The sequence below is a fragment of the Myxococcus faecalis genome, assembly GCF_050039385.1.
GTDB classification, from domain to species: Bacteria; Myxococcota; Myxococcia; order Myxococcales; family Myxococcaceae; genus Myxococcus; species Myxococcus fulvus.
Map to the genome: position 1 here is coordinate 4,677,501 of NZ_CP144336.1, position 57,671 is coordinate 4,735,171.

The following is a 57,671-nucleotide window of genomic DNA, read 5'->3' on the forward strand; positions in this document are numbered from 1 at the left end:
ATAGAACGTCGCTTCCTGCTGCGTCCTCTCCAGCACCAGCGACCACCCGTCTCCCGAGGTCGCCAGCGGCGTCGTACAGGTCGCATCCGCGAAGAGGGACACCCCCGCCGCCGCCGGTCCCGTCCCTTCCAGCGTCAGCGAGGGGGCCGCCAGTGCGGACAGGTTGCCTCGACTGTCCTGGCTCTGCACCACCAGCCCCTCCGAGCATCGGCCCACCGCGGTCTCTCGCGCCGGGCTCATGAAGAAGAGCTGGGAAGCCGCGCCCGCCACCACGTCCACATCGAAGGTGGCCCCAGGCTGCGTGCCTCGGTCATACCCGGGCCCGCTCACCTTGTTCTGGCTGATGGCGTTGGCGCCCCCCAGGTCGGAGATGCCCGCCTGGTACGGATAGCCGTTCGTCACCGGCCCGCGGTGGGTCACGGTGTTTCGCGACACCTGGAGCCGGGTCGATACCGCCAGTGGCCCTCCGCCCGCCTCTCCCTGAGACAGATTGATGCCGACGTCGTTGTCCTCCACCGTGTTCTCGAAGAGGACGATGTCTTCGCACAGCGCGAACCCGTAGTACGCCCCGCCCGCGACCAGGATGCCCGAGGCCACCGCGGAGTCTCCCGTGTAGGCGTGCCCCGTCACGCGGTTGCCCGTCGCCCGCCCCGTGGCCCCGTCGCTGAACTGGATGCCGTTCCTCGCGATGAAGGGCACGGGCCCACCGCCCTCGACACGGTTGTCCTCCAGGTTCAGCTCCACCTTGCCCGTGCCGACGATGCCCGCCTTCTGGTAGCCCACCACGTGGTTGCGCAGCACCTCCACGTGCGTCACCGACTCGGCGTCGCGCGCGTTGCGCACCTCGATGGCCACACCCTCCTGACAGCCCCCCTCCCCTTCCTTCTGGTTCACGTCCCGGACCACGCTGTCGAGGATGGAGCCGCTCGCGCCGTCGAACAGGATGCCGCGCAGCCGGGCCGAGCCCGCGTCACACGTCAGCTCCGACAACCCTCGCGCCGCCACCGTCACGTCCCTCACATGCGCCGTCGTCCCCAGGCTGCTCAACACCGCCCCTCGGAAGCGGCCGTCGCGAGGGTCCACCGCCGTGAGCACGTGACCGCCACCGTCGAGCGTGTACCCGTCCGGAATCCACACCGTCTGCGCCGTGGTGCAGTCCGCCGTCAACGTCACCGTCGAGGCTCCCAACACCGCCGGACACGGCGCATGCTCGTCACACCACAGGTCTTCCCACTCCACCACCAGGACTCGCGTCACACTCAACCCGGAGGCATTCGTGACGGTCAGCGTGATGGTGGGCGTCACATCCCTCGGGGCGCAGGACAGCATCACCCAGTCCGCCGAGCCCGTTCCGGCCCCTCGCACCATGTTCCCCAGGAGCCCCGTGTTCGCCGTCCACGCGAAGGTCAGCGGCTCCCCCTGCGGGTCCGTCGCGGACGCGGACAGCCGCACCAGCTGCCCCGCGAAGGCGTCCTCGGAGGACTGCGTCACCTCCGTGAGCGTCGGCGGCTGGGGGTTCGTCACGCACAGATTCAACGAGCGCACCTGCGAGGCCCTCGTCGCGTTGTCGGAAATCCTCACGCTCAACTGGCAATTGTCACACGCGACCTGGGGCGCCTCCATCGGCGTGAAGCGCGTCGTCGGTGAGGTCGCGTCCTCGAACTCGCCCTCGCAGGTGGACGTCCACGCGTAGGAGAGCAGATCCCCATCGTCATCCACCGCCGTCACCTCCAGCTCCACCGGCGTGCCCACTCGCACCTGGGAGCCCGGCCGGACGCCCAGCTCCGTCACCACCGGGTCGCGCTCCAGCGAGGCCTCGTGCGCAGCTCCCCACCCACCCCCGAGCGCCACGTCCACGGAGAACCGCAGCGTGGACACCGCCCCCTGCGCCCCCATGACCTTCAAGGTCAACGCATCCGGCCCGCGGCGCAGCGGCGCCGTCCACTCCGCATCCGAGACACCCTTGTCGGCGAACTGTCCCTCCACCGCCTCCCACGCATACGTCAGCGTCTCCGAGGGCTCCGCGCCCCGCGCCACCACCCGGAACCGGATGGACTCTCCCGGAGACACCGCGGCGCGTGAGCCCACCACCGCATCGATGATGGGCGCCGTGCTCCCCAACGAGGGATTCACCCGATGGGGAACCAGCACGAGCAGCGCGGGACGGTGCTTCTCCAGCTCCACGTCCGCCACGCTCACCTCTCCCACCACCCCGTCCGCGGCGTCCAGCACCCGCGCCCTCACCGTACCCACGCGGCCCGGGGGCAGGCTCCTCATCAGTCCGCCCCAGGAGTCACCCGCGCCCTCGAGGACCGTCGAGACCGGCTCGCCCTGCGTCGGCGTCACCGTCACCTCCACCTTCGCCACCTGGTCCAATGGCAGCGAGCGCGGCAACACCGTCACCACGCGCAGCGAGCCCGTGGCCTCCGGGCTCACCCCCAAGGGCTCCTCGAGATGGCACCCCACGGACAGCACCAGCGCGCCAGCGAGCAGGGCCAGGCGCATCGAGTTCGCTCGGTTCATGGTGACGTCCTCTCAGCGATGTCGGGTGCCACACGATATCGACAAGCACGCGGCCTCCCAAGCAACCGGCCACGCTCCCCGCCAGGACCGCCTGCCCGGCTCCTGCCCCACACCTCCCCACGAGGCAGGTCCTCGTCAGGCCGATGACACACATCCCATGGAGAGCGTCCTCCCAGCGTCCATCCATGGGTGCTGGGAGGAAGGTGCGACAGGTGATGCGCCGGGCGCGGGCCCTCGCGCCTCAGACCTTGCCGCCGATGAAGCCACCGCCGAACGGAGACGGGCCCCGCTGACGCAAGGCCTCGCGCTCGGCCTTCAGCGCGGCGAGCGCCTCGTCTCGCGTCAGGTAGTGGTTCACCGCCGCGCCGTTGATGGCGCCGCTGGTGAGCACGAACATGCGCGTCATCTCGTCACCACCGAAGCGGTACGAGCGGTGTGTGTAGCGCTCGAGCACCTCGCGGCGCTCCTTGCCGAAGACCCGGCCCGCGGTGAACTTCACCACCAACCCATCCAGGTTGATGAGCAGGTCCACCTTGCCCGAGCCCGCGTAGCGCGCGAGGTGCACCTCCACCTCACGCCGCCATCGCAGGACATCCTCCTCATTCACCAGGACGCAGTCCGTGAAGTTCGCCGTCACGACATCGTTCGGCGCGTCGTAGTCGAAGGACATGCTCCAGGCCATCGTGATGCCTCCCTCGAAGCCGGAATCAGGCGGGCGCGGAGCCGGCCAGGAAGGCGGACAACACCGCCGCGGTCTCCTGGGGGTGCTCCACGTGCGGATAGTGACCCGGGCCCGGAATGTGGGCCATGCGCGCGCGCCGGATGGGCGCCACCACGGCCTCCCTCAAGAAGGCCGGCGGCAGGAAGGCGTCATCCGTGGACACCACCAACGTCGGCGCCGCGATGCGCGCCAGCCGCTCCTGGATGCCACCCTTCGTCCACGCATCGAAGGCGCCCTCAATCGACGCCGCGCTCACCGCGCCCGCGTCCTTCAACAAGACCTCCAACTGCTCCGGCAGCAGCTTCTTGCACGCGAGCCCCAGGATGGTCTTCTGCTTCTCGCGGTCTCCCGCCGACGTGCGGAACAGCCCCGCCGCGTCCGGAGGCAGCGGCAACCCCGACGCCGGCACCGTGTTGAGCAGCAGCAGCGCGTCCACCCGCGCGGGGACCTCCGACGCGACCCACTGCGCCAGCTGCCCACCCATGCTGTGCCCCACCACCGTGAAGCGCTCCGCACCGACCGCGTCCACCACCGTGAGCACGTCCCTCGCCAGGCCCTCCAGCGTGTAGCCGCTGGCCGCCTTGCCCGACTGCCCCGTGCCTCGCGCGTCCGGAATCACCAGCCGCAACCCCGTCAGGTCCAGCCGCTCCACCAGCCCGTCCCACACCGCACCCGACACCATCCACCCGTGCACCAACACCACCGTGCGCGGCCCGTCACCGATGACTCGGTAGTGAAGTGAAGTCCCGTCAGTTGAGGAAATCGTGGGCATGTCGTCTCTCCGGACGAAAAGGATAAAGCGGCATTGAATTAATGTACGGGAGCGAAAGCAAGTCAGGACACCCGGGAGCGGCTCAAGATTCCCATGTAGGCATTCGCCGCCGGTACGTGTGAGGTTGGCTCGTGGAGTGATAACGAGAGGGGATGCTCCACACCACGGCCGGGCGAACGGTGCACTGCGAGGACGCGCTCACGTGGCTCGCGGCGCAACCCATCCTGACGGGCTGCTCGGCGGTGGCCTCGCTACCGGATGCGTCCGAGTTCCCCACGCTGTCCCTCACCGAGTGGAAGGCGTGGTTCATCCGCGCGGCCGCGCTCGTCATGTCGCGCGTGCCCGATGACGGCGTGGCCATCTTCTACCAGACCGATGTGAAGGACGAGGGGCTCTGGGTCGACAAGGGTTACCTCGTCTCGCGCGCCGCCGAGGAGTCGGGACTGGGGCTGCTCTGGCACAAGGTCGTCTGCCGCCGCGCCCCCGGCACCGTGACCTTCGGTCGGCCCGCGTACTCCCACATGCTGTGCTTCTCTCGCGGCATCCGCGTCGACCTGGGGAAGTCCACCGCCGATGTGCTCCCCGACGCGGGCGAGGTCACGTGGACCCGCGGCATGGGCGTGGAGGCGTGTCAGCTCGCGTGCCGCTTCATCCTCGAGCACACCCCCACGCGCACCGTCGTGGACCCCTTCTGTGGCCATGGCACCGCGCTCGCCGTGGCCAACGCGATGGGCCTCGAGGCCATCGGCGTGGAGCTCAGTCGCAAGCGCGCGCGCAAGGCTCGGAACCTGCGCGCGCGGTGGCACGAGCAGAAGCTCGTGCTCACCCAGGACGACGCGGCGGCTCAGGCCTCGGATTCGGAGTAGGTCCGAGGTGCGCCAGTGGCGCTCAGGGCCACGGGCAGGGCGGACAGCTCGCTCGCCACCACGGACTCCAGTTCCTCGATGAAGGCCCCGAACAACCGCTCCTCCAGCGCCAGCGCGTCGTCCAGTGACGCGCCCACCGCGGAGAGCTTGGCCACGCACGCGTCCTCGATGGTGCGCCGGTGGCCCTGCTCCTCCGTGACGACGCGCCCCAGCTCCTCCTTCACGCTCGGGCTGCGCGTGGCCGCCTTGTAGAGCGGATAGAGCACCATCGCGCGACGCTCGATGGCCGTCGTCGTGAGCAGGTAGTGCAGGTACACGTCCGGCGCGCCCGTGTACGACGTGGCCCACTTCGCCAGCTCGTGGTCCAGCGCCTGGAAATAGCGGCCCGCGCCCTCAGGGCACAGGAACGTGGTGATTTCGGTCCCCGCCAGCTCGACGGACAGGCGCTTGAACGCGAAGGCGTGGCGCGTCTCGTCCGCCAGGTGCTCGAGCACGCTCAACGACGGATGCCGGTCCGCCACCGTGCGCGAAATCTTCCTCGCGCCGATGAACTCCATCAGGGACAGGGTGTGCAGCCAGCGAGCCTCGAGCTCGGACGACTGGGCCAACTGGCGAAGCACCGCCTGGATTCGGTCACGCATGCCGCGCCCTCTAGCGCGTGCACGCTCCGCGCGCGAGCACCAACACACTCGCCCCTCCGCTTCGACTCAGGCCACGGGCGCTTGCGTGCCCCAGAGCTCCTCCGCCACCGTGCGCACCTGGGCATGGTTCACCGGAGAGGCGCCCTCGATGAAACGGAAGAGCTCCATCGCCACCGTGTGCGGCGCGTCCCACATCACGAAGTGCCCCGCGTCCGGCACCTGCATCCACCGCGCACCCGGGATGTCCCAGACCAGGCGCTCGCCGTACTTCGCGGGCAGCAATCCATCCTCCGCGCCCCACATCACCAGCGTCGGCACCGCGAGCTGGCCCAGCTTCGGCGCCAGCTCCTGGGTCTGGTTCGTGTTCAGCGCCACCGCGTTGCGCGACAGCGAGACCCAGCCGACCTCCGTCGTGTAGGGCGCGAGCAGTCCCTCCAGCAGCTCCGCTGACTGCGCCTTCACGAAGCCCTTCTTCTTCAGCCCCAATCGCAGCAGCTTCGTCATCCGCTCGGGTGACAGCTTCCTCGCCATCCCCGGCGTGCCGAGCTGCGACATCAGGGCGAGCGGCCACGCGTCGTAACAGACGCTGTCCATCAAACACAGCCGACTCACGCGCCGCGGGTAGCGCACCGCGAGCTGCTGCGCCACGCCGCCTCCCACGTCGTGCCCCACCACCGCCGCGTCCACCACGCCCAGGCGCTCCATCCAGGCCTCCAGCACCTCCGCCTGTCGCGTCACCGAGCGGTCGAACCTGTCTCTCCGGTCGGAGAAGCCGTACCCCAACAGGTCCGGAACCAGCACCCGGTGCGACGCGGCCAGCGCTCGCGCCAGCCCGCTCCACAGATAGCTCCACGTCGGGATGCCGTGCAGCAACACCACCGGCGGCCCCTTGCCCCAGTCCACGTAGCTCACGAAGTGGCCACCCGACTCCATCACCTCTTGCCGCCCCTGCCACTCGCGCCAGTTCATCGCTGCTCCTCCGTCGCCATCGGCTCCGTCATGCACCTCGTCGCGGCTTGCGCCATCCAGAGGCACGACCATCCCTTCCTCGCACCACGACAGCCCATCGCGGTGCTTCCGCCACCACCGGGTCCGTCACTCGCCGCGTCACCAGGCGGCGCGGCCAGTGCCCATGCCATCACCGCGTCTCCTGAAGGCAGGGGTGGACCCTCGCCGCGGCACCGTGCGTGTCAGCAAGAGACGCCACCTCCGCCGCGCATCGCGCAGGTTCATCGCAGCTCCTCCGCCGCGACCCAGTCCGGCACCAGCCTCGCGGCGCCCGGCATCGGCTGGCGCAGCATGTCCGGCACGTCCTGCACCAGCTGCGAGAGGTTCAGCAGCAACACCGTGCCTCGTCGCTCCAGCGCCTCCGTCACCTTCAGCACCGCGTCCGCGTCCTCGCCCAGCGCCGTCACCCGCTGGCGGCTCAGCGTCACCACGTACGGCAGCTCTCGCGCTCGCCGCCTCGCGGACTCACGCAGCACCTCCGCCGCCTGCTGGTACGACGCGTCCCCGATTCGAGGCTTCAGCCGACGCCACGCCGCTTCCAGGTATCCCGGCCAGCACGCCAGCGCCCGGTACTCCCCCGGCACCCCCGGTGGGCCCACCGTCTTCACGATGTCCGCGAACACCGCCTTCACTCCCGGCTCCGTCGGCTTCTCCGCCACCCACTCCATCGCCGCCATCCGCGAGGGCGCGCCCCGCTCCAGCCGCTCACCGACTCCCGGCGACTCCCCGCGCCCCACCCGCTGCCCCTCCAACGCGAGCCGCACCGCCGCCACCATCAACGTCACCCTCGGCAGCATCGTCTCGTAGAGTTCCAGCACGCCGCGCACGTGGAAGCGCTGGCTCGGCCCCAGCTTCGCCGCCTCCCACGCCCCCAGCTCGTCCCACGCCACCGTCGTGTCGAGCGTCTGCTGCCACAGCTCCAACGCCGACTCCTCGAAGGCCCGCGTCTCCACGTTCGGCCCCATCGCCTCCCACATCGCCACGAAGAAGCGCGGCCAGGCCGCCCACGTCCGCAACGACACGTCCACCCCCGTCACCCGCATCGTCCTGCGCAGCTCGTGGTAGACGCGCTCGACGTCGCCCCGCGCCACCTGCTCGCTCACCTGCTTCACCCTGGCCATGACGACACCCCCGCCGGCAACGGTGCGGATGGCTCGACGCCCAGCACACCTCCACCCCACGCCCGGCCGCCCGGATGTCCCCGCTCCCCAGGCCCACCCACCCGTCCTCCCCTCGTCACACCGCCGCCCCTCGGGGTGGGGCCCTCGCGGACTACAGAACACTCCCGACGGGCCTCGTTTGACCCCTCGGCGACGGCTCGCTTTGCTGCCTGTCGCGCGACGCCGGATGGCCGCGCGCCTGACTGGTTCGCGGGGGGCAACCAGCATGAGGTCTCGACAGCCGTCGACGCGCACCACCGGAGACCCGTGCGTCTCCATGCCTTCGCGCGACCTCATCGAAACAGCCCCCACGTGCGCCTCCGCCCCGCTTCCCGCGGCGACGGATGCGAGGCCCCGTGCTCCTTCGCGTGCACCGGGCCCAGGCGGACGCCCCACCCGCGGCGCCTTCCGCCCCAGTCCCACCATCGCAGCGAGGACGCCACCACGCGCCCGGGGGAGAGCGACATGCAGGCAGACCACGACACCTGGGCACCACGGCGCGTCGACGTGCCGCTCGCCAGCGCGGTGAACGACTACCTGCTGCGCATCCAACAGCTCGGCGCCGTGGAAGGACCCGGCGGCGCGGTGGGGCTCAACCCCGCGCTCGAGCCCGTCCTCGAGGCGCTGCATCACCTGCTCGCCGGCGGCGAGGTGGAGGTGCGCGTCACGCGCCGCGGACACGCCTCGCTCGTCCACGAGCTGCGCCAGCGCGTCGAGGACGCCACGCGCGAGGTCAACCTGCTCCAGCAAGTGGCGGGCTCGTCCCTGACCACCACCGTATGAGCCCTCGCCCCACCGGTGGCGCCGTCACGGCCGCCTTCCGCCGCTGGACGCTCGCCCAGGACCCTCGCGAGGTGCTGGCCGCCGCCGGCGTGGGCCCCTGGTGGGTGCTCACCACCGTGGTGCTCGCCGTGCTCGCCGTCGTCGCGTGGGCCCCCGGCGCCCAGCGCACCTTCGGCATCCCCTTCGCGCAGGGCCTCCTGTGCGCCGCCCCCATGCTCGTCAGCGGCCTGCTCTTCTCCGCCGTCCACCGCCGACGCAGCCACCTCGAGACGTGGGGTTGGGTGTGGCTGGTGCTCGGCGTGACGAGCCTGCACTTCTTCCTCGCCGCGCTGATGGCCATGTCGGAGCTGCAGGGCGCCACCGTCATCGCCTCGCTCTTCCTCTTCACCACCGCGTTCCACGGCCGGCTCCACCGCGTGACGCCCCGACAGCCCTTCCTCGCGCTGGGCACCACCGTGGCCCTGCTCGCGGCCCTGCCCCTGCGCGACAGCGACGAGCACCTGGGCCTGTTCGGCGTCATCGGCCCCGCCGCCCTCACCGCGGAGCTGTACCTGGGCACCTTCGCCGTGCAGCACGACCGCGCCCGCGCGGAGGCCGAGCGTCTGCGCGCCGCCGTGCAGGCCCAGCTCCTGGAGCAACAGGAGCAGGACGTGGGCCGGCTGTCGCGCGCGCTGGGGGAAATCCTCGGTCACCACCACGAGCTCGACAGCGCCCTCATGTCCGCGGCCACCGCGGCGGACATGCTGTCGTTCATGGGCACCCAGCGCGGCGGCCACGGCCGCGCCGACCATGAGGACCTGCTCAGGACCCTCAACGAGAGCCTCCGCCAGATTCGGGAGATGGTCGCCGAGATTCGCGCCAAGGGCCGGCGCTACGTCGGCTCGGAGCCGGAGCCGGTGGAGCTGCCTGCGCTGCTCGAGGGCGTGCGCGCCAGCGTGGGGCTGCGCTTCCCCGACGTGGACATCCAGCTGTCGGTGGAGCCCGGCCAGCCCCTGCGCGCGATGATGCGCGGCGGCGCCACGACGCTCCGCCGCGTGGTGGAGAACCTGGTGCTCAACGCGTGTGAAGGCGACGGCAAGCGCGGCGCCAGCCGGGTGAGCATCCAGGCCCGCGTGGAGCCGCTCAGCGGACGGCTGGAGGTCGTCATCGCCGACGACGGGCCGGGCTTCCCCAGCGCGCTGCTCGATGTGCCCGCCGAGCAGCTCTACACGTCCAAGCCCGAGGGCACCGGCCTGGGCCTGTACACCAGCGAGTGCCTGCTGCGCGCCAGCGGCGGGCAGCTGCACCGACGCAATGCCCCCGACGGCGGAGCCCTGCTGCGCCTGTTCCTACCCAGGGAGTACCGATGAGCGGAGGAGCCCTGTACCAGGAGGCCCTGCGGGTGCTTCGGCGGCTGGAGCTGCCCGACGCGTCGGAGCGCGATGTGCTCGCCGCGCTCGAGGCCGCGCAGCCCGGTCCCCTCCCCCTGTTCTACGAGGCCGGCGCCGAGGCGGGCCTGGAGCGCTCCATGCTCACCGCGCGCGGCGTGGGCCTGTTCCTCAGCTTCTGCGCGGGCAACCTCGCCGATGACCTCATCGACGGCGACTGCACCTACTACGACGAGCCGCTGCGCGTGGGCCCCTGCGCGCAGTTCCTCCTGCAGAACCTGGCGTGGGCCACGCTCGCCGAGCCCCATGCCGGCGTGCCCGTGAATGCACTGGAGGAGGGCGCGCGGATGCTGGCCCTCGCCGCGGGACCGCAGGCGCTCGAGGTGCGCGCGCGGGAGTGGACGGCGCCGCTGTTCCGCCGCGTGGCGGAGGGCATCGCGGGAAGGCAGTGGGCCGCGTACCTGCGCGTGCTGTGGGCGGGCACTCGCCTGGAGGGGCGCGCGGTGCAGGTGGGGCTCGCGCTGGGCGTGGCGGCGCATGTCGCCGAGGACATCCGCTCCAAGGACACGCGCTTCACCTCCATGCCCGTGGAGGACCGGCTCACGGTGGTGACGTGGGCACGACAGGCCGCCGAGTCGCTGCGCGCCCAGGACCTGCGCTGCCTGGACGCGGCGCTGCGACGCATCGAACCCATTCTTCCGGAGGTGGAGCCATGAGGGTCGAACCCCCACGGTCCGAAGCCCGCCACGACGCCGTGGCCGCCTACTACGAAGAGAAGACCGAGCGAATCCTCCGCCGCTATGGCCCCGGTCCGCGCGTGCACTTCCACGTGGGCCTGGTGGATGACGTGCCCCCACCCGGCGAGCCCGAGCCGCTGGTGCGCGAGCGCGTGCATGCGTCCCAGGAGGCGCTGCTCGCGGAGCTGGCGCGCGCGGTGGGGCGCTTCCCCGACGGCGGCGACGTGCTGGACGTGGGCTGCGGCCTGGGCGGCGGCGCGCTGTACTGGGCCTCCGCGCATCGGGCGTGGGTGACGGCGGTGACGAACGTGCCCTCGCACGTGGAGCTGGTGCGCACGTTCGCCGAAATCGAGGGCGTGGGCGCGCGGGTGAAGCCGATGCACTGTGACGCGCTGGCGGTGCCGGGGCGCGCGTGTTTCGACGCGGTGGTGGCGGTGGAGAGCAGCAGCTACCTGCCTCGCGCGGAGTGGTTCCGCCGGGTGCGCGCGCTCTTGCGTCCCGGCGGCGTGCTGGCCATCGCGGACTGCTTCCTGGGGCGACCGGAGCTGGCCGCGCCGTTCGACCGGTACTGGCGCACGCGCATCGGAGCCGTGGATGAGTACCTGTCCGCCGCGCACGCGGCCGGGCTGGAGCTGGAGGTGCGCGACGACGTGTCCGGGCGCGCGGTGGGGTTCTGGTCGCTCACGCTGGAGCTGCTCGCGCATGAGCGCTACTCGACACCGGGACAGCCGCCCTCGCGCGTGCTCGCCCGGAGCGAGTCGCGCCGCGAGCACCTGCGGCTCCAGCAGGCGTTGATGGATGGCGGACTCGAGTACGGCCTGCTCGTGCTGCGTCGCGAGGACTGAGCAACGGTTCTCGCGACGTGGAGACACCCCAGGCGGCCTCCGGGTCCGGGGCGGTCGTGGGGCCGAGCGTCCGCGTCCATCGTGCGCCCCGCCAGGTGCGCCCCCAGCCTTGGGCGAGCCTGAAAGGAGGCACGAAATGAAGACCTTCACGCGATGGATGACGGTGGTGGCGGTGGCGGCGACGCTGATGGCGACCGGCTGCCGGGAGCGCAGCCGTGAGGACAACTCGGGGGCCATGGGCGGCTCGGGTCGCAACCGGGATGCCCTGCAGCACCAGGAGGGCACCGGCGGCAGCGGCAACTACGGCAACGGCCAGCAGATGCAGGGCACCGACGCGGGCAGCGGCCAGATGCGGTAGCGCCTTCCGCGCGAGGTGGGCTCCGGCTGCTATCCTGACGCCGCGACGTCGGTCAGCCGGAGTCTTCATGCGCGGGTGGATTGTGGGGGCATGCATCGCGGTCTTGTTGGTGCTCCTCGCCTGGGGCCGGTGGCGCGCCGAGGAGTCCTCTCCCACGCGTGAGCGCGCCTCCGCGTCGCGCACCCGCTCCGAGCGCGCCAGGCGGGTTCGGACGTCCGCGCCCCTGCCGCCCTCGAGCGCGGGCCTGTCCATCCGCGGCACCGTGGTGGACCGGCTCGGTCGTCCCGTGTCGGGCGCTCGCGTCTCCGCGTCGTGGCCCGAGGACGGGCAGACGCTGTCCACGCTGCCGTGCCCCTGGGAGGGTGGCGCCCACCCGGAGCTCCTCGTGGAGACCACGCGCCAGGACAACGTCACGGACTGTCTGCCGAGGACCCGGGACACCGTCCTCTCGCTGCTCCTGGCGCGAGAGGGCGAGTCCCCCGTCCATGCGGAGACCGTCTCCGCCGAGGACGGCACCTTCGTGTTGGAGGGACTGCCCGCGGGACCGCAGACGCTGCTCGCGCTCTCCGAGCAGGGCGCGGCCTCGCGACCCGGCGTGCCCGCAGGGAGCGAGGACGTGGAGCTGTTGGTCGAGCATCGCCCGCGGGTGTCAGGGCAGGTGGTGGACGAGGACGGCGCGCCCCTGGCCGAGGTCTCCATCCTGGTGGTGAGCCACCAGCACACGCGCTTCTTCGATACGAGCACCGATGCGCAGGGACGCTTCGAGGTGGGACCGCTCCCCGCGGACAGCCACGTCGTGCTCGCGACGAAGGAGGGCTGGCCTCCCGTGCTCGCCGACCAGCTCTATCTGGACAAGCACCTGGAGATTCGGATGTCGCGGCCACGCGCGCTCACCGGTCGGGTGCTGTCCTCGGGCGCCCCCGCGAAGGACGTGGAGGTGGTCGCGACCCGTGAGGAGGGGGAGCTTCCGCTGAAGCTGCGCACGGACCCGGAGGGGCGCTTCGCGTTCGAGCTGGACCCGGGCGTGTATGTGCTCACCGCGGAGCGGGAAGGGCGCCATGCGCTCGCGCGCGTGACGGTGGAGAAGACGCCTCCTGCCGAGGTGGTGATGAACCTGGGAGAGGCCTTCCATGTCGAGGGCTCGGTCTTCGGCGCGACTCAACGCGAACCGGTGGCAGGGGCTGTCGTGACAGCGACCTCCCAGCTGCTTCCCCATCGCGAGCTGAAGGGCACCACGGGCACCGATGGACGCTATCGACTGGGCCCCGTGGAGCCGGGCCCGTGGGACTTTCTCGTCGAGGCTCGCGGGTACATCGACCTGCCCCATGGACAGGAGCTCAAGCTGACTCCGGGTTCGAGCCGTCATGACTTCACGCTGGAGCGCGCCGCCTCCATCTCCGGACGCGTGGTGGACGAAGCGGGCCATCCCATCGCGGGCATCCACTTGAACCTGGAGCAGGCCGGGCTCGAGGACCCGGTGGACTACGTGACGCAGGAGACCGCGCTCACCGACCCAGACGGTGCGTTCGTGTTGGATGCATCGGCCCCCGGTGAGTACGAGCTCATCCCGCAGACCTATCGCTTCGTCACCCAGCGATTGAAGATGACGGCTCCCGCTCGGGATGTGCTCGTCACGTTGCGCGCCGGTGGCGAAGTGGAGGGGACGCTGTCCGATGCCCGGGGCCTGCCGCTCTCCGGGTTCACCGTGTACGTCGCTCCGCTGGAGACCGAAGAGCCGGGTGAGATACTGACCGCGCGGGGCCTGACGTCCGAGGGACGCTTCTCGCGCAAGGGCGTTCCTCCGGGGCGCTATCGCATCGTGGCCCAGCAGGTGACGGACGGCGTGAACCAGGAGGTCTCCACCGAGGTGGAGGTCCGTCAGGGCGAGGTGACGAAGGTGGACCTGCGGCTCGCCGAGCAGCGCAACCTGGAGGGCATCGTCGTCGATGGCTCGGGGGCCCCCATCCGCAGGGCCTTCGTCCGGGCCCACTCGCTCGCGCCGAACCCCCAGGGCGGCCTGGTGCTCATCCATTCGCGCCATCGCCATGGGCCACCGAACGGGGTCGAGACCGACGCGGACGGACGCTTCCTGATTCGAGGGATGGGGCGGGAGAAGCACTCGCTCACCGCCCTGCACCTGGCCTACGCGCTGAGCCCGGAGCAATCCACGGGGGTGCTCCTCGAGGACGGCCTGGTCGTCGCCCCTGCCGACGTGAAGCAGGTGCGGCTGGTGATGAAGCGGTATGCCCACGTGCGGGGACGCGTCGTCGGACCGGAGGGCGCACCCGTCACCGAGTTCAACGTCGATTCCATTCGGGTGACGTCCGAGGATGGCACCTTCTCGGTGCCCAATCGTGAGGGTCCCGGTATCACCACCTTCGCCTTCGAGGCGGAGGGCTTGCTCTCGGTGCTGCGCGACGTGAAGGGCGGCTTGGACGGGCCAGATGTCGACCTGGGGGAGATTCGGCTGGGGGCGGGACGGCGGGTGCGTGGCGTGGTGGTCGATGCACGCACGGGAGCGCCCCTGCCTCGCGCCAACGTGCAGGTGCACGTCAACGAGCGGACCGCCATCCACAGCCTGACGGACGAAGCGGGGCGCTTCGCGCTGGGGCCCGTCACCACGGGGACGCTCACGCTCCTCGTGAGCCAGCGCGGAAACTACCGCGAGGAGCGCGTGACGGTGGAGGCCTCGCAGCAGGAGGTGACGGTGCGGCTGCAGCCCGGCGCGCGCCTGCTCACGAAGGCGGTGGACCTCCGAGGTGCGCCGCTCGACGGAACCGTCACCGTCCAGGGGCCCGAGGGATTTTCGGACTGGGCGACCCTGGACAAGGGCCGCATGGAGATGGGAGGGCTCACGCCGGGTCGCTACCTGCTGAAGGCGGAAGGGGCGCGCAAGAAGGACAGCGCCCTCAACTACCTGCCGCAAGCCGTGGAGGTCCCCGACAGTGGGGAGGTGTCCGTGCTCCTCCAACCCGTGACCGGGGGCTCCACGCTGACGGTCCGTGCCCCCTTCCACGAGAACACGTACCTGCGATTGGTCCACGGCACCCCGCCGCTGCCCGAGCGTTCCGAGGACCTCCAGCGGTGGATGAGCCTGGGACAGGAAGGGCAGCTTGGAGGGGACGACACGGAGCACGTCTTCACCTTCACCCATGTGCCCACGGGGAAGACGACCCTCTTCTTCATGGGGCCCGAGGACGACCGGTACCACGCGGAGGTGCTGGACGTTCCCGCGAGCGGCACGATGTCTCACTCGGTGCGGCCCGTCTGGCGGACGTTCGGGGTCGCCGCGAGCCAGCCGTGAGGAAGTCATGAAGGAGTCGTGAGGAAGTCGCGGGGGCACCGGTCGTAATCCTGACGCCTCGACGTCGGACCACCGGAGCCCGTCATGCGTGGATGGATTGTGGGAGGCATCACCGCCGGGGTGCTCGTGCTCCTCTGCTGGGTGCTGTGGGGGGATGACGCGCCGTCGGAGACTCGGCGGGAAGCGGACGTTGCCCAACGCGTGTCCGCACCGGAGTCAGGTGCCCTTGCACGCAGGTCTCCTCCCTTGCCCCGCCCGCGCACCGGGCTTTCCATCCGGGGCATCGTCGTGGACATTTCGGGCAGGCCCATCGCGGGGGCGCGCGTGTCTGCGTCGTGGCCCGAGGAGGGAGAGACGCTCTCGGCGTTCTCCTGCTCGGCGGAGTCCCTGTCACGCAAGAGGGCCTTGTCGCGCGAGCCCTCGCACGGACAGGGCTTCCTGGGCTGCAGTTCCGCCTCCGACGACGACCTCCTCGACATGCTCCTCGCGCGGCAAGGCGAGTCACCCGTCCACGCAGAGACGTTGTCGGCCGAGGATGGCACCTTCGTCCTGGAGGGATTGCCCTCGGGCCCCCAAGCGGTGCTCGCGATCTCGGAGCAAGGGGCCGCTCTGCGTACGGGCGTGCCCGCGGGCAGTCAAGGCGTGGAACTGGCCCTCGAGTCCCGGGAGAAGCTCTCAGGACAGGTCGTGGGTGATGACGACCAGCCCCTGGAAGGAGTCTCCGTGCTGATGGTGAGCGCACAGACCACCCGATTCTTCGACGCGCGCACCGATACGCGGGGACGATTCGAGATGGGTCCCCTGCCAGACGGCAAGTACCACTTGCTCGCCACGAAAGAGGGCTGGCGCCCCAGGTTCATCTCGGAGTTCTTTCCCTCCCCGGGCCTCGAGCTCCGGATGTACCCACCGCGCACGCTCACGGGCCGCGTGGTGTTGCAGGGCGTGCCCGTGGAGGGTGTGGAGGTCATCGCGAGCCCGAAGGACTGGAGACGGGACGGGGGCCGCTCGGAGGCGCGAACGGATGCGGAGGGGCGCTTCGCGTTCGAGCTGAGCGCGGACACGTATGTGCTCACCGCGGAGCAGGCGGGACTCGCCGCGCTCGCTCGGGTGAGCCTGGACGCGGAGTCGCCGCCCGAGGTTGTCCTGAACCTGGGCGACGCCCTGTACGTGGAGGGAACCATCGTCGGCGAGGCTCGGGGAGAGCCCGTGGTGGGCGCACGCGTGAAGGCGACACCTGAACAGAGCCCTCAACAGACGTTGGAGATCACCACCGGCGCGGATGGACGCTACCGCCTGGGCCCCGTGGAGCCGGGCCGCTGGCGCTTCGCCATCGATGCCCCCGGATACATCGACTCGTACAACAGCGACCCGAGCGTCGAGCTGGCGCACGGCATGGGCCCCATGAACTTCGCGCTAATGGACGCCATCTCCATCGCGGGACGCGTGGTGGACAAGGAAGGACGTCCCCTGGCGGGAGCCTATCTCTCCCTGGAGGACTCACCGGACTACCTGTTACACATGGATTGGAGCACGTACACGGACTCCGAGGGCGCTTTCGTCCTGGATGTGGCCGCGCCCCATGACTTCGTGCTGACCGCACGCAGCGACCACTTCGTCACGCAGCATCTGAAGACGAGAGCGCCCGCGAAGGACCTGCTCGTGACGATGAGCACGGGGGGCTCGGTGCAAGGAACCCTGACCGATGCGCGTGGGCTCCCGCTCGCCCAGTACACCGTCTACCTGGTCCCCCTCGAATTCAGCGACCCCGATCAACCTCTGGCGAATGAAGACACGGACCCGCTCGGCCGCTTCTCACATGAGGCGGTCGCACCTGGACGCTACCAGTTGCGGGCAGAGGCGCTGACACCGAGCGCGGACCTGGCGACCTGGACCGAAGTGGAGGTGCGAGAGGGCGAGGTGACGAAGGTGGAGCTACGACTCCCTGAGCCTCGCACCCTGGAAGGAGTCGTCGTCGATTCCAGCGGGACTCCGTTGCGCGGCGTCTTCGTGCGCGCCGAGGCACCCGCCGGGCGAGGCCTCAACAAGATGAATCTCAAGTGGGGTTGCGGCGTGAGCATCCCGGAGGGAGTCGCCTCCGATGCAGATGGACGCTTCATCCTCCGAGGACTGGGCCTCGAGACCTACTCTCTCAGCGCAACCCTCGCGGGCCATGAACTGCGCGCTGAGCGTTCGACAGGGGTCACCGCGAAAGACAACGAGGCCCATGTCGGAGCAGACGCGACGCAGGTGCGGCTGGTGATGAAGCGGCGCACCCATGTCCGAGGCCGGCTCGTCGGTCCCGAGGGTGCGCCGATTCGTGAGTTCGAGGTCAATCGCATGCCCGTGACTTCACCCGATGGAACCTTCTCCCTGGAGAATCATGAGCACGTGAAGGTCGCGCCCTTCATCTTCAGCGTGAAGGGCCTGCCCTCCGTGGAGCGCGGTGTGCTGGGTGGCTGGGACGGGCCGGACGTCGACCTCGGGGAGATACGGCTGGAGACCGGCCGAGCGCTTCGGGGCGTGGTGCTCGACGCGGAGACAGGAGCGCCCGTCAAGGGCGTTGAGGTCATGCTCTTGAGTGAATGGCTCGAGGGCGATGAATACTCTCGCCATTCCAGGATGCTCGCCCACTCCAGGTCGGACAAGGACGGACGCTTCAATCTGGACCATGTCCCCGCCGGGCCGCTGACGCTCCGATTGAGCGTTCACGACAAGGTCCTCACGCAGGCCGTGCAGGTGGATGCCTCGCAGCATGAAGTGACGGTCCGCATCTCCCCCGGCGGGTGACGGCCACGCGCGACTTGCCCAGAGGTCCGTGGGGCTCCGGCTGCTATCCTGATGCTTCGACGTCAGCAGCCGGAGCTCGTACATGCGCAGGTGGTTCTTGGGGGGCAGCATCCTCGTCATCGGAGTCCTCGTGCTCCTCGTGTCGCGGCCGTGGAGCGGTGAGCCCTCGGCTCCTCCTCGCGCGCCCACGGGACAGGCTCGCGCCGCGCACGACGCGCTGCCTCGCACGTCCGCTCCCCTGCCCCCTTCCAGTGCCGGGCTCACCCTCCGCGGCACCGTCGTGGACACATCGGGCAAGCCCGTCGCCGGTGCGCGCGTCTCCGCGTCCTGGCCCGAGGATGGTGAGACACTGTCCGCGACACTCTGCCCCAAGGAGCTGCTCTCCCGTCACGACGCGCTGAGCCCGGAGCCCTGGGCGACCCGGATGCTGGTCGACTGCATGCCCGCCTCCGAGAGCATCCTCGTCTCCCTGCTGCTCGCTCGTCAGGGCGAGGCCCCCGTGCACGCGGAGACACTGTCCTCCGAGGACGGCTCCTTCGTCCTCGAAGGCCTGCCCGAAGGCCCCCAGACACTGCTCGCGCTCTCCTCCCAGGGCGCGGGGACTCGCATGGGTGTGCCCGCCGGGAGCAGCGGCGTCCCACTGATGCTCGACGACCCGCTGTTCATGTCCGGTCGCGTCCTCGATGAGGACAGCGCCCCCGTGCCCGGCGTCGCCATCACGCTCGCCAGCTGGCGCAACACGCGCTTCTTCGACACGACCACCGATGCCCGGGGCCACTTCAAGCTCGGCCCCCTTCCCTTCGACTCCTACGTCGTCCTCGCCGCGAAGCAGGACTGGAGTCCGACACTCGATTGGCTCCAGCTCCGCGAGGAGCCTCACGAAATCCGCCTGAGCCGTCGACATACGCTCACCGGGCGAGTCCTCTCGAATGGCGCTCCCGTGAAGGACGTGGAGGTGCTCGCCTCCCGCGAGAAGGTCATGGAGGACAGGCCGCCGCTGCGCGCGAAGACGGACGCGCAAGGCCGCTTCACCTTCGAGCCCGGCAGCGGTCACTACCGGCTCACCGCCGAACACGAAGGCCAGTACGCACGCGCCCTGGTGGAGCTGGGCAAGACGCCTTCGTCCCCCGTGACACTGAACCTCGGTGAGGCGCTCGGTGTCGAGGGACGCGTCACTGACGACCAGGGCGCCCCCGTGGCCAAGGCCCGCGTGAAGCTCCGCTCCACGGACCGCTCACGCGTCGAGGAGATGGAGACGCTCACCGGCCCGGACGGCCGCTACCGCGCGGGGCCCGTCGCCCCCGGAGGCTGGGACTTCACCATCGAGGCCGACGGCTACGTGGACATGTTCCGTGGCGAAGAGCGCGTCATGACCTCCAACATGCGCTCCCAGGACTTCACCCTCACGCGCGCCACGTCCGTCACCGGCCGCGTCGTCGACGGCGCGGGACGTCCGCTCGCGGGCATCAAGCTCGACCTGCACCGCATCGTCGAGCACGCCGGGGACTTCGAGCCCCAGGAGAGCACCTTCTCGGCCGAGGACGGCTCCTTCGTGCTCGATGCCACCGAGCCCGGTGACTACAAGGTGCTCACCTTCAGCGAGCGCTTCGTCCCATTCAACCTGTCGACGCCCGCCCCCGCCAAGGACGTGCTCCTGACGCTGAGCGCCGGTGGCACCGTCGAAGGCACCGTGACGGACTCACGAGGGCAACCCATGCCGCGCTTCCATGTGGTCCTGGGGCGGGTGGACGCGGGCGATGAGGCCCAAGAACCGCTGGAGACGATGGGCACGGATGACCAGGGCGTCTTCCGTCGCCAGGGCATCGCCCCCGGGCGCTACCGCATCTTCGCGAGGCGGTCGTCCCCCAGCGTGGACCGCAAGGCGGAGGCCGAGGTGGAGGTGCGCGACGGCGCCGTGGCGAAGGTGACGATGCGACTGCCCGAGGAGCGCTCCGTGGAGGTGCTCGTCGTCGACACCTCCGGACAGCCCGTGGAGAAGGCCCTGGTGCAAGCCAAGCCGCTGGTCCCCACTTCCGAGGAGCAATACTCGGAGATGCATCGGCTCGCCTCGGGCGTCGGCACGGACGCGAACGGACGCGCGGTGCTCCGACACCTGGAAGCCACCGGGTACAGGCTCGCCGCCACGAAGCACGGCTACACCCTGCTGCCGGAGCGCTCCACGCCCTCCTCCAGCCCGGCGGCGACGGGCTCCGAGGACCTCTTCATCCAGGCGGACACGCAGCAGGCCCGGTTCGTGATGAAGCGGCACTCGCACGTCAAAGGTCGCCTCCTCGGACCCGACGGCGCGCCCATCCCCCGCTTCCGCGTGAACGCGGAGCAGTTGGAGTCCGAGGACGGGACCTTCTCGCTCCCCAACCACTCCACGGTGGGACGCGCCCAGTTCGTCTTCAGCGCGGAGGGGCTGCCCACCGTGTCTCGCGCCGTGCAAGGCGGCGAGGCGTCTGCCGACGTCGACCTGGGGGACATCCGGTTCGAGGCGGGCCGCGCGCTCACGGGCGTCGTGCTGGACGCGACGACGGGAGAGCCCGCGGAGAACGTCCTGGTGGCGCTCGACAGCGAGCTGCGCGACGAGGGCATCAACTTTCCCCGGCAGCTCGTCCTGAAGACCACGGACCGCGACGGCCGCTTCGACCTGGGCAAGCTGGAAGCCCGTCCCCTCACGCTCCGGCTGTTCCTGCACGAGCGCTACCGCGAACAACTTGTCCCCATCAACGCCACGCAGACCGAGGTGACGGTGCGCATGGACCCCGGCGCGCGGCTGAACGTGACGGCTCGCGATGCGCAGGGGAAGAAGATCGACGGCTTCGTTTCCTATCAGGGCCCGGGCGCCGAGGGCGCCATCGTCCTGGAGAACGGCGCCGGCAAGGCGAGCGCGCTCAACCCCGGGAAGTACACGCTGAGGATGGAGCCTCGCGGTCGGCAGAGCCGGACCCTGGCCTACCTGCCACAGCAGGTGGACGTGCCCGCCAGCGGTGAGGTGTCCGTGCAGTTCAAGCCCGCAGCCGGCGGCGCCACGGTGAGGCTGCGCGTGCCCACGGACCAGGGCGTGGACATGGCGCTGGTGCCCGGCAGCGTGCCTCCACCCACGAGCCCCACCGCGCTCCGCCAGGTCATGTTCCAGGGCTTCTCCGGCTCCTACGAGATGGGGGACACCGAGGTGGTGTTCGCCCATGTCCCGCAGGGCAGGGTCACCGTCTTCTTCCTCACGCCCGACGCGCTCGGTCGCTACCACACCGAGGAGCTGGACATCCCCGCGAGTGGCACGATGTCTCGCACGCTACAGCTCGCGTGGCGGAGGCTCGACGTCACCCAGGAGTAGCCGCCTCGCGACTGTCGGACATCGCGCGTGCGTCCTGCGGGCTGGAAACGAGAGCCGCGCCGTGCTTCAGGTACGGTGCGGGGCCCGCCATGCACTTCAAGTTCGTCCACGCCGCCGACCTGCACCTGGACACTCCCTTCCGCGGCATCGCCGCTCACGGCCCGCTGCTGACCCGGTTCCAGGAGTCAACCTTCCGCGCCCTGGCGCGCATCGTCGACCTGTGCCTGCGCGAGCGCGTCACCTTCCTCCTGCTCGCCGGAGACTTGTTCGAGGTGAAGGACCGCTCCGTGCGCGCGCGGCTCGTCCTGCGCCGGGAGCTGGAGCGGCTGCACGTCGCGGGCATCGAGGCGTTCATCGTCCACGGGAATCATGATCCGCTCAGCGGCGACACGGGGACGCTCGGGCTGCCGTCCTCGGTGAAGGTCTTCGGCCCGGACTGGGAGGAGGCCGAGGTGCGGCGCGAGGGCCGTCGGCTGTGCCGCGTGCAGGGTGTCTCGTATCCCGACGTGGAGGTGCGTGATGATTTGTCCTCGCGCTTCCGTCGCACCGGCGAGGGCTTCAGCGTGGGCCTGCTGCACGCGAACCTGGGCGGCGCCGAGGGCCATGCGAACTACGCCCCCTGCACTCCCGCGGGGCTGGGCTCGCGCGGGCTGGACTACTGGGCGCTGGGACACGTGCACACGCGCGGCGAGCTGACGCTCCCCGGCGGCGGGCTCGCGGTGTACCCGGGCAATCCGCAGGGCCGGCACGTGCTGGAGACCGGTGAGCGCGGCTGCGTGCTGGTGGAGGTGGAGGACGGCGGGACGCGGCGGCGCTTCGTGCCCGTGGACACGGTGCGCTGGCATCGGGTGGAGGTGCCGCTCACGGGCGTGGCCACGCTGGATGGGTTGATGGGCACGCTGAGCGAGGCCGTGGACGCGGCGTGTGCCCAGGAGCTGGACGGGCACGCGGTGCGCGTGGTGCTCACGGGACGCGGGCCGCTGCACCGGGAGCTGGTGCGTCCGGGGGCGCTCTCGCAGCTGGAGGAGGGGCTTCGCGCGAAGCTGGCGGCGGGACATCCTCCGGTGCTGCTGGAGTCGCTGCGGGATTCGAGCCGTCCCGAGCTGGACTGGGATGCGCTCACGGCGGAGGGCGGCTTCGCTCGGACGCTGCTGGAGGAGGCTCGCGCGCTGGAGGAGGACCCGGGGGCGTTGACGCGCCTGTGGGAGGAGGAGGCGCTCGGCAGCCTGGGACAGAAGCTGAAGCGCCTGGGCGTGGAGGTGCTGGAGACGCCTCGCAAGGAGTGGGTGTCCCGCGCGAGCCTGCTGGGCGTCGAGGCGCTGCACGAGGAGGACGGGGCATGAAGCCAGGCTTGCGCATCGACTCGCTGCGGGTGCGACGCTTCGGGCACTTCTCCGAGCTGTCGCTGGAGCTGGGCCCCGGGCTGCACCTGATGTACGGGCCCAACGAGGCCGGCAAGAGCACGCTGCTCGCCTTCCTTCGCGCCATGCTGTTCGGCTTCGAGAAGCGCGGGCATCCGGAGCGGTATGCGCCCTCGGAGGAGGACACGCCCTTCGGCGGTGAGCTGCGGCTCCTCACGGCGACGGGGCCGTTGACGGTGCGGCGCATGGCGACGCCTCGCGGACGGAAGGCCGAGAGCCTGACGGTGCTCGGGGCCGATGGCGAGCCGGTGTCCGAGGAGCGCCTGAAGGACGCGCGGGGACATGTCACGCGGGAGCTGTACTTCGATGTCTTCGCCTTCCGGCTGGAGGAGCTCGCGGGCTTCGAGCAGCTCACGGAGGCTCGGGGTGCCTCCGATGCGCTGGTGGCCGCGAGCATGCGCGGGGCCCGGCGACTGCCGGAGGCGATGTCCGCGCTGAGCAAGAGCGCCGAGCGGCTCTACAAGCCGAGCGGGACGAACCCCGAGCTGAACGTGAAGCTCCGTGAGCTGGAGGAGGTCCAGGAGCAGCTCCGCGAGCAGGGGAACCGGCCCGCGCTCTACTTCGCGAAGCGCGAGCGATTGGAGGCGCTGGGCGGAGAGCTGCTCGGGCTGGAGACTCGGGTCCTGGAGGACGGGCGTGAGCTGGAGCGGCTGGAGCGACTGTCCTCGGCGCTGAGTGAAGTCACGGCGCTGGCGGAGGCCCGGGCGGAGCTGGAGGGCCTGCCGTCCCTGGAGACCTTCCCCGAGGGTGGCGAGGCGCGGCTGGAGGATGCGCTCCAGCGCAGTCGCAGCTATCGCGGTGAGGTGGCCCGGCTCGCGGAGAAGCTGTCGTCCACCGAGGCGGAGTTGACGCGGTTGTCCACGCCTTCGCCGGTGCAGGGGCGGGAGGAGGCGCTGCGCTCGGCGCTGGCTTCGTATGCGGAGCACTCGGAGCGGATTCGCGCGCTGCCGGCCCGGCGTGCGGCGCTGCGGGTGAAGCGGCGTCAGGTGGAGATGTCGCTGGAGGAGCTGGGGCTCGGCGTCGATGGCGTGGGGTTGATGGGGCTCGACTTGAGCGCGGGGGCTCGCGCGGGGCTGGAGTCGCTGTCGACGCGACTGGAGGCGGAGGAGACGGGACGGCGGGAGTCGTTCGCCGCCTGGGGGCGGGCTCGCTCCGAGCGGGAGCGGTTGGATGGGGTGCTCGCGCGGTTGGAGGCGGAGCTCGCGGAGCTGCCGGATGTGCGGCCCTCGCATGTGCGGCAACAGCAGGCGGGCTCGCGTCGGATGCGCGATGTGCGCGGTGAGCTGGAGCGGCTGGGGGAGAAGAAGGAGGAGACCCGGCGACAGCTCGAGGGCTCTCGCAATTCCGGCGTGGGGCCTGGGGCGCCGAACGTCGCGGTGATTCCGGTGTGGTGGGTGCCGGCGGCCGCGGCCATCGTGGTGGCGCTGGCCGTGGGCGCGTGGTTGATGGGTGGCTCGGCGGCGGGGGCGATGTGCCTCGCGGGTGGGCTGCTGCTCACGGGGCTGGTGGAGCTGGCTCGGCGGCGCGTGGAGTCGGCTCGCGATGTGGAGCGCGCGGCGCAGGCGGCGCGGCTGCGGGAGCGACAGCAGACGGAGGAGCGGCTCCGCGCGACGCTCGCGGGACTGGCGGCTCGCGAGGAGGTGCTGCATCGGGAGCTGCTCACGGCGTCGATGGAAGCGGGGCTCGCGCCGCTGGCGACGCTCGCGGACATCACCGTGCGCGAGGGCATGCTGGCGGATCTGCTGGAGAAGGCGGGACGGCGCGAGGTGCTGCTGCGCGAGCGGGACGTGCTGCGTGCCAGCCATGATGTGGCCTCGCGTGATGAGCGACAGGCGGGCGAGACACTGCGTGGACATGAGGGGCGGCTCGCGACGCTGAACGCCGAGCTCGCGGTGTGCCTGGCGTCACGGAAGTTCCCCTCGGGATTGCCCGCGCCCGCGGCGCTGACGCTGTGGCGGGAGGCCTCCGCGCTCCGACAGCGATGGCAGGACGTGAGCGCCGAGGAGGCCGCCGTCAACGCGGATGAGGACACCTGCGCGGCGGTGGTGAACCGGCTCCATGAGCTGACGAGGGGACTGTTCACGAACGCGTCCGGGCGCACCCAGGCGGGGTCCGTCTCGTCGGGCCTCGATGCGCCGACCGGGTCCTTGTCCCTGAATACGCCCGTGGCACTCGCCGCGAGCGGCACGGAGCGCACCCACGCGCTGACGGGTCCGGCGTCGCCAGACGGAACTCCGACCCACGAAGGCGCCCTTCACTTCACCAGGACGGCGGACTCACACACGTCCTTGCGAAACGCTTCGGGCTCGTCGAGCCGCGATGCGTTTACCGAGGCCTCGTCGCCCGTGACCCTCACGGCGTCCAGCACGACGGGCCTCCGCGCGGCTCGCATCCCTCCGGCGCTCGACGGAGGTGCTTCGTTCCACGACGAGGACCTCCTCTCCTCCAGGACCACGGAGGCACTCGTCGCGAGCGTGAACTCGGCCCTCGACGCGGACCGTGAACGCGAGACCGAGCGGCGCGCCGTGGACGAGCGTCGTCGCGAGCTGCGCGAGGAGAAGGCGCGCCTCGATACGCTCCGTCAGGCCGAGGACGCAGCCCTCGCCGCCCTGCTCCACGAAGGTGGCGGTGGTGACGAGGAGACCTTCCGTCGTCGGGCCGTGCAGGCCCGCCGCCACGCCGGGCTCGTCCGGCAGACCCGCGAGCTGGCCCAGCGCATCGAGGCGCGCACCGGGCTCTCCGACGCGCAGGTCCGCGAGGCCCTCCGCTCCCTCGGCGGCGCGGACGGGCTGCGCGTCACGCTGGAACAGGTGCGCTCGCGTCACTCGGAGGCACAGTCGAAGCTCAAGGACGTCCTCACCGAGCAGGGCGCCACGCAGAACCAGCTCGAACAGTGGGAGAACGACGACCTGCTCTCACGCCTGCGCATCCAGGAGGAGACCCTCCGCGCCAAGGTCGCCGAGCTCGCCACCCGCTACGCCGAGGACAAGCTGGCCCTCGCCCTGCTCAACCGCGCCCGCCATCGCTTCGAGGAGGAGCAGCAGCCCCGCGTGGTGCAGCTCGCCTCCGAGCACTTCGCGCTGCTCACCGAGGGCCGCTACCGCCGCGTGTTCATCCCCGCCGGTGACGAGCGCGAGCTGCGCGTCAGCGACGGTCAGCGCGACTGGCCCGCCGCCCAGCTCTCGCGCGGCACCCGTGAGCAGCTCTACCTCGCCTTCCGGCTCGCCGTGGTCCGCGACTTCGGGGAGACCCGGGGGGCGCTGCCGCTCATCGTGGATGACATCCTGGTGAACTTCGACCCCACGCGGGCCCGAGGCGCCATCCACCTGCTCGCCCGGCTCGCCGAGCAACAACAGGTCATTGCCTTCACCTGTCACCCCTGGCTGCGCGCCCTTTTCGAGGCCGAGGGCGCGCGCCTGCTCGTGCTCGAGGCCCACGAAGCCTCCACCACGCGCAGAGCGGGATGACGGGCGCGCCCAACTCCCTGCTTTCCCCCTCGCGAGCCTGTGGCACACTGCGCGCCATTCGACTCCTGTTCTCCATCGTCTTCTGGACGTTCCTCGGAATCTCCAGCCTGCTGCTCTTCCTCGGGGCCGTCGTGGTGTGGGCGCTCACCACGCCCTTCGACCGGAACGGGCTCGTGCTGCACCTGTATTCGTGCTTCTGGGCGCAGCTCTACTTCTACGTGAATCCGCTGTGGCACCTGAAGGTGGACGGCCGCGAGCACCTGCCGTGGAAGGGCGCCGCGGTGCTCGTGTCCAACCACGAGTCGCTCGGCGACATCCTGGTGCTCTTCGGCCTGTACCGCCCCTTCAAGTGGGTCTCCAAGGCCGCCAACTTCAAGCTGCCCCTCATCGGCTGGAACATGCACCTCAACCGCTACGTGCCGCTGGTGCGTGGCGACAAGGCGAGCATCCTGAAGATGCTGGCCCAGTCCGAGGCGTGGCTCGCGCGCGGCGTCCCCATCCTCATGTTCCCCGAGGGCACGCGCTCCGAGGACGGCCAGCTCAAGCCCTTCAAGGACGGCGCCTTCGCGCTCGCCCTCAAGACGCAGTGCCCCATCATCCCCATCGTCCTCACCGGCACCGCGCGCACCCTTCCCAAGCACGGCCTGGTGCTGGAGACCTCCGCGCACTGCCACGTGCAGGTGATGCCTCCGGTGGACCCCTCGGGCTTCCAGGACGTCGCCGCGCTGCGTGACCACGTCCGCGACCTCATCGTCGCCGAGAAGGCCCGCCTGGAAGCGCTCTCCACCCGCGCCTGAGCCCCTGGCGACTTCCTGCCGGAAGCCCTGCTACCGTGGGCCTCCAACGGGGAGGGAACCATGCGAAGGCCCTTGGTGCTGGCGCTCACGCTCGCGGTGCTCGCCCTGGGCGCGGCCTTCGTCCTCGTCCAGGAGTCGCCCCCCGAGCCCTCCACCTCGCCGGCCTCCGTCACCCCCTCCTACAGCGCGCCGCTGGCCCAGGTGCGCGGGACGCTGAGCCTGCGCGGCCGCGTGCTCGCCGCCGACAAGAGCCCCGCCCCAGGCGTGGAGCTCTCCGTCTCGCGCGCCCTCCCCGGCGAGTCGCTCTCGCTGCGCCCCTGTGGAACCGACGTCGACCCCCCGCTCTCCGCGGCGGAGTGCGAGGACCCGGACATGCTCGCCACCCTGCGCGACCTCATCCAGGCGGGCCGCGGCGACACGCCCGTGGTGGCGCGCGTCACCACGGACGCGGAGGGCGCCTTCGAGGTGCGGAACCTTCCCGAGGGCACCGTCGCGCTGTGGGCCGTGGGCGCGAAGGGCGCCGCGTTGGCGACGGAGGTGACGACAGGAACGGAGGACGTGGAGCTGGTGCTCGAGCCGAGCGTCGTCTTCGCCGGCCGCGTCGTGGACGAGGCCCTGCGCCCCGTGGCGGGCTCGAAGCTGACGCTCTTCCACACCGCACACTCGCGCTTCTTCCAGACGACCAGCAACGGCGACGGCCGCTTCACGCTGGGCCCGCTGCCCGCGAGCACCTACGGACTCCAGGTGGACGACGACCAGCGGGTCGGTCCGTGCATGCGGGCGATTTCGCCCGATGAGCTGGAGGCGGAGGACATCGTGCTCCACCGGCCCCGCAACATCGTGGGCCAGGTGCTCCTCGACGAGCAGCCCGTCGCCAACGTCCAGGTGGAGGTCGTCGACACCCGCGTCACCGCCGAGACGGACGCGCGCGGGCGCTTCGTCCTGGAGGGATTGCCTCCGGGCGACTACGTGCTGAAGGCCCGTCACGGACAGCACCAGGGCCAGGCGGAGACGACCCTCGACGAGGAGCAGACCGAGGCGGAGGTGACGGTGCGCCTGGGCACGCTCGTGCGGGTGACGGGCGTGGTGCGCGACACCGCGGGCCAGCCCATCGAGGGCGCCACGGTGCTCGCCAACTCACGCGGCACCGTCTACACCGACACGGAAGCCGTCACGGGAGCCAACGGGCGCTTCGAGCTGGAAGAGGCGACGCTGGGAACCCACCACTTCACGGTGTCGGCCAAGGGCTTCCTTCCCACCGAGACCACCGAGGTGGAGGTCACGCATCGCACGCCCCCCGTGGAGCTCACGATGGAGCGCGCCTTCGTCATCGAGGGCATCGTGGTCGACCCGGCGGGCACACCGCTGCCGGACATCACCCTCTCCGCCATGAAGTGGCTGCGTCAGCCCAAGGGCCGACGCGACGGCAAGCCCCATGACCTGGAGCATGGAGACCCGGACGCGCCCTTCGCGGATGGGCCGGTCATCGACGCGCTGACGGATGACGCGGGGCGCTTCGTGCTCAACCTCCCCTCGCCCGGCCTCCACCGGCTCACGCCCGATGTGCCGGGGTTCCTCGCGACCACCCTGGAAGTGGAGGCGCCCGCCCAGGACGTCCGCGTCGTGATGCAGCCGGGCGCGCGCGTGGTGGGCGCCGTGGTGGACCTGAAGGACACCCCGATTCCGAACGTGGCCATCACGCTGACGCCCGCGGGCCAGGAGGAGCCCGTGCCCATCTGGGTGCGCAGCGACGCGCAGGGCGCCTTCCGACTGGAGGGCGCGCCAGCGGGCCGGTTCGTCCTGCGCGCCTCGCTCGAGCACAGCGGCGTGGGGGAGGCCACCGTCGACGTGACGCTGACGGCCACCGAGACGAAGACGGTGACGGTGCGGATGGACGGAGGCCTGTCCATCTCCGGGCTCGTCGTGAACGAGGCCGGCACGCCCCAGCCCGGCGCGAGCGTCTTCGCCCATCCGCTGACCGAGCCCGACTCGGGCCGGCGACGGTTCGGACACCACGCGCCCCTGCCCCCTCCCGCGCAGGCCCAGTCCAACGAGCACGGGCGCTTCACGCTCGAGCACCTGTCGCCGGGGCGCTACCGCGTGGACCTGACGATGGCGGGCTACACGCTGCGCGGCGCGGACGAGGCGACAGACGTCGACGACCCCCGGCGCATCTCGGGCGTGCAGGCGCAGGCGGGCGTGACGGACCTGAGGCTGGTGGTGCGCTACGTGGGCGGAGTCCGCGGGCGCCTGGTGCGAGAGGACGGCACACCCGTCACCCGCTTCAACATCGACGACGTGCCCTACCGTGACGCCAACGGCGCCTTCCAGGTGTCCCTGGAGCAGCCGGGCACCACCTGGCTGACCCTCGATGCCCCGGGGCTCACGCGCGTGGTGCGCCAGGTGGAGGTCCCCCGGGGCCAGGACCTGGACCTGGGCGACGTGGTGCTCAAGGCCGGACGTCGGCTGCGCGGCCGCGTGCTGGACGCGCGGACCTCCGCGCCGGTGGTGGGCGTGGAGGTGGACGTGAAGTCGCCTGGCACCGGGGCGCGCCGGGACGAGGATTCGGAGGACCTGGACGAGGAGCGGCCCTCGCTCGCGTCGGCCATCACCCGCGCGGATGGCTCCTTCGAGCTCCCACCCCTCGAGCCCGGGCCGCTCGTGTTGACGCTCACCCATCCGGACTACCTGCCGCTCAGCGAGCAGGTGGGCGACAGCAGCGCGCCGCTGGAGCTGCGCATGGCCTCCGGCGCGCGCCTGGAGGGCACCGTGAAGGACCGCGAGGGCCGCCCCGTGGACACCCACGTCCAGGTGGTGAACCTGCTCTCCCCCGAGGACGCCCTGGACGTGGAGCGGGGCAACGGGACGTTCCGTGTCTCGGGCCTGCCGCCCGGCGAGTACGCCGTCGCGCCCGGGGAGGACATGAGCTTCCAGGGCGACTCCGTGCGCTTCCTCCCCCAGCGCGTGCGCCTGGGCCCGAGCGAGCGCAAGGTGCTCCACTTCCAGGAGATGGCGGGCACGACGACGCTGAAGCTCAACCTCCCCGCGCGGGGGACGATGATGATGAACGAGCGCGTGGCCATCCTGAACACCTACCTGTTCCCCGGCGACGTGCCGTTGCCCAAGTCCCTGCTGGAGCTGGAGCAGCTGGGTCGGAGGCTGGCGGTCCAGTCCTGGCCCCACACCGACACCACGTTCGAGGAGCTGCCCGCCGGGCACTACACGTTCTTCTTCAGCAGCCTGAACTTCGACACGCGCCGGGAGCAGGTGCATCGGGGCGAGGTGGACCTGCCCGCGAGCGGCGCCGTCACGCTCGACGTCCAGCCCACCTGGCACCCCCTGGAGCCCATCGAGGTGGCGGAGGATTCGGAGTCCGAGTGAGGCGTTTGCGTCCGCGCGGGATGCCGCTTAAGCCCTGCTTCCATGGGTGACAAGCCAGGGTGGGGCACCGACTCGGAGCTGGAGCTGGACTGGGGCGCGCGCAAGGCACGCTCCGAGCCCCGGGACGCGCCGTCCACCGCTCCCGAGGAGCCCGCGCAGGCGCTCGCGGGCAAGGGGGCACCCGGAGACCCGCGCTACATGAGCCTGGAGCTGCGGCTGTCGCTGGAGGCCGTGCTGACGTCGGCCACGCTGCGCATGCGCCAGTTCCGCGAGACGCTGGAGATCCTCATCGGCTGGGAGGGGAAGAACAAGTACGAGGTCTGTGGCGAGGACGGCCGTGGCACCGTGTACGTGGGCGAGACGGGCGAGGGCTGGATGTCGCGGCTGGCGCGGAACTTCTGGCCCTTCTACCGCGCCCGACTGGAGTGCATGACGGTGGGCGGCACGCTGGCGATGGCGGTGGAGCTGCCCTGGCACATCTTCTTCGCCCGCGCGGAGGTGACGGCGTGGGATGGCCGGCCCATGGGGGACATCGTCCAGCGCTTCCGCTTGTTCGGCCGGGGCTTCGACATCGTGTCGCCCACCGGCGCGGTGCTGGCCACGGTGGAGGGGCCCTTCTGGAAGCCGTGGACGTTCCGCATCCTCCAGCGCGGCGAGCAGGTGGCCGTCATCCGCAAGAAGTGGAGCGGCCTGCTGCAGGAGACCTTCAGCGACGCGGACAACTTCAGCCTGGAGTTCCAGCCCTCGTGCACCGACGGCCGGCTGCGTCAACTGGTGCTGGCCAGCGCGCTGCTGGTGGACCTGACCTACTTCGACAACCGCAAGAATCGCTCGCTGTTCGGCACCGGCGTGGACATCGTGGATTGAGGGCTTCCTGCGACTCGCGGAACATCCGAAAGCGAGAAGTCCAGACGACGGGCGTGCGCACACTGCCAGCAGTGACGGCATGTGCTAAGTCCCCTGGCCCATGTCGACGAGCGACGCGCTGAACGCAGCAGACCTCGAGCGGTTGGCCCAGGCGGAGTCACCGGACCTGGCCGATGCCGTGCTTGCCCTCCTGGAGCAGCCGGAGCCGGAGCCGGAGGAAGGCAAGGCCCCGCCGAAGGACGCCTTCACCTTCGAGAAGCTGCTGCGCTCGCTCGCCCAGGCGCAGGCCCGCTACGACAGCGCCTCACGGCGTGAGGCCTCCGCGGACGCGTGGCAGCGCTTCCTGGCCCAGAAGGACGTGCCCCAGCCCGCGCGGCTGGCGCTGGCGGACCTGCTGGTGTCGCTGTACCGCAAGAACACCCACGCCTCGCGCGCGGTGCTGCTGGAGCTGGCGGCCAGCGCGGACCTGAAGTTCGGCCTGTGGGGCGGGCTCAAGCGCATCTACAAGCTGGCCGAGGCCAACCACGACGCGGAGCTGTTCGGCGTGCTCGCGTGGCGCTTCGACGTGGAGCGCCGGCAGTCGTACAAGCACGAGGTCTCCGGCGGGACGCTCCAATACCTGCGCCGCCGCGCGTGGCGCTACCTGCGTCACCTGGGCGCCGCCGTCCCGGAGCTGTATCCGCAGTTCGCCGTGGAGGTGCTGCGCCACTACCAGGAGGACACGTCCTGGTACTCGGTCTGGGTGGCGAACCACATCTGGGCGCACGGCACGGGCAACTACACGGGCGGCTCCTTCGGCATCCAGCCGCCGGGCGACATGGTGAAGCAGCGCGCCTTCACCGAGGCGTGGAAGCGCTCGCCGGACGCGCTGATGCGGCTCTTGGACACGTGCCTGTCGGACCCCGCCGCGCGCTTCGCCATCCAGGGCCTGCGCAAGGACTTCCCGGAGAGCCTGCGCAAGGTGACGCCCGCGTGGCTGGACCGGCTGGCGCGGCGTCCCCTGGCGACCGCCCACGACTTCCTGGTGGAGACGCTGCAGGGCACCCCTGAGTTCCACCAGAGCAAGCTGCGCGAGCTGGGCCTGCACGACGCGGTCATCGCGCTGCTGATGTCACCCAGTGGCAAGGCGCGCACGTACGCCATCGAGTACGCCCGGGCGCACGCGCAGGACCTGTCCGCCGAGCGGCTGGTGGAGCTGGTGGCCCAGGGCGAGAACGACGTGAAGTCCTTCGCGGCCGCCACATTGGAGAAGCGAAACCCGCGCGAGCTGGGGATGGAGCTGCTGGGGCGGCTGTTGCCCTACAAGGCCACGGCGGCGTTCGCGGCGAAGTCGCTGGAGCAGTCGTTCGACCGGGCGGAGCTGACGTCGGGCTTCCTGCGGGACATGTACCTGGGCACGTCCGAGCAGCTCAACTGGGCCAAGGGGTACGTGCAGTCCAAGTACGCGGCCGGGGAGATGCCGGTGGCGTTCTGGAAGGAGCTGTTGGAGGACCCGCGGCTGACGAAGAAGCCGTACCCGGTGGAGGGCCTGGTGGTGAAGGCGCTGTCGTCGTACGCGCCGGCGGCCATCGGTCCGGAGTGGCTCCTGGACAAGGCGGCGCACCCGCGCATCGGCTCGCAGGTGGCCACGTGGCTGCAGCGCGCGGACAGCCTGCCGGGGCTGGACGTGGAGAAGGTGAAGGGCCTGGTCTTCAGCGCGAAGCACCGGCACGTGGCGCTGGCGCTCCTGGGCAACCGCAAGCTGTTCACCGCGCGGCAGCTCACGGTGCCCTGGCTGCTGGCGCTGGCGCGGCGCGCGGACCCGACGCTGCACGACTTCGCGCACCGCTACCTGCTCGAGTACGTGGCGCCCGCGGACTTCAGCGACACGGGGGACGCGGCGGCGGGCCTGGAGCGCCTGTTCGAGCTGGCGCTGGGCGCCAAGCAGCCGGTGCCGGTGCGCGCGTTCGCCCAGACGTACCTGCGCTGCCACCACCCCCTCATCGGGCCGGAGCAGCCGGAGTCGAAGTCGTACGAAATCAAGCCCAAGGCGCCGCGCAAGGCGTACACGCCGGAGAAGCTGTGGCCCGCGCTGTTCGACGCGCGCGACGACGTGCGCCGCTTCGCGCTCGCCGTCACCCGCGCGGAGCTGCGCGCGTGGGGCTGGCACACGCGGGTGTACGAGCTGGCGGACGCCGAGGCGAAGGAGATCCGCAACCTGGCCTACGACGCGCTGTTGCGCGCGGGTGAGGAGGGCGCGGACGCCCGCTACGTGCTGCACCCCGAGGAGCTGGACCCGGTGAAGGTCTTCTCCCTCACGGAGAGCACCAAGCGCAGCACGCGCGAGGTGGCGGTGGAGCTCATCCGCCGGCACTACGCCAGGCTGGGCGGCGCCGAGCGGCTGACGTGGCTGATGCAGAGCGCGGACCGCGAGGTGGGCCTGTTCGCGGTGCGCCTGCTCTGGGAGAAGCACCGCCCCACGCACCTGCCGGAGGGGTGGAAGCCCGCGGGCGCGAAGGAGGCCCCCGCCACGGGGGGCGGCGCGCCGTTCGCGGACGTGCCGGCCCTGCGCGAGTTCCTGCGCAAGATGCTCTTCGGCCTGCCCCCGGGCCGCGCCAAGGAGGCGCGCGAGGGTGAGGTGCAGAAGCGCCTGTCGGCCAGCGTCGCCAAGCGCCGGGTCATCGAGCTGGTGCGAGACCTGGGCCTGGAGGACGAGAGCTTCGCCCGGGTCATCGCGCCGGTGCTCGGGGAGTTCACCGGCTCCATGGCGAAGGGTGAGTGGCAGAGCTGCCTGGCGTCCCTGGTCCAGCTGCGCACCGCGCATCCGAGCGCGCAGCTCGGGGGCTTCTGAGCGTCGGCATTCCCAGCGTCACGGGTGCCCGACGGGCGCCCCGGAAAGAACTTCATGTCCGTTCTCGCCATCGGCAACATCGAAAAGCTCCGCGCGCTCGCGGCGAACCCCCGCGTGCTGCTGCTCGGCGGCGCCCGCGCGTCCGCGCCCAGCCGCCTCACCGCGTACGAGCTGGCCTCCAACAAGGTGCTGTGGAGCAGTGAGCTCCCCTCCGCCGTGAGCGCCCTGGCCCTGTCGGGCGAGCGCTTCGCCGCGGCCCTGTCCGACGGCACCCTGTGCCTGGGCACCGCCTCCGACGGGCAGGTGCAGACGCGCCTCACCGACGCGCACCCGGGCGGCGTCACCGCGCTGGCCTCCAGCCCCGACGGCAAGGTGCTGTTCAGCGCGGGCGCGGACGGCGTGGTGCGCGGGTGGGAGTGGGACGGCGCGCGCAAGGTGCACGAGTGGAAGGCGTCGCCGCAGCCCCTGCGCGCGGTGGCGGTGGACCCGTCCGGGACGTTCGTCGCGTGCGGCGGTGATGACGGCGTGGTGCGCTCGTTCACCCAGGCCACCGGTGAGCGCCGGGACATGGCGGGCCACGAGGGCGCGGTGCGCGCGCTGGCCTTCACGCCGCGCGACGGCCGGCTCGCCTCCGGTGGCGACGACGGCAAGGTGCGCTTCTGGTACCTGGTGGGCGCGGTGGAGTTCGAGGTGCGCGGCGACAAGGACTCCGGTCACGCCGGAGCGGTGCTCGCGCTGGTGTTCCCGCCCACGCCCGCCGCGCAGGACGACGAGGAGCCCGGAGACCGCGTCTGGTCCGCGGGCAGCGACGGCAAGGTGAAGGTGTGGCGGCTGGATGAGCGCCGCAAGCCGCGCACGCTGGACTGCGGCAGCAAGCCGGTGAACGCGCTGGTGTTCGTGGCGCCCGGCAACCCGCGTGAGGCGCGCACGTCGCTGGGCGCCATCTTCACGGCGGGCGAGGACCGGCGCGTCTTCCGCTTCGGCATCGAGACGGACGGCAAGCCGGCCAACGGGCAGGCCGTGTCGCGGCACGGGCTCGACGTGCTGACGGAGTCGCTGAAGGCGGGGCGCCCCAAGCGCGAGGCCGCCGTGCGCGAGGCCGTGGCGCTGGAGGAGACGGAGGCGCTCGACTTCGTGCTCCAGGTGCTCTCCACGGACAAGGAGGCGGAGGTGCGCCGGCTCGCCGCCCGCGAGCTGGGCGAGAAGGGCCGCGTCGCCGCCCGTCCGAAGCTGCGCGAGCGCCTGGACGACGACCATCCCCAGGTGCGCGAGGAGGCCCTCAAGGCCCTCGACGTGCTGGAGACGGAGTCGCCGCTGGCCGCGCCCCGCGCCGCGCTGGAGTCGCGCTTCGTGGACATGCGCGTGGCGGGCCTCAAGCGCCTGGCGAAGCTGGGCCGCTCGTCCCCGCTGGTCCCCGCGCTCATCGCCAGCAAGCTCGGTGAGTCGGACGCCACCGTGGGGCTGGCCGCGCTGGACGCGCTGTCCGAGGTCTCCGCGCCCGCCGACACCGAGCCCCTGCGCGCCGCCTTCGAGCGGGGCCAGCCGCGCCTGCGCGTGGAGGTGCTGGTGCGCATCGCCGGAGCGGGCCTGTTGGGTCACGCCCAGCTGCAGCCGCTGGTCGCCCGCGCGCTGGATGACGCCGACGCGGACGTGCGCCGGGTGGCCTTCACCATCCGCGTGCTGGAGCGCCGCGCCCTGGCGCACGCGCTGGAGAGCCGCGACGAGGACTTCGCGCGCTCCACCAAGGACGTGGCGCGCCGGCTCGCGCAGCGCTCGCGGCAGGGACAGACGGCCGCGCTGACGGACGCGGACGTGCAGGCCGCTCGCGACGCGATGCCCGCGCAGGGCGCCGTGGGGGCCTCGCTGACGGAGAGCGACCTGGAGCCGCTCCTGGCCGCCATGGCCTGCCGCACGCCGGACACCGCCGTCCGGGGTGCTCGGGGTCTCGCGCAGTTGGGGGATGCCCGGGCGCTGGGCGCGCTGTTGCAGCTCTCCCGTGAGCCGGACCCCGCCATCCGCCGTCAGGCCGCCGCCGCCCTCCAGGCGCTCCAGGACGCTCGCGCCCGCGAGCGACTGGTGTGGATGCTGGACGACGAGAACGCGGACGTGCGCGCGGCCTCGCTCGACGCCGTGGTGGCGCTGGACGCGGAGGCGCCGCTGGCCTCCGCCGAGGCGGCCCTGCGCTCCGGTCACGAGGACGTGCGCGTGCGCGGCCTGGACCGGCTGGTGAAGCTGGGCGCCACGGCGCAGGGTGCCGAGCCGCTGCTCGGTGACGCGCTGGAGGACGAGTCCGCCAAGGTGCGCGGAGAGGCGTTCCGCACGCTGTGGGCGTGGAACGAGAAGGTGCCGGAGAAGGCGCTGGACCGCGCGCTCGCGGGCCGCTTCCCGGACCTGCGTGGCCGCGCGGTGGAGGTGCTCGCGCAGCGCGGCGCCGAGGGCTGGGCGCAGGAGCGGCTGAAGAAGTCCGTGGAGGACCGCGACGTGGGCGTCGCCACCGCCGCCTACGAGGCGTGGGTGAAGCTGGTGGGCAAGGAGAAGCCCGAGCCACACCTGGCCGCGCTCGCGTCGACGCACCCCGCCCTGCGCGTGCTGGCCGCGAAGGGCTCCGTGCACGCGCCCGCCGAGCCCCTGCGCTCGCCACTGCTCAAGCGCGTGCAGGATGAGGAGCTGGACGTCGCCGTCGCCGCGCTGGAGGCGCTCGACAAGCTGATTCCGAGCGAGAACGGGCCGCTGCTCGCGGGCCTGTCCTCCGCCTCGCTGCCGGTGCGCGTGCGCGCGTCCGAGCTGCTCGCGCCCCGCGGGGCCGAGGACATCATCGAGCCGATGCGCAACCTGATGGACAAGGAGCTGGAGCGGCAGTACCCGCCCGCGTTCCTCATCCCGCTGCGCATCCGCGGCGCCCGCGCGCTCGCGACGCTGGGTTCGCGTCGGCTCCTGTCCTGGTTCGCCACCACGCTGCTGACGAGCGAGCTGGGGGACTTGCAGGAGCAGGGCGCGCGCGGCCTCGCCACCGCCAGCCGTCGGGGCGACGAGGGCTACCTGCTGGACGCGCTCAGCCACGCCAACGTGGCGGTGCGCTCGTGGGGCGCGGACGGCCTGTCGCGCCTGGGTGATGCGCGTGCGCTGCCGGTGCTCACCGGCAACCTGCGCCATGACCACCTGCCCATCCGGCTGGGCGCCATCCTCTCCTTCGCGGCCCTGGGCTCCGAGGGCGACGGTGGCCTGCTGCACGGATTGGAGGACCGCGCGCGCGAGGTGCAGGAGATGGTGTTCGCCATCGTCCTCGCGCGGGACCTGCGCGCCACCCGTCGCGGTGAGCCGCCCGACCTGCTCGCCAGCGCGCTGTCCAGCGGACGTCCCGAGGTGCGCTACGCCGCGGCCCGCGCGCTGGAGCTGCGCACGGAGACGGACGCGTACCGCGCGAACCTGGTCGAGGGACTGCTGCCGCCGAAGCCCGACAAGGTCGGCGACATGAAGGACTGGCCCTCCGAGGAGGACCGCGCCAGGCGCATGGTCGGGCTCGCCGAGGCCCTCTCCAGCGGTCAGCCCGAGCAGCGCTACGCGGCGGCCCAGGTGCTGCTGCTTCGCAACAAGCCGCTCGACTACTTCCGCGAGGCCTTGAAGGTCGCCCGGCCGAGCTCGCTGGACGCCCCGTGGAAGCCGGAGACGGCGCCCAACGTGTCGCCCGTGCAGGCCACGCCCGCGAAGAGCTGGCTGCGCCGGCTGTTCTCCGCCACGAAGCCCGGCACGCCGGAGACCTCCTCGCCCGAGGCGGCCACGAACGCCGAGCGTCAGCACCTGCGCCGCCTGGCCTTCGGCGCGTACGTGGGTCTGCTGCGCCAGGTGTCCGCCGGTGACGACGAGGGCCACCGCGTCCGTCGCGACGCCGTGGACCGCGTGGTGAAGCTCACCCAGGAGGGCTACGCGGGCACGCCCGCCGCCGTGGCCGCGCTGCTGCGCGCCCTGGAGGACCCGCACCAGCTGGTGCGCAAGGCCGCGCTCACCGGCCTCAAGGAGCTGTTCCCCGCGGGCAGCGACGAGCCGCTCTCGCTGGCCCTGGCCTCGCTGTCGCCGGACGTGGCGCGCATCGCGCTGGACGAGCTGGCCGAGCGTGGGGACGCCGCGAAGCCGCGCATCACCGCCGCGCTCAACTCGCCGCTGTCGGACGTGCGCCGCTACGCGTTCGAGCTGCTCGAGAAGCTCAGCCCTCCCGGCAGCCTGGAGCCGCTGCTGGCCGCGCTGGGCAGCGAGCACGCGGACCTGCGCGTCGGCGTCATCGAGCGGCTGGCCGGCGCCAACGATTCGCGCGTCACCGAGGCGCTGGGTCGGGCCATGTCCAGCGAGCACGAGGACCTGCGCCTGCGCGCGTCCGAGCTGCTCGCGTGGCGCGGCGACGAGCGCGCGGTGGAGGTGCTCGCCTCGTTCCTGCGCTCGGAGACGCCCGCCGTCGCCAGGCGCGCGGTGGAGGCGCTCGCCCGACTGGCCACGCCCTCCGCCGTGAGCGCCCTGGCCGCGCGGCTGAATGTGTCCACGGACCCGCACGAGCGGCTGCGGCTGGTGGACGCGCTGGGACAGACGCGCCGCCCCGAGGCGCTGGACGTGCTCGCGCGCCGCGTGCTGGAGGACGACACCAGCGCGGTGCGCGTCGCGTGTGTCCCCGCGGCGATGCAGGTGGCGGGCGCGGACGTGAAGAAGCGCGACGCGACGCTGGCGCTGCGCTTCCTGCGGCAGGCGGTGAAGAGCCTGGACGTGGCGGTGCGACAGGTGGCCCTGCGCCAGCTGGAGCACGGCGCCGAGGCCGGCCAGTCCGAGGTCCTGGTGAGCCTCTTCAACGACCGGGACGTCACGGTGCGCGCCGAGGCCGTGTCGCTGTACTCCAAGCGCGTCATCGAGCACGCCGCCCCCGTGGGCCCGCTCGAGGACGTGCTGCGCGGTGGGGCTCGCGAGCTGATGCTGCCCGCCGCCGAGGGTGTCGCGCACCTGCGCGGCGTGAGCGCGCTGCGCCCCCTGCTGCTGTACTCGCGCGCCGGTGAGGACGGTCAGCGCGAGCGCGCCCTGCTCGCCCTGGGCACGCTGGGTGACGCGCGGGCGCTGAGCGAGCTGGAGACGGTGGCCGCCGGTGGCATGCCCGAGGCGCCCACCGAGCCGAGCATGGTGTGGGCGGCGGTGGAGGGCCTGGGTCGTCTCGCGGGCCGGCTGCCGGACGGCGAGGAGCGCCGCCGCGTCGAGGAGAAGGTGGAGGCCGCCGCGGTGGAGGGCGCCGACGTCTCGCTCCAGCAGGCGGGCGTGAAGGGCCTGCGCGCCATCGGCGGCGAGCGCGCCCGGGTAAAGGTCGAGGCGCTGCTGCTCGACACGGACACCCACCTGCTCGTGCGAATCACGGCGGCGCAGGAGCTGGGCAAGCTCAAGGACGTGGAGGCGGAGACCACGCTCGCCACCATCCTGGACGACTCCACGGAGCTGCTCCGAAAGGAGGCGCGCAAGGCGCTGGACGAGCTGTTCCCGAAGGAGCGCACCCGCGTCGAGTTCCTCGCCGTGGCCAGCCGCTACCAGGACATCTCCGAGCCGGCCGTCACGTACCTGTCCCGCGAGGGCGACCCGGCGCTGCTGGTGCCCCGGCTCGCCACGCTGACCAACGAGGAGCTGCGGCTGAGCCTGCGTCGGGGACTCGCGCGGCGCGGCGCGCTGCCGGTGCCCGAGACGGTGACGCTGCTGGAGCACGACAAGGCGGAGGCCCGCCAGGAGGCGGCCCTGCTGATTGGCACGTGGACCGGCGAGGCGCGCGCCTCCGGACAGGTGGACCTGGCGGCGCTGTCCCGCGCGCTGGTCACCTCCGAGCGGCGCACCGCGAAGGACTGGGCGGCCACGCCTCCCGGCCCGAAGAAGACCGCGCTCGCCTCCGCGTGGGAGCGCATCCTGTGGGCCGGCTCGCGGCTGGGCACGGCGGGGCTCGCCGACTCCGCGCGCGACATCCTCAAGGCCGGTGAGCATGGCTCTCCCGCGACCGTGCGTCAGGAGGCGGCCCGCGTTCTGTCCCGCCTGGGCACGGCCGGCGCCACGCTGAAGCTCCAGGGCCAGGACACCTCGACGCCCGTGCTGTCCAACGACAAGGAGCGCGCCGCCTCCGCGGACGTGCTCAAGGGCGCGCTGACGGACCCGGACGCCCGGGTGCGCTCGGCGGCCGCGGATGCACTGGCGCGGCTGACCCCCGAGAAGGCCTCGGCCTGGGCGCTGGAGGTGAAGCCGTTCGACCCGGTGGCCCTGGGCCCCACGGGCGCGAAGGTCCCCGCCGAGGCCCTGGCCACGTCCGAGGGTCGTCGCCTCGCGGAGCCCTCGCTGCTGGGTCAGGGGAATCTCGCGCCGCTGGCCGCGTTGGCCCAGAGCGCGAAGCCCGAGGTGAAGCAGGAAGCCTGGGCCGGCATGGGCCGGCTGGGCGGTGACGAGGCGGCGAAGCTGCTGCACACGGCCGCCTTCGACAAGTCTCAGTCCGTGGAGCTGCGCAAGGCCGCCTGGCGCGCCCACAAACGTGCACGTCGCGCCGCCGAGCGCGCGAAGAACCACCGGAAGGAAGGCAACCCGTCGTGACGACCGCCACCCGTCACCCCGTCGAGCTTCGCTACGCCACCGCGAGCGACGTGGAGTCCCACGCGGACGCCTCGCGCGTGCTCCTGGCCCTGGAGGGCTCGCGCGGCACCGTCGGCGTGCGAGGCCGCCTCAAGGACGCGTCCTTGTTCCGCGACGCGCTCACCGCCACGTTCGGCATCCTCGCCAGCGACCTGCGCTACCGGGGCAAGGACCGCACCGCGTACCTCGCGTACCTCATGAAGAAGGGGAAGCGGGCGAGCGCGCAGATCTGGGAGGCCCAGAAGGCCTTCCTCGACAACGCGCTCGACGGTGAGCAGAAGCAGGACGCCGTGCTGGACCCGGTGCTCACCGTGGACCCGGACAGCGTCTCGCTGGAGGTGTTCTCCCGCGACGAGAGCGCCTACGCGCGCCTGTCCCTGGACAACAGCCTCTTCGAGGGCCGCGAGGCCGCGCACGGCTCCACCTTCCTGGACGTCCCGTCGGACCTGCTCTCGCGCATGGACCGGCTGCGCACCTACCTGCCCGTGTCGCTGGAGGCCCACGTCGCGCTGCCCGCCAAGCAGGCCCGTGAGCCGCGCAACGTGCAGGTGCCGCACGCGTGGCTGCGCGGCTTCCTCCAGGTGCAGTCCGCCGCGACGCTGCCCGCGAACACGTGCGAGCTGGCGCCCATCGACCTGTACAACCTCCTCTTCGCGCTGCGCACCCGCAAGGCGAAGAAGGCCCCGCGCGCGCTGCGCTTCGAGCTGGTCCCCGGCGCTCCGCCCCGACTGGTGCTGGAGCCGTGGGAGCTGGTGCTCGAGTGCCACGGCGGCAAGTACACCGGCACCGCGCCCGCGGTGGTGCGCACGTTCGGCCGTCAGCGGCTGGTCGCGCTCGCGCGGCTGTTGCCGCATGCGAAGTCCGTGCGCCTGCAGCTCATGGGTCCGGGCCTGCCGGTGTTCTGGGTCATCGACATGGGCCAGGCCACGCTGACCATGGGCCTCACGGGCTGGACGGAGAGCGGCTGGTCCTCCGCCGCGGCCTTCGACGTGCTCATGCCCCGCGCGGTGCCGGAAGGGCTGGCCGAGAAGCTGCGCGGGAAGCTGCGCGCCGACGGTCCGCAGACCTTCGAGCCCCTGGTCGCCGCCGCCGGTGGCGCGACGAAGGAACAGGTGCGCGCCGCGCTGCAGCTCGAGTGCCTGCGCGGCCGCGTCCTCTTCGACGTGGCCCAGGGCAAGTACCGCCCGCGCGAGCTGATGGCCACGCCTGTGGACGAGTCCGTCATCCGCTTCGGCAGCGAGCGCGAGGCCCGCGCCCACCGCCTGCTCGGCGACGGCGGCCCGGGCGCCGGCGAGGTCAAGCTCACCAAGGTGCATGACATGGTGGGCGAGGGCACGCGCATCCACGGAGAAGTGGTGGACCGCGAGGCCGTGCGCAGCTTCTTCCCCAGCTTCACGCTGGATTTGGAAGGCCGCGTGAAGGACGCGTCCTGCGGGTGTCCGCACTTCCGCCGCTCCGGCATGCGCGAGGGACCGTGCGAGCACCAGCTCGCGCTGCGCCTGGTCTACGCGCGCCGCCGCGCCGAGGAGGAGGCGCTCCGGCAGACGCCCGAGGGCCGCAAGCACATCCGCGCGGAGACGCGCTCGTACGTGCGCCGCGACGCGGAGAGCGGACAGGAGATGGTGTACCGCGTTTCCCTGGATGGCCAGGTGGTCGCCGTGGAGTGGGGCCTTCGCACCGGCGAAGCGCGTCACCAGCGGCTCTGGTTCGACACGGACGTGGAGGCGCGCACCGCGTATTTCACGCGCCTGGAGAAGCTTTCGGCCGACGGCTACATCGACGCGGCCTCGTCATTGGTGTAAACCCTCAACCACGGCTCGGTCGCCTTCAAAGGCGGCCGACAGGGAAGGTGCGACGGAAGACACGATGAAGCGCGCTTCACGCGCGAGCAGCCGAGAGAGGTCTGGAGTGCATCAGCCTGAGCGCCTCGAGCGCGGGAGCGGCGTTGCGCCGCTCCGGTTTGAATGCAGGACACTCTCCGCAAGGTAGCCTGTTCTTGGCTCTCTCCCTCCCATGCACTACGGCCGGGGTGGGCAGCGGAGCCAACGACGCGACCGCCGTTTGCCCACCCCGGCCGTAGTGCATGGGAGGGGAGAGCCGGTGAGGCTACCGTGCCCCAGGTGAGATGGTGGTGCTTTCCTGGCCTCCCTCGACTGCTCGCGAATGACAGCCGCTTCGTCCGAAGCCGCCGCGCCCCCTCGAAGGTGCTGACATGACCGCCAGGCTGGAGTCGTTCGTCCCCGCTGCCGCGCCGCAAGCCGTCGCGACGCCAGCGCCCCAGGCCCCGTCCGCCAACACGCTCGCCCAACGCGAGGCCCGTCGCGCCGCGCACGAGGCACTGCTCACCCGCTGGAAGGCCATCGTCGAGGCTGGCGGCGCCGAGGAATGGGCGCAGGCCCAGCTGGTCTCTCGCGGCCTCGCCGTGGGCGAGCTCGACTTCTCCAGCGCCTCGGAAAAGGAGAAGACGGCCTGGAAGGAGAAGAAGAAGGCCGAGGCGGCCGAGCGTCGCGCGCTGGGGCGCCAGGCCCACGAGGCCTGGAAGGCCACCCACGTGGGACACCTGGGCGCCGGGGTCCACTGGGAGGAGGAAGGCGGCTCCGACAAGTTCGACATCGCGCACCGTGAGGAGCGTGCTCGCGCGAACGGGCTTCCCGAGCTGGGCTCCGCGGAGGCGCTGGCCAAGGCGCTGGGGCTGAGCGTCTCCAAGCTGCGCTGGTTCGCGTTCCACCGCGAGGTGGACACCGGCTCGCACTACATCAGCTGGGGCATCCCCAAGCGCGACGGCGGGACGCGGACGATTACGTCCCCCAAGCCGGAGCTGAAGGAAGCGCAGCGCTGGGTGCTGTCCAACGTGGTGGAGCGACTGCCCGTGCACGGCGCGGCGCACGGCTTCGTCGCGGGGCGCTCCATCCTCACCAACGCGCTCGCGCACCACAGCGCGGATGTCGTGGTGAAGGTGGACCTGAAGGACTTCTTCCCCTCCGTCACGTGGCGCCGGGTGAAGGGCCTGTTGCGCAAGGGCGGCCTGCCGGAGAACACGTCCACGCTGCTGGCGCTGATGTCCACGGAGGCCCCGCGCGAGGCGGTGCAGTTCCGCGGCAAGACGCTCTACGTGGCCAAGGGTCCGCGCTCGCTGCCGCAGGGTGCGCCTACGTCTCCGGGCATCACCAACGCCCTGTGCCTCAAGCTCGACAAGCGCCTGTCCGCGCTGTCGAAGAAGCTGGGCTTCGTCTACACGCGCTACGCGGACGACCTGACGTTCTCGTGGACGAAGACGAAGCAGCCCAAGGCGCGGCGCGCGCAGGGTGCGCCGGTGGCCGTGCTGCTCGCGCGCGTGAAGGACGTGGTGGAGTCCGAGGGCTTCCGCGTGCACCCGGAGAAGACGCGGGTGAGCCGCAAGGGCACGCGTCAGCAGGTGACGGGCTTGGTGGTGAACAGGGTCCGTGACGGCGTGGCCTCCGCCCGCGTGCCGCGCGATGTCGTGCGCCGGCTGCGCGCGGCCATCCACAACCGACAGAAGGGCAAGCCCGGCCGCGAGGGTGAGTCCCTCGAGCAGCTCAAGGGCATGGCCGCCTTCGTCTACATGACGGACGAGACCAAGGGCCGCGCCTTCCTGAAGAGCCTGGAGCAGCTCGAGGCCCGCGAGAAGGAAGCGGCGCCCAAGGCGCCCTGAAGTGCTGGGGTCGCGGGCTCGGCGGTAGGTGATTCACCTCCGGGCCCGTCGGCTCAAGGCGCGGGATTCGCCGCGCTCCCCTCCCCGCCTGCGAGCAGCGCCGCGTCGAAGAAGGCGCGCAGCCGGCGGGGATATTCCGTCGGCTCCACGGTGGCGAAGCCGCCATGCCCCGCGCCCTGGATGCGCCACGTCCGCGCGTACTCGCGCACGTGGGCGAACAGCTCATCCGCGAGTGGCTGACCGGACTCCTCCGTCCCCATCACGATGAACAGGGGCCTGGGCCGGATGTGGTCCACCGCGTCGATGGTGCGCACCTCTTCCAGCTGGATGCCGCGCCGCCAGAACGGCACCAGCGCGCCCGTCTGGGTGATGACACCGAAGCGCCGGAAGTCATACGCGGCCGCGAGCCACAGCGTGTTGAACGGGGACAGCAGCACCACCGCGCGCACGTCCTTGTCCTTCGCGGCCACCTCCGCCACCGCGGCGGAGCCAATCGAGAACCCCAGCGCGCCCACCTTCGCAGGGTCCACGTCGGGCCGGGCCCGCACGAACTCCAGCGCGGCCCGCACGTCCCGCCGCTCCAAATCGCCCCACGTGGACGTCTCGCCCTGACTTGCGCCATGCGCGCGCAGGTCGAACAGCAGCACGCCATAGCCCGCGTCCCGCAGGATGCGCGCCTCCGGCAGCACATCCGCGCGTGTCTGGGAAAGGCCGTGTGTCATCACCACCGCGGCGCGGTTCCTGGAGGGCACGTACCACCCGCGCAATTCCAGCCCGTCCGAGGTGAACAGGCGCACGTCCTGCGCGTCCGCGAAGTCGGCGGGGCGCTCCGGCGCCACCCGGGGATAGTGGAAGTACGCCTCCGAGTGCCGCAGCGCACGCGCGAAGAGCGCCAGGGTCGCGAGCACCCCCAACACCACCACCGCCGCCACGACTCGCCGCCACTTCATGCAACACCTTCCCCGGGCATCCCCCGGCTGCTCGCCCGAGCCCCACGCGAGTCACTCGCGACACAGGCGGGCGTCCAATGGTCAAGCTCGCGCGCGGCAGCTTACACTGCGCCGCATCAACTCGCGGTGAGTCACACCGCGCATCCCCTTTGCACTCGCCGGGTCGCTGTGAGCACGTCCAAGAAGACTTTCGATGCGGTGGTGGTGGGCTCCGGCGCGTGTGGTGGCTGGGCAGCCAAGCAGCTCACCGAGGCGGGGCTGAACGTCCTGGTGCTGGAGGCGGGGCGCAGCAACCAGGCGGACAAGCTGCTGTGGGTGATGCACCGGGTCCGCCAGAAGCTCTTCCGCTACCAGGCGGAGACGGACAGCGCGCGCAAGCAGCGCCAGTCGGTGCAGTCCACCACCTTCGCGTGGCCCTTCCATCCGCACGCCTTCGTGGATGACGTCGACAACCCGTACACCACGCCGAAGGACGCGCCCTTCACGTGGATTCGCGCGCGGCAGGTGGGCGGACGCACCTCGGTGAAGGCGCACGGCCGGCAGTTCTACCGGCTGTCGGACTTCAACTTCAAAGCAGGCGGGCGCGACGGCCAGGGCCCGGACTGGCCGCTGACGCTGGCGGACCTGGCGCCGCACTACGAGACGGTGGAGCGGTGGATGGGCCTCCACGGCAACACGGACGGGCTGGACACCCTGCCCGACTCCATCTTCGCCGCGTCCATCGCGATGAACCCGGCCGAGCAGCGCCTGAAGGAGCGCGTGGAGCGCCGCTGGCCCGAGCGCCGCGTCGTCGTGCGCCGCACCGCGGGCGCCCCCGTCACCATCCCCGCCGCGCTCAAGACGGGCCGCCTCACCCTGCGCACGCACGCGGTGGTGGACCAGGTGCTGCACGACCCGAAGACGAACAAGGTCACCGGCGTGCGGTACATCGACTCCGACACGGGCAGGACGCACGAGGCCCATGGCCGCGTGGTGGTGCTCGCCGCGGGGACCATCGAGACGACGCGCCTGCTGCTGCACTCGAAGAGCGCCGCGTTCCCGGAGGGCCTCGCCAACTCCTCGGGGCAGCTGGGCCGCAACCTGATGGACCACACGTACCTGCTCGGCATCGAGGCGAAGATGAACCTGCCCGCCTCCGAGCAGCGCGCCGAGCAGAGCTGGGCGTACATCCCCCAGTTCCGCAACGTCACCTCCCCCGAGGACGGCTTCTCACGCGGCTACGGCGTGCAGGTGTTCACCTTCGGGGACTCGTGCCACTTCGTGCCCTTCGGGGAGATGGTGCCGCGCGAGCACAACCGCGTGACGCTGAGCCCCACCGTGAAGGACCGCTGGGGGATTCCCGCGGCGCACATCGAGTGCCGTCACTCGGACAACGAGCTGCGCATGTGCGCGGACGCCGTGGCCGCCTGCCAGGAGATGATGAAGGAGGCGGGCTTCACGGTGGAGAAGGTGAACGACACCCTCTCCACGCCGGGCATGGCCATCCACGAGGTGGGCACCGCGCGCATGGGCACCAGCCCGAGCACGTCGGTCCTCAACGCGTGGAACCAGAGCTGGGACGTGCCCAACCTCTTCGTGATGGACGGCTCGGCGTTCCCCTCGCAGGGACCGCAGAACCCCACGCTGACGATGATGGCCCTGGCCGTGCGAGCCAGCGCGCACCTGGTCAGCGAGCTCAAGGCCGGCAGGCTCTGACGCGCACGGAGGACACGGCCACGCGTTGGAAGGTGGCCGTGTCTCCTCGCGCGGTGACGGGCCTCAGGTCTTGGGGCCCGGGCCCTCGGGCTTCTTCTGCTTCTCACGCAGGCTGAGCCGCGAGCTCCACATCGCCGGTGTCATCACCACGATGAGAAGCGTCAGCAGCACCGTTCCAATCATCAGCTCCCAAATCATGTCCATGGCTTCGCTCTTCTGGATTCTTCAGACCGACTGACTGCCATGCCGGAGAGAGCGAACGACTCGCGCACCCGGCTCCTCAGGGACACTCCGAGGGCGGCACGCCTTCCGTGGACACCACGGACGCGCGCAACCCGGGCACGAGGCGGCCATCGCGTGACTCCCGAGGGAGGACACGACGTCACCGCGCGCCGGAGCGCTCAGATGAGGAGCGTGCGGACGCGGAGGAAGACAGGGGGGCCCTGGGCGGGAGGCACCTGCCACCAGGAGAGCGAGCGCTGCGGCACCCACTCCGGCGGACGAGGAGACACCCAGGCGACCGGGAGCAGCACGGGGGGCGCCACGACGAAGGGCGCGCCACTGGAGCCGCCCGCCTCGGTGGGCGCGGGCAAGTCCCAGTGCGGCTCCTCGCAGCAGTTCCAGCTCAGCGCCGGCCCGTCGGGCGAGGAGGAGGCCTTGTGGCCGCCTTCCTTCTCGTGCTCGTGGCAGCGGCACTTCGTGGCGCGGGTCGCGACCTGCTTCTCGCAGTAGTGCCCCAGGCCCGCGACGCCGCTGGCCAGGACCTGCCAGCCGACGAGCAACACGAGCGTGAGGATGCGGGACAGTCCGGACACGATGCTCCGGGTATACGCCGCGCGTGGGTCCGCCGCAACGCGAGGGCCCGGGGTGTGACGCTCCGCCCTCACAGGCCCCATTCGGGGAGCTGGTTTCAGTACAAGAGGCCCTTCTGCGGCTGCACGGGCTGGGGCAGCTCCGTCTCGCCCAGCATCTGCCGCAGGTTGATTTCGATGGTCCGGCTGAGGGCCGTCATCGGCGTGTCGCTGACGTCGTCCTCGAAGGGCGTCTCGATGTCGCGGCCCACGGCATCCAGGCCGATGAAGAGGAACGCGATGATGGCGGTGACGAGGGGCGTGAGCCAGCCCAGCTCCTCGACCACGCCGAGCGGCAGCAGCACGAGATAGGCGCGCGTCATCACGAACAGGAGGATGTCGTACTGCCGGGGCAGCGGCGTGTTCTTGATGCGCTCGCAGGCGCCCAGCAGGTTCGTCATCTCGGACAGCGTGCGGTCCATCGTGACGTGGAGGAAGACGACCTTCTGTGGGTCGGAGACCTGGCCGTAGATGCGGCGCAGGCGCGTGGCCATCCACAGGAGGATGGCGGAGGGGATGTTCTGCTCCTCGCGCAGGGCCTCGAGGACGGCGGGCCGGAAGAAGCGGACGATTTCGGGCAGCGGGTCCTGGCGGCGCAGGTGGCAGCGCAGCGCGTGCACGAAGCCCATCTGTGCGTAGACGAGCTCGCGCGCGTCCTCGGTGATGCTCTCCACCATCTTGGTGATGATGCCCCGCTGCTCCTCGGGTGGAGACTCCAGGTTGGCGATGTGCTCCAGCGAGACCTTGGCGTCGGTGGGCATGCGCGCCTGGCCGAACCTGTCGCGTACTGCGCCGTCACTCGCGCGCGGGCCCCTCACGGTGCCGGGGCGGTCCACGGCGGTGCGCAAGAGGCGCGAGGGCACGGCGGCGAGCTCCACCTCGGAGAGCGGCTCCTGCGTGGTGCCGGGCCGGGGCAGCAGCGTGAGCACCTGTCGGGCGAAGGAGCGCGACCAGTTCACCACGCCGCCCCACAGCGTGCGCGCCTCCCACCAGCGGTCGTAGGCGGAGTTGTTGCGGAAGGCGAGCAGCACGCCGAGCGCCGCGGCGAGCACGGTGACGGGCAGCGCGGGCACCGCCATCCAGGACGCGTCATAGACGCGGTAGCCCACGATGATGGCGAGCGCGAAGAGGACGTGCACGGTGACGGGGATGCCCGTGTAACGCAGGATGATGCGCCAGGACAGACTCCGACCGACAATCATCGCGAGGGGACTCCGAGGACGAGGTTGCGCCGCGCGGAGCGTGTAGTGACGACGACCCGTGCCGACAACGGGCGCCGTCGGACTGTCACCCGGATGTGTCACGCAGCAACGCGGACCCCAGCCCCGAGTGTCCTCAAGCGAGCAGAGTCCGCCGTCAGCGCCGGGAGCCGCGAGCCCCCAGCACCGCGCCGCCGAGCAGCGCCACCGCGCACACCAGCGCGACGGGCCCCAGCCAGTGGCCCCAGGCGAGCGCCAGCGTGGACAGCCCGGGCGACGCGGGCACCCGCATCACCTGGGTGCCTCGCTGCGCGTCGCCGATTTCAGAGAGGACCGCACCCGTTGCGTCGATGAGCGCGGACACGCCGGAGTTCGTCACGCGCACCTGCGGCCTGCGCGTCTCGATGCTGCGGAAGATGGCGTGCGTCAGGTGCATCCGGGGACCGGGCGTGCCGGTGAACCATGAATCATTGCTCAGCGTGAGCAGGAGGTCCGCGCCCTGGCGCGCCTGCTCGGCGACGTAGGAGGGGAAGACGGTGTCGTAGCAGATGAGCGGCGCGACCTTCAGCACGCGTCCGTCCCGCCGGCGCAGGGGCAGCGTCCGAGGCCCCGGGCCCGGCGTCCAGCGCCCGGTCCACGGCAGCCACTCGCGCAAGGTGGGCGAGTCGATGGCGGCGGGCACCCACTCCGTCAACGGGAAGAGCTTCGACTTGCGATACACCGTGCGCTCGGGCGAGCCGCCTTCGCGCGCCGCGGGCGCGAGGAACATGGCGGCGTTGAACTCGTGGCCGTCCTCCACGTCGTACGAGCCGAACACGAGCGGCACGCTCCGCGCGGCGACGTAGCCGGCAATCTCCGCATCCAGCTCCGCGCCCGCCTCGCTCTTGGGCACACCGAAGGGCGTCGGGTACACCGTCTCCGGCCACACGAGCACGTCGAGCGGCGCCTCGCGCAGGAGCGCGTCCGAGAGCGCGTAGTGCGTGTCGAGCACCGTGCGCACCACCTCGTACGCGCCCATCTCCGCCTTGAGCTTCTCGTAGTTCGTGATGTTCGCCTGCACCGCGCCCACCACGAGCGCCGGCGTCGCGTCCGTCGCCGCGCGAACCTGGGTCAACCGCACGGCCCCATAGCCCGTGAGCCCCGCGAGCAGCACCACCGCCGCGCCCAGGGGACGCAGCGCGCGCGCCACACCACGGGCCCGGAAGACCCGCACCGCGCCGAGCAGACACTCGTTGACCGCCAGGAGCGCGAGCGTGAGCCCCGCCGCGCCCGCCACGTCGCCGAACTGTCGCAGTCGCTCCGAGTAGACGAAGCCCTGTCCCAGCGTGTCCGAGAACAGCTTGGGCACGAGCCACTCGGCGCCCACGTACACGAGCATGCTCGTCATGGCGGGCAGCCACGCGGCGCGCTCGCCCACGGCGCGGCGGGCCAGGTGACGCGCGAGCGCGGTGAGCACGAACTGGGGCTGGAACACGGGCGCCAGCAGCAGCATGGCGCCCCAGCACAGCCACAGGGGCGCGCCCGAGTAGCCCTGGAGCGCGGCGGGGAACCACTGGAACACCGTGGCGCTGAACGTGACGCTGAGCCCCGCGCCGAGCGCCAGGGCCTCCTTCGACGAGCGCGCGCGGTCCACGGCCGCGAGCCAGAACGTCAGGGCCACCCAGCCCAGCGCGGTCCACGGCGAGACGAGCGACGAGAACGCCCACAGCGCCCCGGTGGTGAGCGCGACGGCGACCAGCGCGTCGGCCAGGTGTCTTCCGGGCGAGGGCTCCAGACGGCCGAGCTTCAAGGCGCGTCCTTGGACTCGTCGGACTTCGGCAGCTCCAACATGCGCACGGGCATGCCCGGAGGCGCCAGCTCCTCGGGCACCACGCGGTTCTCCGGCATGGGGATGGGCTGGCCGTTCGCGTCCACCGGCTTGTGGTCCGGGTGGAACATGAGGATGGCCTCGACGCGCTCACCCTCGTCCGTGGACTGGTAGTGGCGCACGTAGCCGGGCGGCAGCTCGAAGTCCTCGGGCACCACGAGGCCGCGCTTGAGGGGCTTGGTGCCACGCTTGTACAGCTGCAGCCCCGTGGGCTGTTCCGAGGGCATGTCGGGCTCCGGCGCGGGCGGCGGCGCTTCTTCGATGGGCGCGGCCATGGCGACGGGCGCCTGGGGAGCCGCTCGCGGCGCGGCGCGAGGCACCGGGGCGCGCGCCACCATGGGCGCGGGCTCGATGACGGGGGCGGGGGCCTCGACGAAGGGCGGGTCCTCGACCTCCACCGCCGAGGAGCTCCACCACAGGCTCACCACGATGGTCAGCACGGTGAAGACGAGCGCACCGCCCACCAGCCACTTCGCCACGCCACCTCCCGAGGAGGGGCGCGAGGCGGCCACGTGGGTGACACCGTCACGGTCGACACGGCGTTCAGGAGATGGTTGCTGCGGCCGCATGCTCGCCGGGAGACCTCCGCGCTGCGTATGCTACGGACAGCCTCTCGCCGAGGCAACGTGGCCACTTGCCCCCGGCGACCCCGCGCCCCATGAGCCTCTCCTCCGTCGACGCCCTCCCCTCCTCCACGCCCACCGCCGAGCCCGAGCGCTTCACGCTCCACGCCTGGACGACGGCGCAACGCGGCGTGGCCGTGACGGCGCGCCTGGTGATGATGACCTGCCTGCTGGTCTTCACCACCTGGCTGATGTCGGACATCCTCCAGGGCACGCAGACGCTCACCGCGCAGCCGCTCCTGCTCGGCCTCGTCTTCGGCTGTGGGCTCCCGGTGGTGCTCGTCGCGGGGATGCGCGCCCGGGCCCGCGCCACGCTCGAGGTGGGCGCCACGGGCCTCACGCTCACGCTGCGAGACGGCGCGCGGCTGGAGGTTCCTCTCGAGGTCGTGGACGCGGTGCGCCCGTGGCGACTGCCGCTGCCGGGCCCGGGGCTCGTGGTGCGCATGAAGTCGGGACGCGCGCTGGGGCACGGCCTGGAGGTCGAGGACGCGCTGCCGCTGCTCGTGGCGCTGGGACGCCGCGAGGGCTCGCTCGGTGAGGCCGCTTCCCATCCGCTGGTGCGTTATGGACGGGCGCGGCGGGAGCTGTGGAAGAAGCGCTGGTACCACCTGCTGCTCAAGCTGGTGGTGTTCCCGCTGGTGCCCGCGGGCATCTTCTTCCGGGCGCACCAGTACATCGCCTTCGGTGGTCCGTTCGGCGAGTACCAGGTGTCGGGGCTCACCGCGTACCTGCGCTCGTTCGGTCGCTACTACGCGCCAATCGCGCTGAGCCTCCTGCTCATCGCCGTCTTCTGGCGCGCGGTGGCGGAAGGACTGTCGCTGGCGGCGGCGAAGTGGTTTCCCTCGTGGACGCGCGGCGTGCGCCGAGGGGCCGAGTGGATTTGCCGCCTCGTGTACTACGGCGGCATCATGGCCTTCACCGCGCTGCGCTTCCTGTCGTGAGGGGCTGGCTGGAACGACGAAGGCCCCCGACGCTCGGACGAGCATCGGAGGCCTTGGGATTCAGCGGCTCACCCGCGCGGAGCGGGCGCTGACATCACGGCGTCGCGGGGTTGAAGCGCGAGCCTTCCCAGCCCATGCGCTCGTGGCCGGTCTTGTTCCACTCGGGGTTCTTGCCGTTGACCACCTGGGTGTCGGTGAACTGGGGCGCGCCCGTGCCGGAGCCCGAGCCCGAGAAGATGCTCACGCTGATGGTGGTGCCGAAATAGGTCGGGTGGGTGTTGTCCGACTGGATGTAGTCGTAGCTGGTGCTGGCGTTGACGAAGTGGGTGTTCGCGTCGCGCAGCGTGGAGCGCAGGGCGCCGGTGATGCGGGCCACGTAGGCGGCCTCGGTCTCACCCGCGACGTAGCGCAGGGCGGCCGAGTCCACCTGGCCGTCGCCGTTGCTGTCGTAGTCCGCCGCCATCATCTCCGCGAAGGAGTCCGCGCACTGGAAGCCGTACTTCGCCGCCAGGTTGCACGTGCGCCAGTTGCTGCGCGCCAGCAGGGGCAGGAACTTCACCTGCTTGTTCACCGTGGCGCCCGTGGCCGAGTCACGGCAGGACGTCTGCACGTTGTCCGCGTCGAAGCCGGGGTAGTAGATGTTGGAGACGATCTTCACCTTGGCCGACGTCGCGTACTGGTTGATGGCCTGCATGGCCCGCTCCGTGTACGTGGTGCAGGCCGCCAGCGCCGCCTCCAGGCCGCTGTAGTCACAGGTGCCGGACTGACCCGAGAACGCGCTGCGCGCCTGCAGGTAGTCATTGCCGCACATCTCGAACATCACGGCGCGCGTGTTGGCCGTCTGCATGTACGAGCGCTCGGAGACAATCTTGTTGTTGTAGATGTCGTCCGCCTTCGCGCCGGACTTGGTGCGGCGGATGACCTCGATGTCCGCGTTCCACGTCTTGGCCAGGTACTCGCCCTGCACCACCGGGGCCGCGCGGCGCGCGACGGCGGAGATGCCACCGTTGTAGCCCGCATAGATGGAGTCGCCGTACGCCACGACGCGATACTTCGTCGTGGACGTGGACCGGTCGATGGTCCACGACGTGTTCTGGTTGATGGTGCTCGCCACGGCGCTACCACTCACCGCTGCGGTGGCCACGACAACCGCGAAGGACAGCCCATTGCGACGGAAGAACATGCCCGCTCTCTTCTTCTTCCCACGGGGGGAGGTAGGGGGAAACCGAACCGTACACGCCGTCGATTCGCGAATCACCCGCAAACTGGAATAACGCGCTCAGTCAGAATTCGAGGAATGCGTGAAACTTTGTCCCACGAGGGCTTGGGGTGTCTGATTCCTGACGCGGCGCGACGGATGACGCGGTGTTTCACGGTGTTTCAATACAGCGGGAGAAAGCACAAGTGAGGTGGACGACGGGAGCGAGGGTGTTGGGGCAGTGGCTGGTGCTGGGGGCGCTGGTGGGGGTGGTGTGCGGCGTGGCGTCGGCGGGGTTCCTGTGGCTCTTGGAGGAGGCGACGCGGCTTCGGGAGGCGAACGGGGGGCTGGTGTACGCGCTGCCGTTGGCGGGGTGGGTGTTGGGGACGGTGTACGCGCGGTGGGGCGGGCCGGTGCGTGGGGGGAACAACCTGGTGTTGGAGACGGTGCACACGGGGGATGCGCAGGTGCCGTTGCGGATGGCGCCGATGGTGTTGGTGGGGACGGTGCTGACGCACCTGTTCGGCGGGAGCGCGGGGCGGGAGGGGACGGCGGTGCAGATGGGCGGGAGCCTGGCGGACTGGGTGGCGCACCGGTTCCGGGCGGGGGCGGACCTGCGGCGGGAACTGTTGGCCGCGGGGATTGCGGGGGGATTCGGGTCGGTGTTCGGGACGCCGGTGGCGGGGGCGGTGTTCGGGTTGGAGGTCGTGGTGGTGGGGCGGCTCGGGTACGAGGCGCTGTTGCCGGCGCTGGTGGCCTCGGTGGTGGGGGATGTGGTGACGAGGGGGTTGGGGATTCAGCACACGGTGTATCCGGTGCCTGGGGCGTTGCCGCTCTCCGTGACTGTGATTGGGAAGTGGTTGGTGTTCGCGGTGGGGGTGGCGGCGGTGGCGGTGGTGTTCGTGGAGGGGTTGCACCGGTTGAAGGCGGTGCTGGAGCGGCGGGTGCCGTGGTTGCCGTTGCGGATGGCGATGGGTGGGACGGCGGTGGTGATGTTGTGGCTGTGGGTGGGGACGGATGCGTATCTGGGGTTGGGGGTGCCGGGAATCGTTCGGGCGTTCGAGGACCCGGGGCTCCCTGTGTCAGCGTTCGCGTGGAAGCTGGCGTTCACGGTGGTGACGCTGGGAACGGGGTTCCTGGGTGGGGAGGTGACGCCGCTGTTCTTCATCGGCGCGAGCTTGGGGAACGTGCTCGCGCGGATGCTGGGGTTGCCGGTGGATTTGGGGGCGGCCGTGGGCATGGCGGCGCTGTTCGCCGCGGCGGCGAATACGCCCCTGGCGCTGTCCATCATGGCCGTGGAGCTGGTGGGGGCAGGGGTCCTGCCCCATGTGATGATTGTGTCGACGGTGGCGTATGTGTTGACGGGCCACCGGGGGATCTACCCGGCGCAGCGGATTGGGCGGCGGAAGGATGGGGGAGCGGGGTTTGGGCGGTGGGTTCCGCTGCGGGAATTGGAGAGCACGGTCCCCGGGCCTGTCACTGCGCGACCCGGGGACGGTGGGCCTGGGGGTCAGGGCCCCCAGAGTTCCGGGTAGTGGAAGACGCGGCCGTCCTCACCGACGATCCAGATGTCTCCGGACGCGGTGATGGCGATGTCATTCAGGGGCACGGTTGCCGTGGCGACAGGGAGGTCCGGTCCCTTGGCCCAGCCGTACGGAGTGAGTCGACGTAGCTTGCCGTTGGCGCTTCCATCCACCATGTAGCACTGGTGCGCCAACAGGTGTTGCGGCGAACCCTGCCAGTCACTGCGCATCACCACGCTGGTGAAGGGGACATTCGCCCCCCCAGGTGCGTCAACCCGATTCCAGGTCTCTGCGCCATCCCACCGCCACGCAGCCCCGTTGTCCCCTACGGCGCATGCCTTGTTGGCGGCCCCCATCCACACAGCCCTAGCAAAACCCGCTGTATTTCCTGGCGCGTGTGAGTGACTTGTGGGTGTCGCAGCTCCCCCAGGTGTCACTGCATAGCCGCGGAACCTCTGCCCACTGCCACTTCCCGTGTTGCCACCCACCGCGAGCAGGAACTCCTCTTGCAGCCCATGCAGTCCGTAGAAGTTGACGTTATCGTCCAACTCGGTGAACGGCGTGGGAGACCCTGGTAAATACCGATACAGCCGGCCCGTGCTATCCGTGATGTAGAGCACCGGCAATCCATTCAACCCCGGGAGGCCTATCAGGCCTGTGATGTTCGCGCCACTTGGCGTAGTCCCCGGAGAACACGTAAATCCACTCGTACCCGTGTGGACAGCGAGCCATCCACCTTCTCCACCCAGCCAGATATTCCCAGAGGGATCCACCCAAGAAGCAAACCAATCGTGATTCCCACAGTTGTTTGGGTTCGCAGGCGCGCTACCGTCCCCTGGCTGCGTCGTCGCGTCCCCAAAGCTGAAGCTCTCGAACTTCGCACCGGCGCTCTTCTTCAACGCCAGCTTGCCACCTCGACCCGCAATCCATACTGGGTAGCCGCTCGGGTGTGCCGCGACCGTTTTCCAGTCATGGTCACCCGACCCGAATCGAACGTGGTAGTTCTCCACGTGCTTCAGCGTGCCTCCGCACGTCAAGCCCTCATCAATCTGACCATTACAATCATTGTCGATGCCATCACAGACCTCGGGGCGCCCCGGGCGTGAGGCAGGGTCTACGTCGTCACAGTCTCCGTGAGAATTCTCAACCCAGCCCGTCTGGGGGAGAGGCTCACCCACGCAGATTTCGTCCGCCGTCGCACCTTGATCTCCATCCAAGTCTCCATCCTTGTCCGGATAGAACATCCGCGGAGGCTGTGCATCGCACACGACACCATTCTGGGCGGCATTGCAGACGAACATTCCCGTGCAACTCAGGTTGGTGCAGGCATCCCCCTTCGTGTCGAAGGTCTCGTCCGCGTTCCCATCGCAGTTATTGTCGCCGTTATCGCAAAACTCCGTCTTGCCCGGCGCGTTGTTGGCGTCGCCGTCGTTGCAGTCGAACGGCGGGCCCGAAGGATAATTCTTGTACTTGCCCCCAGGCCGGTCGCATTGAACGGTGGCACCTGCTCGCGGAACCCCGTCCTCGTCGTCGTCCAGATACCAGTTCTTGTCGAAGCCCTCGTCGGTACGCCCGTCGCAGTTGTTGTCTTTGTTGTCGCAGACCTCAGTCTTGCCGGGAGCGATGTTCTCGTTGTCGTCCTTGCAGTCTCCGCCAACGTTCGCGTACCCACGGACACCCGCCGCTGGCGCGCAGTGCTGAATCGCCTCGCCCCCCACCCCATCTCCGTCCAAGTCGCGGAACATCGCCACGAGAGGCAGCCCCTCGTCGACCCCGCCCACGCAGTTATTGTCTTTGTCGTCGCAGAGTTCCTGCCGAGAGGGGTTCCTCATCGCATCCCCATCGTCGCAGTCCGTGCCACCCTTCCCCGTCTGGCTCGAACTAGGGACAAATCCATCCCCATCCTCATCCGGGGTCACAAGAGTCACCGTCGTCCCTGGCTTGGCCCCATTTCCCGAAAGGTCCATTGGCAGGGCCACCTCATCCACCGGCTTGCCACCACAGCCCTGCTCGCGCGCGGTAATGGTGACCTGAAGCTTCTTTCCCCAATTCCCTGGCCGGAGGACATTGAGCACCAGTGGCGGCGACGTTCTCGCGAGCAGGTCGCTTCCAATGGTCTGCTCCGTGAAATTCTCTGAGTTCGCCACATCCTGGGTCCGCATTACGATGCACCCAGTCTTGAAGCTCGGCGTGTATTGAACCGTGACACGAACGGTCCGCTCCCCCGCCAGCTCTTCGAGACTCGGTACGGAACAACCACTCAGCACCAGCAGGCTGGCAACACCCCATCCCCCCATGCGGATCATCGCGCACCTCCCTGGGCCACGGACTCATCGGTGGAGCCCATCAGGAGCCACGTAGCCAGGGCTCCAACGGTCGCAGCCGCCGCCGTACCGAAGAGGACATTTGCCGTCGTCGCACTACCTTGGGCCCGGGAGTGGTGTCTCTCCAAGTCCTCGTAAGCCTGCGCGGCCCGCGCATCCTCGACCTGGCCGCGAGAGGACAGCCCGAACACCGCCCCTGCCCCACCCGCCGCCACCCCAGCCCCCAGC

The 57,671-nt window shown here is 71.0% G+C and carries 36 protein-coding genes (2 of these 36 cut by a window edge); 21 read left to right on the forward strand and 15 right to left on the reverse strand.

Translation table 11 applies throughout. The annotated features are described in order from the left end of the window. From VZQ01_RS18745 to VZQ01_RS18755, 3 genes are all read right to left on the reverse strand, one after another. Nucleotides 1–2,523, reverse strand: the 5' portion of a protein-coding gene (locus VZQ01_RS18745; RefSeq protein ID WP_426748544.1) for a right-handed parallel beta-helix repeat-containing protein. 84 nt of this gene lie to the left of the window's left edge; 2,523 of the gene's 2,607 nt are visible here — the first part of the coding sequence; it begins with the start codon at nucleotides 2,521–2,523; the stop codon falls past the left edge of the window. A gap of 241 nt (nucleotides 2,524–2,764) precedes the next feature. Continuing rightward, a complete protein-coding gene (locus tag VZQ01_RS18750; protein ID WP_141332580.1) occupies nucleotides 2,765–3,205 on the reverse strand; it encodes a hypothetical protein in 441 nt (146 codons plus the stop codon). 25 nt (nucleotides 3,206–3,230) lie between these two features. Continuing rightward, nucleotides 3,231–4,016, reverse strand: a complete 786-nt coding sequence (locus VZQ01_RS18755) for an alpha/beta fold hydrolase (RefSeq protein ID WP_426748545.1) — start codon at nucleotides 4,014–4,016, stop codon at nucleotides 3,231–3,233. Nucleotides 4,017–4,168: 152 nt separating this feature from the next. On the opposite strand from VZQ01_RS18755, the gene VZQ01_RS18760 reads away from it, so the two are divergent. Further along, on the forward strand, nucleotides 4,169–4,882 hold the full coding sequence (locus VZQ01_RS18760) for a DNA methyltransferase (RefSeq protein WP_223749350.1): 714 nt from the start codon (nucleotides 4,169–4,171) through the stop codon (nucleotides 4,880–4,882). Here VZQ01_RS18760 and VZQ01_RS18765 read toward each other — a convergent pair. The 3 genes from VZQ01_RS18765 to VZQ01_RS18775 all read right to left on the reverse strand — a co-directional run bounded on the left by VZQ01_RS18765 (nucleotide 4,861) and on the right by VZQ01_RS18775 (nucleotide 7,652). Further along, the gene (locus tag VZQ01_RS18765; RefSeq protein ID WP_408888479.1) at nucleotides 4,861–5,523 is read right to left on the reverse strand and encodes a hypothetical protein; all 663 of its coding nucleotides are present in this window, start codon (nucleotides 5,521–5,523) and stop codon (nucleotides 4,861–4,863) included. The genes VZQ01_RS18760 and VZQ01_RS18765 overlap by 22 nt on opposite strands. Before the next feature lie 66 nt (nucleotides 5,524–5,589). Continuing rightward, a complete protein-coding gene (locus VZQ01_RS18770) occupies nucleotides 5,590–6,492 on the reverse strand; it encodes an alpha/beta fold hydrolase (protein ID WP_223784299.1) in 903 nt (300 codons plus the stop codon). A 260-nt stretch (nucleotides 6,493–6,752) separates the two neighbouring features. Further along, nucleotides 6,753–7,652 (reverse strand): halocarboxylic acid dehydrogenase DehI family protein, encoded by a 900-nt coding sequence (locus VZQ01_RS18775; RefSeq protein ID WP_426748546.1) that lies wholly within the window; start codon nucleotides 7,650–7,652, stop codon nucleotides 6,753–6,755. Between the two features lie 504 nt (nucleotides 7,653–8,156). On the opposite strand from VZQ01_RS18775, the gene VZQ01_RS18780 reads away from it, so the two are divergent. The 17 genes from VZQ01_RS18780 (at nucleotide 8,157) to VZQ01_RS18860 (ending at nucleotide 44,272) form a co-directional block, all read left to right on the forward strand. Further along, a complete protein-coding gene (locus tag VZQ01_RS18780; protein ID WP_228556785.1) occupies nucleotides 8,157–8,474 on the forward strand; it encodes a hypothetical protein in 318 nt (105 codons plus the stop codon). Then, nucleotides 8,471–9,823, forward strand: coding sequence for an ATP-binding protein (locus VZQ01_RS18785; protein ID WP_426748547.1), 1,353 nt, complete (start codon nucleotides 8,471–8,473; stop codon nucleotides 9,821–9,823). The genes VZQ01_RS18780 and VZQ01_RS18785 overlap by 4 nt, the downstream gene beginning before the upstream one ends. Next, nucleotides 9,820–10,557, forward strand: coding sequence for a hypothetical protein (locus VZQ01_RS18790; protein ID WP_426748548.1), 738 nt, complete (start codon nucleotides 9,820–9,822; stop codon nucleotides 10,555–10,557). The genes VZQ01_RS18785 and VZQ01_RS18790 overlap by 4 nt, the downstream gene beginning before the upstream one ends. Beyond that, nucleotides 10,554–11,423 (forward strand): SAM-dependent methyltransferase, encoded by an 870-nt coding sequence (locus VZQ01_RS18795; protein WP_223749357.1) that lies wholly within the window; start codon nucleotides 10,554–10,556, stop codon nucleotides 11,421–11,423. The genes VZQ01_RS18790 and VZQ01_RS18795 overlap by 4 nt, the downstream gene beginning before the upstream one ends. 136 nt (nucleotides 11,424–11,559) lie before the next feature. Further along, nucleotides 11,560–11,781: a hypothetical protein gene (locus tag VZQ01_RS18800; protein WP_223749358.1), complete on the forward strand. Its 222-nt coding sequence runs from the start codon at nucleotides 11,560–11,562 to the stop codon at nucleotides 11,779–11,781. A gap of 67 nt (nucleotides 11,782–11,848) precedes the next feature. Beyond that, nucleotides 11,849–15,085 carry a carboxypeptidase regulatory-like domain-containing protein gene (locus VZQ01_RS18805; protein ID WP_426748549.1) on the forward strand — a complete coding sequence of 1,079 codons (3,237 nt, stop codon included), beginning with the start codon at nucleotides 11,849–11,851 and terminating at the stop codon, nucleotides 15,083–15,085. Nucleotides 15,086–15,169: 84 nt separating this feature from the next. Further along, complete coding sequence (locus VZQ01_RS18810) at nucleotides 15,170–17,872, forward strand: carboxypeptidase regulatory-like domain-containing protein (protein WP_426748550.1); 2,703 nt, start codon at nucleotides 15,170–15,172, stop codon at nucleotides 17,870–17,872. A gap of 82 nt (nucleotides 17,873–17,954) precedes the next feature. After that, nucleotides 17,955–21,212, forward strand: coding sequence for a carboxypeptidase regulatory-like domain-containing protein (locus VZQ01_RS18815; RefSeq protein WP_426748551.1), 3,258 nt, complete (start codon nucleotides 17,955–17,957; stop codon nucleotides 21,210–21,212). 89 nt (nucleotides 21,213–21,301) lie between these two features. Beyond that, a complete protein-coding gene (locus VZQ01_RS18820) occupies nucleotides 21,302–22,555 on the forward strand; it encodes a metallophosphoesterase family protein (RefSeq protein WP_426748552.1) in 1,254 nt (417 codons plus the stop codon). Next, nucleotides 22,552–26,100 carry an AAA family ATPase gene (locus VZQ01_RS18825; RefSeq protein WP_426748553.1) on the forward strand — a complete coding sequence of 1,183 codons (3,549 nt, stop codon included), beginning with the start codon at nucleotides 22,552–22,554 and terminating at the stop codon, nucleotides 26,098–26,100. The genes VZQ01_RS18820 and VZQ01_RS18825 overlap by 4 nt, the downstream gene beginning before the upstream one ends. 110 nt (nucleotides 26,101–26,210) lie before the next feature. Next, a complete protein-coding gene (locus VZQ01_RS18830) occupies nucleotides 26,211–26,897 on the forward strand; it encodes a lysophospholipid acyltransferase family protein (RefSeq protein WP_223749521.1) in 687 nt (228 codons plus the stop codon). Nucleotides 26,898–26,957: 60 nt separating this feature from the next. Further along, nucleotides 26,958–30,278, forward strand: coding sequence for a carboxypeptidase regulatory-like domain-containing protein (locus tag VZQ01_RS18835; RefSeq protein ID WP_426748554.1), 3,321 nt, complete (start codon nucleotides 26,958–26,960; stop codon nucleotides 30,276–30,278). 42 nt (nucleotides 30,279–30,320) lie between these two features. Continuing rightward, nucleotides 30,321–31,145: a phospholipid scramblase-related protein gene (locus VZQ01_RS18840; protein ID WP_426748555.1), complete on the forward strand. Its 825-nt coding sequence runs from the start codon at nucleotides 30,321–30,323 to the stop codon at nucleotides 31,143–31,145. A gap of 100 nt (nucleotides 31,146–31,245) precedes the next feature. Further along, complete coding sequence (locus tag VZQ01_RS18845; RefSeq protein ID WP_426748556.1) at nucleotides 31,246–33,975, forward strand: hypothetical protein; 2,730 nt, start codon at nucleotides 31,246–31,248, stop codon at nucleotides 33,973–33,975. Nucleotides 33,976–34,029: 54 nt separating this feature from the next. After that, the gene (locus tag VZQ01_RS18850; protein ID WP_426748557.1) at nucleotides 34,030–40,560 is read left to right on the forward strand and encodes a HEAT repeat domain-containing protein; all 6,531 of its coding nucleotides are present in this window, start codon (nucleotides 34,030–34,032) and stop codon (nucleotides 40,558–40,560) included. Beyond that, entirely contained in the window at nucleotides 40,557–42,401 is a 1,845-nt protein-coding gene (locus tag VZQ01_RS18855; protein WP_223749368.1) for a GNAT family N-acetyltransferase, read from the forward strand. Before VZQ01_RS18850 ends, VZQ01_RS18855 begins: the two co-directional genes overlap by 4 nt. 410 nt (nucleotides 42,402–42,811) lie before the next feature. Next, nucleotides 42,812–44,272: a reverse transcriptase family protein gene (locus VZQ01_RS18860; RefSeq protein WP_223784287.1), complete on the forward strand. Its 1,461-nt coding sequence runs from the start codon at nucleotides 42,812–42,814 to the stop codon at nucleotides 44,270–44,272. A gap of 53 nt (nucleotides 44,273–44,325) precedes the next feature. Here VZQ01_RS18860 and VZQ01_RS18865 read toward each other — a convergent pair whose 3' ends face one another. After that, entirely contained in the window at nucleotides 44,326–45,222 is an 897-nt protein-coding gene (locus tag VZQ01_RS18865) for an alpha/beta hydrolase (protein WP_426748558.1), read from the reverse strand. A 168-nt stretch (nucleotides 45,223–45,390) separates the two neighbouring features. Between VZQ01_RS18865 and VZQ01_RS18870 the strand changes: the two genes are divergently transcribed. Beyond that, nucleotides 45,391–46,917, forward strand: a complete 1,527-nt coding sequence (locus VZQ01_RS18870; RefSeq protein ID WP_426748559.1) for a GMC family oxidoreductase — start codon at nucleotides 45,391–45,393, stop codon at nucleotides 46,915–46,917. Nucleotides 46,918–46,980: 63 nt separating this feature from the next. Here the strand turns inward: VZQ01_RS18870 and VZQ01_RS18875 are convergent, their stop codons facing one another. The 5 genes from VZQ01_RS18875 to VZQ01_RS18895 form a co-directional block, all read right to left on the reverse strand. Continuing rightward, complete coding sequence (locus tag VZQ01_RS18875) at nucleotides 46,981–47,121, reverse strand: hypothetical protein (RefSeq protein WP_426748560.1); 141 nt, start codon at nucleotides 47,119–47,121, stop codon at nucleotides 46,981–46,983. Nucleotides 47,122–47,318: 197 nt separating this feature from the next. Next, complete coding sequence (locus tag VZQ01_RS18880) at nucleotides 47,319–47,732, reverse strand: hypothetical protein (protein ID WP_143097513.1); 414 nt, start codon at nucleotides 47,730–47,732, stop codon at nucleotides 47,319–47,321. Nucleotides 47,733–47,827: 95 nt separating this feature from the next. Further along, nucleotides 47,828–48,970, reverse strand: a complete 1,143-nt coding sequence (locus tag VZQ01_RS18885) for a bestrophin family protein (protein ID WP_426748562.1) — start codon at nucleotides 48,968–48,970, stop codon at nucleotides 47,828–47,830. Between the two features lie 154 nt (nucleotides 48,971–49,124). After that, a complete protein-coding gene (gene lnt / locus VZQ01_RS18890) occupies nucleotides 49,125–50,756 on the reverse strand; it encodes an apolipoprotein N-acyltransferase (RefSeq protein WP_426748563.1) in 1,632 nt (543 codons plus the stop codon). Beyond that, nucleotides 50,753–51,313, reverse strand: a complete 561-nt coding sequence (locus VZQ01_RS18895) for a hypothetical protein (RefSeq protein ID WP_426748564.1) — start codon at nucleotides 51,311–51,313, stop codon at nucleotides 50,753–50,755. The genes lnt and VZQ01_RS18895 overlap by 4 nt, the downstream gene beginning before the upstream one ends. A 179-nt stretch (nucleotides 51,314–51,492) precedes the next feature. Between VZQ01_RS18895 and VZQ01_RS18900 the strand changes: the two genes are divergently transcribed. Continuing rightward, nucleotides 51,493–52,398 carry a hypothetical protein gene (locus VZQ01_RS18900; RefSeq protein WP_426748565.1) on the forward strand — a complete coding sequence of 302 codons (906 nt, stop codon included), beginning with the start codon at nucleotides 51,493–51,495 and terminating at the stop codon, nucleotides 52,396–52,398. Between the two features lie 94 nt (nucleotides 52,399–52,492). Here VZQ01_RS18900 and VZQ01_RS18905 read toward each other — a convergent pair whose 3' ends face one another. Continuing rightward, nucleotides 52,493–53,581, reverse strand: a complete 1,089-nt coding sequence (locus tag VZQ01_RS18905) for an SGNH/GDSL hydrolase family protein (RefSeq protein WP_426748566.1) — start codon at nucleotides 53,579–53,581, stop codon at nucleotides 52,493–52,495. A gap of 221 nt (nucleotides 53,582–53,802) precedes the next feature. Here VZQ01_RS18905 and VZQ01_RS18910 point away from each other — a divergent pair, with 221 nt between their 5' ends. Then, nucleotides 53,803–55,131: a chloride channel protein gene (locus VZQ01_RS18910; RefSeq protein WP_426748567.1), complete on the forward strand. Its 1,329-nt coding sequence runs from the start codon at nucleotides 53,803–53,805 to the stop codon at nucleotides 55,129–55,131. Here the strand turns inward: VZQ01_RS18910 and VZQ01_RS18915 are convergent. Together VZQ01_RS18915 and VZQ01_RS18920 are read right to left on the reverse strand one after the other, a co-directional pair. Further along, nucleotides 55,107–57,425, reverse strand: coding sequence for a putative metal-binding motif-containing protein (locus VZQ01_RS18915; protein WP_426748568.1), 2,319 nt, complete (start codon nucleotides 57,423–57,425; stop codon nucleotides 55,107–55,109). The two genes, VZQ01_RS18910 and VZQ01_RS18915, sit on opposite strands and share 25 nt — an antisense overlap. Next, on the reverse strand, nucleotides 57,422–57,671 hold the end of the coding sequence (locus tag VZQ01_RS18920) for a hypothetical protein (protein WP_426748569.1). 539 nt of this gene lie beyond the right edge of the window; only the last 250 of its 789 coding nucleotides appear in the window; its start codon lies off the right edge, out of view — the gene reads right to left on this strand; the stop codon is at nucleotides 57,422–57,424. The genes VZQ01_RS18915 and VZQ01_RS18920 overlap by 4 nt, the downstream gene beginning before the upstream one ends.

What these genes read in the sequence shown, in the direction of transcription:
- VZQ01_RS18750 (WP_141332580.1), bottom strand. Translation starts at nt 3,205, where the DNA reads ATGGCCTGGAGCATGTCCTTCGACTACGACGCGCCGAACGATGTCGTG.
- VZQ01_RS18755 (WP_426748545.1), bottom strand. Translation starts at nt 4,016, where the DNA reads ATGCCCACGATTTCCTCAACTGACGGGACTTCACTTCACTACCGAGTC.
- VZQ01_RS18760 (WP_223749350.1), top strand. Translation starts at nt 4,169, where the DNA reads ATGCTCCACACCACGGCCGGGCGAACGGTGCACTGCGAGGACGCGCTC.
- VZQ01_RS18765 (WP_408888479.1), bottom strand. Translation starts at nt 5,523, where the DNA reads ATGCGTGACCGAATCCAGGCGGTGCTTCGCCAGTTGGCCCAGTCGTCC.
- VZQ01_RS18770 (WP_223784299.1), bottom strand. Translation starts at nt 6,492, where the DNA reads ATGAACTGGCGCGAGTGGCAGGGGCGGCAAGAGGTGATGGAGTCGGGT.
- VZQ01_RS18775 (WP_426748546.1), bottom strand. Translation starts at nt 7,652, where the DNA reads ATGGCCAGGGTGAAGCAGGTGAGCGAGCAGGTGGCGCGGGGCGACGTC.
- VZQ01_RS18780 (WP_228556785.1), top strand. Translation starts at nt 8,157, where the DNA reads ATGCAGGCAGACCACGACACCTGGGCACCACGGCGCGTCGACGTGCCG.
- VZQ01_RS18785 (WP_426748547.1), top strand. Translation starts at nt 8,471, where the DNA reads ATGAGCCCTCGCCCCACCGGTGGCGCCGTCACGGCCGCCTTCCGCCGC.
- VZQ01_RS18790 (WP_426748548.1), top strand. Translation starts at nt 9,820, where the DNA reads ATGAGCGGAGGAGCCCTGTACCAGGAGGCCCTGCGGGTGCTTCGGCGG.
- VZQ01_RS18795 (WP_223749357.1), top strand. Translation starts at nt 10,554, where the DNA reads ATGAGGGTCGAACCCCCACGGTCCGAAGCCCGCCACGACGCCGTGGCC.
- VZQ01_RS18800 (WP_223749358.1), top strand. Translation starts at nt 11,560, where the DNA reads ATGAAGACCTTCACGCGATGGATGACGGTGGTGGCGGTGGCGGCGACG.
- VZQ01_RS18805 (WP_426748549.1), top strand. Translation starts at nt 11,849, where the DNA reads ATGCGCGGGTGGATTGTGGGGGCATGCATCGCGGTCTTGTTGGTGCTC.
- VZQ01_RS18810 (WP_426748550.1), top strand. Translation starts at nt 15,170, where the DNA reads ATGCGTGGATGGATTGTGGGAGGCATCACCGCCGGGGTGCTCGTGCTC.
- VZQ01_RS18815 (WP_426748551.1), top strand. Translation starts at nt 17,955, where the DNA reads ATGCGCAGGTGGTTCTTGGGGGGCAGCATCCTCGTCATCGGAGTCCTC.
- VZQ01_RS18820 (WP_426748552.1), top strand. Translation starts at nt 21,302, where the DNA reads ATGCACTTCAAGTTCGTCCACGCCGCCGACCTGCACCTGGACACTCCC.
- VZQ01_RS18825 (WP_426748553.1), top strand. Translation starts at nt 22,552, where the DNA reads ATGAAGCCAGGCTTGCGCATCGACTCGCTGCGGGTGCGACGCTTCGGG.
- VZQ01_RS18835 (WP_426748554.1), top strand. Translation starts at nt 26,958, where the DNA reads ATGCGAAGGCCCTTGGTGCTGGCGCTCACGCTCGCGGTGCTCGCCCTG.
- VZQ01_RS18840 (WP_426748555.1), top strand. Translation starts at nt 30,321, where the DNA reads ATGGGTGACAAGCCAGGGTGGGGCACCGACTCGGAGCTGGAGCTGGAC.
- VZQ01_RS18845 (WP_426748556.1), top strand. Translation starts at nt 31,246, where the DNA reads ATGTCGACGAGCGACGCGCTGAACGCAGCAGACCTCGAGCGGTTGGCC.
- VZQ01_RS18850 (WP_426748557.1), top strand. Translation starts at nt 34,030, where the DNA reads ATGTCCGTTCTCGCCATCGGCAACATCGAAAAGCTCCGCGCGCTCGCG.
- VZQ01_RS18860 (WP_223784287.1), top strand. Translation starts at nt 42,812, where the DNA reads ATGACCGCCAGGCTGGAGTCGTTCGTCCCCGCTGCCGCGCCGCAAGCC.
- VZQ01_RS18865 (WP_426748558.1), bottom strand. Translation starts at nt 45,222, where the DNA reads ATGAAGTGGCGGCGAGTCGTGGCGGCGGTGGTGGTGTTGGGGGTGCTC.
- VZQ01_RS18875 (WP_426748560.1), bottom strand. Translation starts at nt 47,121, where the DNA reads ATGGACATGATTTGGGAGCTGATGATTGGAACGGTGCTGCTGACGCTT.
- VZQ01_RS18885 (WP_426748562.1), bottom strand. Translation starts at nt 48,970, where the DNA reads ATGATTGTCGGTCGGAGTCTGTCCTGGCGCATCATCCTGCGTTACACG.
- VZQ01_RS18900 (WP_426748565.1), top strand. Translation starts at nt 51,493, where the DNA reads ATGAGCCTCTCCTCCGTCGACGCCCTCCCCTCCTCCACGCCCACCGCC.
- VZQ01_RS18905 (WP_426748566.1), bottom strand. Translation starts at nt 53,581, where the DNA reads ATGTTCTTCCGTCGCAATGGGCTGTCCTTCGCGGTTGTCGTGGCCACC.
- VZQ01_RS18915 (WP_426748568.1), bottom strand. Translation starts at nt 57,425, where the DNA reads ATGATCCGCATGGGGGGATGGGGTGTTGCCAGCCTGCTGGTGCTGAGT.